Source organism: Nonomuraea sp. NPDC050394 (assembly GCF_044459065.1).
In the GTDB taxonomy this organism is placed as follows: Bacteria; Actinomycetota; Actinomycetes; order Streptosporangiales; family Streptosporangiaceae; genus Nonomuraea.
Window position 1 is genome coordinate 560,441 of sequence record NZ_JBITIO010000004.1, and the last position, 56,359, is coordinate 616,799.

A 56,359-nucleotide genomic window follows, 5' to 3' on the forward strand; every position below is an offset into this window, starting at 1 on the left:
GGCATCCGCGCCTTCCACGTGGGCAGCGCCGTCCGCACGTCCTGGACCGAGCCGGTCGATCCCTCTCTCGTCGCCCGCTGGCGCTCCCTGCTCGACCGCGACTAGGTCCCGCCGAGGTCCCAGCGCCCCGGGTCCCGAAGGTCCGCCGGTGACACAACCCGGCCGGATCCCGCCGGTGGCCCCCGACCCGGCCAGATCCCGCCGGTGGCCCCTGAAAGCCGGGCTTGGACCCCGGGGTTCCCCCTGGGCGCCGTCGGGTGGCCCAGGGGGCGCTCGTCGCGGCGGGATGTGCGTGAGCCTTCACGAGCGGCCGGGACAGAGGCCCGCCCGTTACGGCGAGGGGGGTGGGCGCGGCTTCGCCGTAACGGGGAGGCGCGAGAAAGCACGTACGAGCGCGGAGAGGCGCGAGAAGGCCGGTACGAGCGCCGGGGCCCCTACGAGCGCGAGCGGGTCGTCACGACGCCCCTAGGCACTGAGCAGGTGCGGCACCGTGAGGTCGCGGAAGGCCGTGGACAGCGCGGGGCGGGCCAGGCGCTGGAACAGGGCGCCGGACGCGCGGTGCGGCAGGTCGACGGTGCGCAGGTGGCGGAAGCCGCGCTTGCGGTAGTACTCCTGCAGGCCGGGGTTGGACTTGGCGCAGTCCAGGCGGAGCCAGGGCAGGCCGACGGCGTGCGCGGTGGCGCCGGCCCAGTCCAGGAGGGCGTCGCCGAGGCCGCTGCCCGACCAGGGACGGGCGACCGCCAGTTTGTGGACGTACAGGGCGGCGCGGGGGCGGTCGGCCGGGGTCCAGAACTCGGGGTCGGCCTGGCCGTCGAGCGCGATGGTGGCGACGGGCGGCGCGGCCTCGTCGAAGTCGAGGAAGCGCAGTTCGTCGTCCACGAGGTAGAGGACGTGGGAGTCGATGAGGGGGGCGATGCGCTCGGGACCGAAGCCGCCTCGGGGCCACTGGCGGATCCCCCGGGAGTGGAGCCAGTCGGCGGTGTCGGCGAGCAGGGTGAGGACTCCGCCCAGGTCAGCGGGTACGGCTCGGCGCAGGGTGAGCGGGTGAAGGAGGGTGTTCGAGTGCATGGGTCTACCCTTCGTTGCGCTGGGTGTCCGGGAGAACACATCTCGTGTGCACTTCACGGCACGCGGCAGCTAAACGGATATGTCTGGATAAATTACGATTTAGGGGAGCATGCACCACTCCCCCGCCCAGCGAAGTCAGATCTCGCTGCGCGCGGCCGTTGGGATCACCCCCAACCGAGCTCGATCAGCGGCTGCCGAGCTCGTATCTGATCAAGTGCTTGTCGGCGGGAAGCACCGACACCGCGACACGGACCGGCGCGTCCTCCCGGTCGTAGCCGACTCGGACATACACGACGACCGGCGTCCCCAGCTCCAGCTGGAGCCGTTCGACCTCCGCCTGGTTGGGCATCCTGGCCCAGATGTCGTCGACCACGCGGATCTGCGCGTGCCCGAGTTCCTCGAGTACCCGGTTCGCGCCGCGTCCGATGTCGCCCGGCCTGGCGATCTCGGACTCGGCGACCAGGTCATGCGGGAAATAGGAATCGTTGGTGTTGTAGGGCTGGCCGTCGACGAAACGCAGGCGCCGCCGTACCACTGCCAGTTTTCCGTCGTCGAGCTCCAGCCTGCTGGCGATGTCCTCAGCCGGTTGGACCGTCAACACTTCGATGAGCTGGGAGGGCTGGCGGCCTTCCTGACTGACGGCGTACGCGAAGGCCTCCCGGGGAACTCCCGTGGGTTGCGGCTCCAGTTCGCGTTGCGGATGCATCAGCAGGGCGCGTCGTTCTCTGACGATCGTGCCGCGCCGGGGTGCGCGCGTGACGAGGCCTTCGTTGACCAGTTCCGCGACCGCGAGCCTGACCGTGTTCCGGCTGACGCCGTGGCGCGCGCGGAGCTCCTCCTCGGTCGGCAGCTGCGCCCCGGGGCCGTAGTCGCCGGAGTAGATGGCTCTGCGAAGCTCCGAAGCCACCTGCTGATACAGCGACGGTCTTGCCACTTTCACCCCTTTTGTTCCAACAATTTAGACGATCTGGTTCTAGCAGGCCACAACCCCTTGACCGAACGGCCTTGACAGCCGCATCATCCATTCGTTGGTACAAATCCATCGAAAGGCCGGTGAGGGGGTGAGGGCCGGTGTTGCCGGTCCGCGCGGGTGCGCCGTTTGCGAAGCAAGCGAGCTTGCGAAGCTACCCGCCCTGGCACGATCCCCGTGAGGCAACACGTTTACTGCGTTACGCGTTGCATCGCCAGGGGTTCACCCACACCTACCAGAGCAACGGGAACGGTATGTCCGTGCTGTCCGTGCTAACCGAGTTGACCGTGTGGTGCAGAGACGATTTCTTTGTCTGGCATGAGGAGGGCGTCGAAGTCAGCCACCCCATCGACGACCCGGTTGGCGCAGCACAACGGATCGCCGACCGCCGTCGGCGACCACAGTCCTCTCCCTCGGAGCGTTCCCTGGCGGAACACTCCCCCACCGACTCCGCACGCGAACAATCGGCCTAGGACTCCATCCCTCGCCGGAGTCCTGGCGCCGCCCGCGTCGGAGAAAGGAAACGCACCCTGGCGGGTCCCCCACGCCCGCCAGGGTGCGTTCTCCTGTCGGCGATCTTTCCTCATGCGAGCCTTCCCGCCCGTGCGGAGCTTCCCCTTCGCGCGGGCCTTCTCGTCCGTCCGCGCCTTCCCCTCCGTCCAGGTCTTCTCCTCCGTCCAGGCCTTCCCGTCCGCCCAGGCCCCTCTCACGGCCATGATCCGTTACGGCAAGCCGCCCCACCCCCACCCGCCGACCGTGGCCGGGCCCCGTCCAGGGGCACGGTCGTCCGGTGTGCGGGGCCGGCCGCCGTTACGCCCGCGCGGTAGACCGGGACCTGATATACCGGGGCCCACGAGACCCGGCTTGACAGGCGGTTTCGGTTGGACGGTAAGTGGTTTGCAAGGACGGTCTACAAAGGTCTGGCGGCATGCGAGTCCCTCTTCGAGCATCCGGATTACTGGCTGTGGCCGCACTGGTCTGCGGGTGCGGGTCCACACCTGAGCCCGTTCGGCGGGCGGATCCGGCACCGCCCTCGCCCAGTGTCGCCACCGCGTCACCCGGTCCCCGTGCTTCTTCCTCACCCGGGTATGTGACCGAGGGGAAGGTGGGGTTCTACTCGGCGGAGCCGTTCAAGATCGATATCAAGGGTGTGGAGCGGACGCCCACGCTCACGGTGCTGCGCATGGAGATCATGACCACCGCCGGCCGGAACACCAAGGGTGACTTCGGGTACGGGAGTGTGCCCAGCGACTTCGCGCGGTTCCGGTTGTTCGATCCGGTGGGCAGGAAGGTGTACTTCACGCTGCGGGCCAGGAACGGTGACAAGGCGTTCGGGACGCGGCACACCATGGAGGGCAACGGGTTTCCCGAGGACTTCGTGCCCGGAGTCCGGTATCCGGTCGAGGTGTACTTCCCCTTGTTGCCGGCCGGGGTCGGGGCCGTCTCCGTCGTGCCTGATCTGCCGATGGGGCCGATGACCGGGATTCCCGTCGCCGATGCCGCGCGGGAGCCCGTTGCCCGCGCGCGCGGGGCTTCCGGCAGGCCCAAGGCGGGTGAGGTGTTCCAGTGGCCGGTCGTGCTGCCCGAAGGTGACATCTGGTCCGGCGTCTCCGACGTGCACGAGCTCATCGAGACGCCGAAGAGGACCACCTCGCAGGAAGGCGCCAAGGAGACCATCGGCCTGCGCACCGACGTGCTGTTCGCCTTCGACGAGGCCACGCTCGGCGCCAAGGCCGCGGCCGTGCTGGACGAGGTGGCCGAGGAGACCCGCAGGCGCGCCGACCCGGCCAAGCCGCCGGTCACGATCGTCGGCCACACCGACACCAAGGGCGAGGAGGCGTACAACCATACGTTGTCGGTCCGGCGGGCCGAGGCGGTCAAGGAGTATCTGGCGGCCAAGCTCGGCGGCGGCTACCGGTACGTGACCGAGGGCAAGGGCGAGAGCACCCCGATCGCCAAGAACGACAAGCGCGGCGGCGGCGACAACCCCGAGGGCCGGGCGCGCAACCGGCGCGTGGAGATCTCCTACACGATCAAGCAGCAGGCACCGGACGTGACCACCACCACGGGGCCCTCGGCCGGAGAGGTACGCGGCCCGACCGGCCCGAACGCGCCGTTCCGCCCGGATCCGGGCGCGCCGGTGGCCGACTTCACCTGGGGGTTCGCCAACAAGGACGATCAGCTCAAGGTGGAGGTGCTGCCGCTCTACCGCGACGGGGCCTATCTGGTGGCGTCCTTCGACATCTCGGCCGTGCGGACCAACGTGGTGTTCGTGCCGGCTCCGGCGCCGTTCTCCGGGTGGGAGCACGAGTTCTCCGCCGCGGCCGACTTCGGCGCGTTCACGCTGGAGGACCCGGCCACCAAGGCGCGCTACCACCCGCTGAAGATGTACACCGAGTTCGTCGAGAACCACGTTCCCGCGCTGCAGACCGGCGAGAAGAGCCGCGCCTACGTGTACTACCCGGCCCCGCCGGACGACCGCACGTCCCTCACGCTCCGGGTGGCCAATGGCCCGTCCCCCCGCGTTCCCATCACTCCTTGATCGTCCGCCAGCCGACCAGGGTGAGGGTGTCGTCCACGACCGTGAACACCGCGCTCACCCGCGATCCGCCCTCGGGTTCGCCGGATCCTTCCCACGAGCCGTGCACCACGGCGTCCGGCACCTCGTCCAGGCGGACCATGACCACGATCTCGCCCTGACCGAAGGGCCGGTGGCTGACCACCCAGCTCTCCACCGTCCCGACCGGCCGGACCGCCACCCAGTGCCGTCCCTCGCCCCGGCACCGGGCGCAGAAGGCCCGCGCGGGAAAGCGCCGCAACCCGCACCCGTCGCACTCCTGGACGGCGAACTCCCCCGTGGCCACCCGCTCCCACCACTCCCGCGAGTCACGGTCGGGCGTGGGCCTGAAACGCGCGGCCGGCTTCGAGGGGCTTTCCGCGGGCATTCAGGGGCTCCTCAGGATCAGGGCGGAGGTGGCGGGCAGGATGTAGCCGGGCTGGGAGGTCGACAGCGCCACCCGGGCCCCGGCCACCTGCCGGTCTCCGGCGTCGCCGCGCAGCTGGGAGACGGCCTCGGCGATGTGGTTGATCCCGTGGACGTAGCCCTCCGACAGGAAGCCGCCGTGCGTGTTCACCGGCGGGCCCTCGCCGGAGGCCGCGAAGGGGCCACCCTCGCCCTTGGCGCAGAAGCCGTAGTCCTCCAGCTGGACCAGCACCGAATAGGTGAAGCAGTCGTAGAGCTGGGCGACGTCGATGTCGGCCGGGGTGAGGCCGGCCTGGCCGTACAGGCGGGGGGCGAGGGTCGCGGCGGCGCTGACGGTGGGATCCGCGCCGGACAGGAACGACTGACCGCCGCCCCAGGCGGCGGCGGAGATCAGCGCGGGGGTACGGCGCAGCGACCGCGCCCGCTCCGCGGTGGTGATGACCAGCGCGCACGCCCCGTCGGTCTCCAGGCAGCAGTCCAGCAGCCGGAACGGCTCGGCGATCCAGCGGCCGGCGAGGTAGTCGTCGAGGGTGATGGGCGTGCGCATGAGGGCGCGCGGGTTCTTGGCGGCGTGCGCGCGCTGGCGGACGGCGATCCGCCCGAGGTGTTCCTCGGTGGTGCCGTAGCGCAGCATGTGGGCGCGGGCGGCGAGGGCGAAGTGCTGGACGGGGGCGGTCAGACCGTAGGGGGCCTGGTACTGGACCTCCGGGCCGGGGTTGGCGGCCTGGCCCATGCGGAACTCGGAGCGGGCGTTGATGGCCCGGTAGAAGACGACGGTGTCGGCCAGACCGGCGGCCACGGCGAGCGCGGCCTGGCCGGCGACGGCGTGGGAGACGCTGCCGCCGCCGAACTGGTCCAGGTACCAGGACGGGTCGTCGAGCCCCAGGGCCGGGCCGACGAGCGAGGGCGGGACCGAGTCGCCGACGCGGTGGGTGGCCAGGCCGTCGACGTCGGACGGATCCAGGCCGGCGTCCGCCAGCGCGGCCATGATCGCGCGGCAGGCGAGGGTGAGGGTGCTGACCTGGGAGTCCTTGGTGAAGGGCGTGTAGCCGACGCCGACGACGGCGGTACGGTCCGTGAGGTTGAGCAAGCGCTTGGCCACAATGCCGAAGCTAGGCTCGCCGCCCGCCGCGTGTCAACGGGATCGGAAAAGGCTCTGCCCATCCAAGCAAGCGCTTGGTAAGCTAGGCTCAGCATCCACGACGAGGAGGCCACGGATGAGCACACACGCAGCCCGGCTGATCAGGCCGGACGGGTGCGACGCCCACTCGTCGTACAAGCGCGGGATTCACAACGGAGCCGCCATGCCGAACGGCCACAACGGGCAGCACGACAGCCGGCGCTTCCGGAACGTGCTCGGCAGGTTCGCCACCGGCGTCGTGGCCATCACGGCGCTCGACCCCGAGAGCGGCGAGCCGTGCGGCCTGGCCGCCAATTCCTTCACCTCCGTCTCCCTCGATCCGCCGCTGGTCGCCTTCTGCGTGGCGCACACCAGTACGAGCTGGCCGAAGGTGCGCGGGGGCAAGGTGATCACCGTGAACGTCCTGGCCGAGCACCAGCAGCAGGTCTGCGCCCAGCTGGCCAACAAGGGCGGCGACAAGTTCGCCGGGCTGGAGTGGACCGGCTCCCCCTCCGGCAACCCGGTCATCGAGGGCGCACTGGCCTGGATCGACTGCGTGGTCGAGGCCGAGCACCTCGCCGGCGACCACATGATCGTGGTGGCCCGGGTACTGCAGCTGGACACCCACGCCGAGGGCGGGCCCCTGGTGTTCTTCCGCGGAGGCTACGGGAGGTTCAGTGAGCCTTCGTGAGCAGGCGCGGGCCTGGCTGGAGGAGCAGCTGTCCACGACGTTCGCGCACGTGCGCGGCCTCGGCGGGCCCGGTCGCGAGCACGAGGGCCACGAGGAGCGCCACGCCTGGGAACGGCACCTGGGCAAGGCGGGCTGGACCTGCCTGAGCTGGCCCACACGGTACGGCGGGCGCGCGGCCACACTCGCCGACCAGATCGCCTTCTACGAGGAGTACGCCAGAGCCGGCGCCCCCGCCCGCGTGGGCCACATCGGCGAGGGCCTGATCGGGCCGACGATCCTGGAGTTCGGCACCGAGGAGCAGAAGGCCCGCTTCCTGCCGGGGATCCAGTCGGGCGAGGAACTGTGGTGCCAGGGGTACTCGGAGCCGGAGGCGGGTTCGGATCTGGCCAACGTCCAGACGAAAGCGGAAATGTCGGGTGATGAGTGGGTCGTCACCGGGCAGAAGGTGTGGACCTCCCTGGCGCACGTGGCCGACTGGTGCTTCGTGCTGTGCCGTACGGAGAAGGCGGAGAAGAAGCATCACGGGCTGTCCTACCTGCTCGTGCCCATGGACCAGCCGGGCGTCGAGGTCCGGCCGATCGTCCAGCTCACCGGCACCTCCGAGTTCAACGAGGTCTTCTTCGACGGCGCCCGCACGCACCGCGACCACGTCCTGGGCGCGCCCGGCGACGGCTGGCGGGTGGCGATGGCCACGCTCGGCCACGAACGCGGCGCCTCCACGCTCGGCCAGCAGATCGGCTTCCGCCGCGACCTCGACCGGGTCATCGAGGCCGCGAAGCGCGGCGGCGCGGCCGGCGACCCGGTGATCCGCGACCGGCTCGTGCGGTCGTGGCTGGAACTGGAGGTCATGCGGCTCAACGCGCTGCGCGACCCCCAATTGCCCATCACCAAGCTCTACTGGTCGGAGTGGCACCAGCGGCTCGGCGAGCTGGCCCAGGAGGTCCAGGGCCGGGCCGGGCTGGTCGCCGAGGGCGGGGAGCTGAACGACCTCCAGCGCCTCTACCTGTTCAGCCGCGCCGACACGATCTATGCCGGATCCAGCGAAATCCAGCGCAACCTCATCGCCGAGCGCACCCTGGGACTACCACGATGACGACGCCCCCTCCCTACCCCAGCGCGCACGGCCTGCTCGACGGCAAGGTCACGCTCGTGACCGCCGCCGCCGGGGCCGGGATCGGCTATGCCACCGCGCGCCGCTGCGCCGAGGAGGGCGCCACGATCGTCATCTCCGACCGGCACGAGCGCCGCCTGTCGGAGGCGGCCGAGGCGCTGACCGGGCTGACCGGGGTGAAGCCGCTGGCCGTACCGTGTGACGTCACCTCGCAGGCGCAGGTGATGGCGCTGTTCGACGCGGTGGTCGAGGCGCACGGACGCCTCGACGTGGTGGTCAACAACGCCGGACTCGGCGGTACGGCGAGCCTGGCGGAGATGACCGACGAGGAGTGGCACGCGGTGATCGACGTGACGCTCAACGGCACCATGCGCTGCACCCGCGCGGCGCTCCAGCACATGATCCCGCAGGGCCGCGGCGTGATCGTCAACAACGCGTCCGTGATCGGCTGGCGGGCCCAGGCCGGTCAGGCCCACTACGCGGCGGCCAAGGCCGGGGTCATGGCGTTGACCAGGTGCGCGGCCCTCGAAGCCGCCACGGACGGCGTCCGGATCAACGCGGTCGCGCCGTCGCTGGCCATGCATCCGTTCCTGGCCAAGGTCACCAGCGACGAACTGCTCGCCGAGCTCACGGCCAAGGAGGCGTTCGGCCGCTCGGCCCAGCCGTGGGAGGTGGCCAACGTGATCGTCTTCCTGGCCAGCGACTACTCCACGTACATGACCGGCGAGGTCGTCTCGGTCTCCAGCCAGCACCCCTGATGCATATCCTGCCTCTCAGGATATAGTGGGTGCATGAATATCACGGAGCCCATGTTCCTGGCGCTGACCGCGCTGGTGGACGAGCCCCGGCACGGCTACGGCATCGTGCAGGAGGTCTCGGGCCTGTCCGGCGGCCGGATCCAGCTGAAGATCGGCACGCTCTACGGCGTGCTCGACCGGCTGGCCGCCGAGGAACTGGTCGAGCTGGACCGTGAGGAGGTCCTGCGGGGACGGCTGCGCCGCTACTACCGTCTGACCGACAAGGGAGCCGAGGCCCTCCGGCAGGAGGCCGACCGGGTCACCCGGACCGCCGCCCTGGCCACCTCCAGGCTGCGGGCCAGGAACACCGCACTCGGGGGGACGGCGTGAGCCTGCTGGAGTTCCACTACCGCAACGTCCTGCGGATGCTGCCGGCCTCCTACCGCGCCGAGCGCGAGGAGGAGATGGTCGCGGCCTACCTGGAGTACGCGGGCGACGTCCCCGACGAGGCCAACCCCAAGCCGCGGTGGGACGAAGTCCTCAGCGTCGTGGGGCTGGCGCTCAGGGTCCGCCTGGCGGGGGCGTCCGGGCCGCCGGTCTACTTCGCCTGGGGGGAGACCGTGCGCATGGTCGCGCTGTTCGGGCTGGGCCTGCAGGCGATGTTGTCGGCTCCCGCGCTGCCGCTTCTGCCGGCGATGAGCGAGAACGAGCAGTTCTTCGGCGCGGCCGGGTCGGCCGACCGGCTGTTCAACATCGGCGAGGTCCTGCTCGGCAACCTGTGGCTGGTCGCCTTCGTCGCCCTGGCGCGGGGGGCCGTACGCACCGCCAAGACGGCGGCCGTGCTGGCCTTCGGCTGGTCGTTCCTGGTGCCCGTCGTGAGCGGCTGGCGCGCGATGGAGACGTTCGGCGTGGGCTTCGTCGTGCTGTCGGCGGTGCCGGTCCTGGCCCTGCTGTTCGGCTATCACCGCGACGTGCCACCGCCGCGCCGGTCCTGGTGGGTGGCCCTGCTGCCGCCCGCGGCCGCGGCCGCGGCCCTGTATGCGGTCAACCACTATGCGACGGGCCGCGTGACCGTCGGCGACACGACGACGCTGGAGATCCTCGCGACCTGGACCGGCCCGCCCGGCATCATCGTGGCCGCGGCCGCGGCCGCGCTGACCTTGGGGACGGGCGGGCCCACGCTGCTGGCGCTGGCCTTCTACACGATCGTGTCACTGCTCGACAGGCTGCCCGACCTCTACCACTACCACGGCGGCGTCGAGGAGATCTGGCAGGTGGCGGCGCTGCAGTGCTGGGTGCTGGGCGGGCTGACGCTCATCCTGGCGGTGGTGGGAGTGTGGAGGCTGCCGATTCATAGGAGACTCCAGGAAAGATCGGTCTAGGCGACCGGGCCGCGCGGACTTACCTTCCCATGTATGGGCACCACGGGCCGCGCGGCCCACATCCTCGACGTCCTGATCACCGAATTCGGCGATTCCATCAAGCGCGACCCGCACGCCTTTTCCCGAAAATTCAGGAAAATGGCGGCTTCGCCGTTCGCGTTCTACCGGGGCAGCGCCAGCGTGTTCTATGCGGACATGACCGCCGAGTACGCCGACGACGCCTACCTCGACGAGCTCACCGGCCGGGTCTGGATCCACGGTGACCTGCACGCCGAGAACTTCGGCACCTACATGAACGCCTCCGGCTCGCTCGTCTTCAACGTCAACGACTTCGACGAGGCCTACGTCGGCCCGTACACCTGGGACCTGAAGCGCTTCGCCGCCAGCGTGGCGCTCATCGGGTACGGCAAGGCGCTGTCGGACGAGGCGATCTCCACGCTGGTGACCGAGTTCGGCACCGCGTACCTGGCCGAGCTGGGCGGCATCGCGCACGGCGGGGACGACGCGATCGGCTCCCTGACGCTCGACACCACCAGCGGCGTGCTGCATCGCGTGCTCCAGACGGCCCGTCTGAGCACCCGCGTGGCCATGCTCGACGTGGAGACGGTGATCGACGACTACGACCGGCGCTTCGCCCTCATGGAGGGCCGCACGGCGGTCTCGCCGCAGGACAGGGAGCGGGTGGTGGCGGCCTTCCAGGACTACCTGCACACGCTGCCCGGCGGCGCGAACCCGGTCGAGCACCACATCAAGGACGTCGCGCTGCGCAAGGGCGTGGGCATCGGCTCGGCCGGGCTGCCCTCCTACAACCTGCTGCTCGAAGGCCGCTCGCAGGCGCTGGAGAACGACGTCATCCTGTACATGAAGCAGGCCCAGGTGCCCGCGGTGGCCAGGCACATCACCGACGAGCGGGTCGCCTCCTACTTCCTGCACCAGGGCCACCGCACCGCCGAGTCGCAGCGCGCGCTGCAGGCCTACGCCGACCCCTGGCTCGGCTACACCAGCCTCGACGGCGTCGGCCAGCTCGTCGCGGAGGTCTCTCCCTACTCCGCCGACCTCGACTGGGACGACGTGAACGAGCCGGAGGAACTGCGCTCGATCATGCGCGACCTGGGCCGGGCGGTGGCGCGTATGCATTCGGTGGCCGATGACGAGAGCAGCCACGACCTGGTGGACTTTTCGACGGAAGAGTCGATTGTGGCCGTAGTCGACAACGATTCTTCAGGATTTGTTGCGATGTTGGTGAATTTTGCACACCAATACGGGGCACAAGCCCGCAAGGACCATCAAACGTTTGTCGACCTCTTCAGGAACGGCCGCATCCCCGGACTATGATCCGCTTCTCCCTTCCCGATCCTGCCCACCGGCTGGCCGGTGTCCGCCTGTGGCAGGAACTCGGGCTGCCCTCGGTCGACTTCATGTACGGCGCCGCCGGCTGGACCCTGGCCATTCCCCGCCCGCCCGTGCACCGGATGGAGTACCTCCTGGAGCTGCGCCACCGCGCCGGCGGCGTGGAGACCATCCTCGACCCGAGCAACCCCTTACGCGTGCGCGGCGTCTTCGGGCCGAAGAGCGTGCTGGAGTTCCCCGAGTACTCCCCGCCCGGCTGGCTCGCCTTCCCCGCCTCCTCCGGCGGCACCAGCGTGTGGGCGCCGGAGGGCGTCGGCGGCGACTTACCCCTGCTCGTGGTCCACGACGGGCCCGAATACGACGACCTGGCCGGTCTCACCCGCTACCTGGCCGCCGGGGTCGCCGGTGGCTGGCTGCCGCCGCTGCGCGCGATCCTGCTGCATCCCGGCGACCGCAACGCCGACTACTCGGCCAACCCGGACTACGCCGACTTCCTGGCGGCGCAGCCGTACCGGAGCGCGACCGTGCGCATCGGGATGGGAACCAGCCTCGGCGCGCTGGCCATGCTGCACGCCCAGTGGCGGCATCCCGACCTCTTCGACGCGCTGTTCCTGCAGTCGGGCAGCTTCTTCCAGCCGCGCTTCGACGCCCACGAGCGCCGCTTCCCCTACTACGAGCGGGTCACCCGCTTCGTCGAAGAGGTCCACAAGGGTACGGCGGTGCGGGCCGTACCCACGGCGATGACCTGCGGCGGCATCGAGGAGAACATCCACAACAACCGCGCGATGGCCGCCTCCCTGCGTACCCAGGGGTACGCGGTGACCCTCCGGGAAGTGCCCGACGTGCACAACTACACCGCCTGGCGCGACGCCTTCCATCCCCACCTGACGCGGCTGCTGCAGGACGTGTGCTCATGAGGCGCGAGCTGATCGACGGCGTCCTGGCCTACGGTCACTGGGGGCGGCCGATGCTGGTCTTCCCCTCCGAGCAGGGACGGCCCTCGGACTTCGAGGACAACGGCATGCTCGGCGCGATCTCCGACCTGGTCGAGGCCGGGCGGGTCAAGGTGTACTGCGTGCCGAGCAACGACCGCGAGTCCTGGTCGAACCGGTCGATCCCGCTGGAGGAACGCGCCCGGCGGCACGCGGGCTACGAGCAGTGGATCGTGGAGAAGGTCGTCAACGCCATCGACCAGGACTGCGCGGGCGCCGACGACATCATCACGTTCGGCTGCAGCCTCGGTGCCTACCACGCCGCGAACTTCGCGCTGAAACGGGCGGATCTGTTCCCGCTGGCGATCGGGCTGTCGGGCAACTACGACCCCTCCGCGTGGCACGGCTGGGGCGAGCGCGGCGCGGCCGCGTACTTCAACAACCCGCTCGACTACGTTCCGCACCTGCACGGCGACCACCTCGACTGGCTGCGCGGGCGGCTCAGCGTGCTGCTGGTGTGCGGGCAGGGCCAGTGGGAGGACACCACCGGCTCGCTGGAGAGCACGAAGCGGCTGGCCGCCGCACTGACCGGCGCCGGCATCCGGCACGAGCTCGACCTCTGGGGCCGCGACGTGCCGCACGACTGGCCGTCCTGGCGGGCGCAGCTCGCCCACCATCTGGGGAGGTTCGTGTGAAACACCTGGTCGGACTGCTGCTGGGGACCGAGGAGGACTGGCCGGCCGCCTTCGAGGAGATCATGCGCAGGGCCATGCCCGCCTACGAGGTGGAGCGGGTCACCATCGAGCCGTTCGACCTGCGCGACGAGCCGCGCTACGACGTCGTCATCGACCGGCTCGCCTACTGGTACTACCACCCGCGCGAGTGGCTCAAGAAGATCGCGATGATGGACGACGTCTACCTGCTCAACAGCCCGTTCACGTTCCAGTCGATGGAGAAGCACACCGCCTACTGCGCGATGATGCGCCTCGGGCTGAAGGTGCCTGACACGGTGCTGGTGCCGTACAAGAACCCGCTCGACAACGCGCGGTACGCCTACACCTCGGCGCGCTACAACAAGGCCTTCGACCTCGACGCGATCGCCGAGCGGATCGGCTACCCGCTGTTCATGAAGCCCTACGACGGCGGGGCCTGGCGCGGGGTCTCGCTCGTGCGCGACGCCGACGAACTGCACCGCGCCTATGACGAGAGCGGCGAGATGCTCATGCACCTGCAGAAGGCCGTCGAAGGGTACGACGCCTTCGCCCGCTCGCTGTCCATCGGCGCCGAGACCATGGTCATGCGCTTCCACCCGGAACAGCCGATGCACTCGCGGTACTCGGTGGACCACTCCTTCCTCTCACCCGAGGTCGGCGAGGAGGTGGTGACCATCGGGCGGCTGGTGAACGCGTTCTTCCGATGGGAGTTCAACTCCTGCGAGACCCTGATCAAGGGCACCGGCGTGCACCCGATCGACTACGCGAACGCCTGCCCCGACGTGGCGCTGACCAGCCTGCACTACTACTTTCCCTGGGCGATGAAGGCGCTGGTGAAGTGGACGGTGTTCTGCGCGGAGACCGGCCGCAAGCCGCGCATCGACCTCGACACCCGCGAGTACTTCGCCGTCGAGGGCACCTACGCCGAACGGCTGGCGGCCTACCGCGAGCTGGCCGACGCCTACTTCGAGACGGAGCGCTACCACGAGTTCTGCGCCGAGCGCCTGGCCCACCTGGACGAGGCGGTGCTCGACTGGGTGGCGGGACCGTCGTTCGACCGGCTGCTGATGAACGCGGTGACCGCCACCTATCCGGCGCACGAGCACGACCGGTTCATCGCGCACTTCCGCGGGCTGCTGGCGTTGTGGGTGAAGGACAACTCGTGATCTGGTGACCGACCGGTCGGTATGGCATGCTTCCGGAACATGACTCTGTTCTCGGTGGAAGGCAAGAAGGTCGTCGTCACGGGCGGCTCCCGCGGCATCGGCCGGATGATCGCGGCCGGATTCGTGGCGGCCGGGGCGGAGGTGTACATCTCCGCCCGCAAGGCACACGAGGTGGCCAAGACCGCCGCCGAGCTGGGCTGCGCCGGCGTGCCGGCCGACCTGTCCACGCCCGAGGGGGTGGCCGGGCTGGTCTCCGCCGTGGACGGCCCGCTCGACGTGCTGGTCAACAACGCCGGCGCCACGTGGGGCGCGCCGCTGGAGGAGTTCCCGCCCGAGGCCTTCGACAAGCTCTGGAACATCAACGTCAAGGGCGTCTTCTACGTGACGCAGCGCTTCCTGCCCCAGTTGCGCGCCGCCGCCAGCGCCGACGCGCCCGCCCGGGTGATCACGATCGGGTCCATCGACGGCATCCGCGTGCCCGGCCTGGAGAACTACGCGTACTCGGCCGCCAAGGCGGGCGTGCACATGCTCACCCGGCACCTGGCCCGCCAGCTCGCGCCCGCCCACATCACCGTGAACGCGATCGCGCCGGGGCCGTTCGAGTCCAAGATGATGGCCTTCGCCCTGGACGACCCGGCCACCCGCACGCTGATCGCCTCCCAGGTGCCGATGGGCCGCATCGGGCGTCCCGACGACATGGCGGGGGCCGCCATCTTCCTGGCCTCCCGCGCGGGCGCGTACCTGACCGGGACGGTCATCCCGGTGGACGGCGGCATCTCCTGCTGACTCCTTCGCGGGGTAGTCTCGGCGCGCGTGAACGTCTACGTGGGGAACGCCGGCCGGGACGCGGCACTGGACAAGGGCTGGCTGCTCGGGCACTTCAAGGAGGCCGGGCTCCGGCACAGCGAGGACGTGGAGATCAAGTGGGGCGTCCACGCGGCCGGGGACAAGCGGCCCGCCTGGGTACGCGGAGAGGTGCTGACCGTCCGCTGGCCCTCGGTGCCGGGGTACGCGTGAGGCCCGGCACCGGTGCGCGGCGTCAGAGCAGTTCGCCCAGGGCGACGGCGAGGCTCTTGGCCGCCTGCGGCGTGTGGCTCAGGTAGAGGTAGGGCTCGGTGAGCTCCAGCTCGATGATCGCCGGTCGGCCGTCCGGGAGCCGGACCAGGTCGACGCGGGCGTACAGAAGGGCCTGGGGGATGGCGGCAAGCACCTTCTCGGCCAGTTCGACCTGGTCCGGGGCAGGGTCGCGCAGCTGCGCACGGGCGTTGTCGGCGTTCGTCATGCCCGGGGCGAGCATGGGCGTGCGCCGGACGGCGTGGCTGAGGCGGCGGTTGAAGTACAGCAGCGAGGTCTCGCCCTCGCTCTCGACCATGTCGAGGTAGGGCTGGACCATCGGCGTACGGCCCGCGGCCTCCAGAGCTGCGGCGTGGGCCTGGGCGGCGGCGGCTTCGGTGGTTCTGATGGTGTCGCGGGCGCCCGCGGAGACGGCGGGCTTGACGACGAACTCCTCCCAGTCGGGCAGGTCACGCGAGGACCAGTGGGTGGGCACGATGGGCACACCGAGATCGCGGAGATAGGTCTTGTCGGTGTTGCACTCCAGGACGTCGGCCGGGTTGAGCAGCCGGGTCACCGCTTCGGCCCGGCGCGCCCAGGCCAGGAAGTCGGCCCTGCGGTCGGTGTAGTCCCACACCGAGCGCACGATCGCCGCGTCGAAGGCACTCCAGTCGACGTCGGGGTCGTCCCACCGGACCGCGCGGCCCTCGATCCCGTGCTCCCGCCAGGCGGCGAGGGCCGGGTCACGCTCGTCGTCGTGGTTCTCGGGGTCCGCAAAAGTCACATAAGCGCACGTAATCATCCAGAAATGCTAATACGGCGCGAGCCGGGCCTTATACGGACCCGGCTCGCACGCTCACGTCCGGGCTAGTCGTCGATGGCGACGCCGGTGTGGCTGCCGTTCGCGCTGGTCACGGCGTTGCCCACGATGTTGTTGACGTTCGTGGCGCCGTGGCCGCCGACGTTGCTGGCGACGACGTTGTTCACGTTGTTACCCGACTGCTGGGATTCGGAGTTCCAGCTCGAGTTGTTGTTCGAGGAGTCCGCGTGAGCGGGGGCTGCGAGAAGCGTGGTGCCCGCGGCAGCGGCGACGACGAGACCCGTCATGCAGAGCTTCTTGAACATGCCTGTGTCCTTCCGAGGAGGATTACTGGGACTGTGGCTCCGCCGGCTCGCCTGTGGCCGGACGGATGGGGAAGGTTCGAAGGTGATCGTCTAGTAGAAGACGTAGATGACCGTGATGCTGCCGTTTGTCGTGGTCACGGCGTTGCCGCCGAGGTTGTTGACGTTGGTCGAGCGGCCGCCGCCCGCGTTGACGGCAGCGATCTCGTTGAAGTTGTTGCCGGACTGCGAGGATTCGCTGTTGCTGCTCCCGTTGCCGTTCCAGCTGTCCGCGTGCGCAGGGGCCGCCAGCAAAGTGACGCCCGCCACCGCGGCCACGACGGCACCGGTGGCACACAACTTCTTGATCACTTCTGCTCCTTCATCGTCTTGTGACAGGCCGCACGCAGGGCCCAGGCATGCGACCGCCCCTTTGACCCACCTTGACCCGGAGGGGTCAAAGCCAATGTGATCGTATAACTGAGAGTGCTGTTTGGGTAGCTGTTAGTAATCAGAAGATTATTCTGGAGCTCCCGCTGACAGAGGATGTCAGCGGGGCGGTCCTAGCGTGCGCGCATGATCTACGAGCTGCGCCGCTACACGCTGCGGCCCGGAGCCCGCGACACGCTCATCGAGCTGTTCGAGCGCGAGTTCATCGAGACGCAGGAGGAGACCGGGATCGAGGTGGTGGCGCTGTTCCGCGACCAGCGGGCGCCCGACACCTTCACCTGGATCCGGGCCTTCCCCGACATGGAGAGCCGGTTCCGGTCCCTCACGGACTTCTACACCGGAGCCGCGTGGAAGACCCACGCGGAGGCCGCGCGGGCCACGATGCTCGACACCGACGACGTGCTGCTGCTGCGGCCCGTGCTGGTTCCGCCGTTCGCCGGGGTGAGTGGCGGTTCCGGCGAGGCAGCGCCGTACCGGCTGACGGTCTTTCCCGTCGCGGAGGGGTCCGCCGCGCGCTTCGCCGGGCTCGCGGAGGGGGCGGCGGCCTGCTTCGAGACCGAGCACGCCGTGAACACCTATGCCGCGCTGCCGGTCAGGGAGGGGGAGAACGTCTTCGTCCGGTTCACCAGAGGCGAGGACGCGCCGGCCGTGCCCGCCCTCGACGGCCACCTCACCGGGCCGCCGCGGCATTTTCTCCTGCACCCCACGGAACGCGGCCGCGTGCGCTGACGGCGCCGGAAAAGGGGAGGAAGGCCCTCCAGCGGGGTCGATAGGTTGGAGTGATGGACGGGATCGTGGTCGTGGTCAGCGGGCCGCCGGGGGCGGGGAAGAGCACGGTGGGGCGGCTGCTGGCCGACGATCGGGAGCTCAGCGTGCATCTGCACACCGATGACTTCTGGGCCTACATCAGGAAGGGCGGCATCGCGCCGTACCTGCCCGGGGCGCGCCGGCAGAACGCGACGGTGATGAACGTGCTGGCCGACTGCGCGTTCGGCTATGCGGCGGGCGGCTACTACGTGGTCGTGGACGGCGTGGTGGGGCCCTGGTTCGTGGAGGCGTTCACGCGGCGGGCCCGGGGCACGCCGCTGCACTACGTGGTGCTGCGGCCCTCCCGGGAGACGACGCTCACGCGGGCGACGGGCCGGGGCGGGGGCGCGCTGACCGACCCGGAGCCCGTGCTCAGCATGTACGCGCAGTTCACCGACCTGGGTGAGCTGGAGTCGCACGCGTTCGACTCCTCCGCTCTCACCCCGGCCGAGACCGCCGCCGCGCTCGGCGAGGCCCTGGCGGACGGCGGCTACCTGCTCACGTGAGCAGCGCTTCGGCACCGCATCCGCCTCGACCCACCGGGCTGCGTGATGGCGCGCCCGGCCACCTTCTCCGCGCGGGCGCCGACGGTGTTCTCCTTCTTTTCCGCACGGGCGCCGTCGGTGTTGTCCTGGCTCAGGTGGGCGGGGCGGTGCCATACACCGGCTCCGTGGGCGGGGCCTGGGACAGGAGGGTGGCGACGGCGGGGCCGAGGTCGGCGGGGTTCCAGCGGGCGGCGGTGGTGACGGCGGGGCCGTGATGCCAGCCGGTGGCCAGCGAGACCGTGCCGCCCTCGACCTCGAAGACCCTGCCGGTCACGGCGGCCGACTCCACCGAGCCCAGCCAGACGACCAAGGGGGCGACGTTGGCCGGATCCATGGGGTCGAAGCCGGTCTCCGGTCGCGCCATGGTCGTGGCGAAGACCTCCTCGGTCATGCGGGTGCGGGCGGCGGGGGCGATGGCGTTGACGGTGACGCCGTAGCGGGCGAGTTCGGCGGCGGCCACCTGGGTCAGGGCGGCTATGCCGGCCTTGGCGGCGGCGTAGTTGGACTGGCCGACGCTGCCCATGAGACCCGCGCCGGAGGAGGTGTTGATGACGCGGGCGTCGACCGGGTCGCCGGACTTGTGGCGTTCGCGCCAGTGGGCGGCGGCGTGGCGTAAGGGCAGGAAATGGCCTTTCAGGTGGACGCGCAGGACGTCGTCCCATTCCTGCTCGGTCATGGACACCAGCATGCGGTCGCGCAGGATGCCGGCGTTGTTCACCAGCACGTCGAGGCGGCCGTAGGCGCTGACGGCCGACTTGATGAGGCGGGCGGCGCCGTCCCAGGTCGCGATGTCGTCGGCGTTGGGCACGGCCTGGCCGCCCTCGTCGCGGATCTGGGCGACGACCTCGTGCGCGGGGCCCGCCGAACGGCCCGCGCCGTCGCGTTCCGCGCCCAGGTCGTTGACGACGACGCGGGCGCCCTGGCGGGCGAACTCCAGCGCGTGTTCCCGGCCGATGCCGCGACCGGCGCCGGTCACCACCACGACGCGACCCTCACAAATGCCCACACGACCTCCAATGATCCTTTTATCGCGCTATTTCAGCAGAAGTTAGCCAGCTCCAGGCAGGGGTCTCGCCGCCTCCGTGTACCTGAATCTGCGCGCCGGTCACGTATCCCGGCGCGGCCAGCCACAGGCAGGCCGCCGCCACGTCCTCGGGCCGGGCCATCCTCCCGGCCGGGATGGTGGCGCCGACCTGCTCGAACGCACCGCCGTAGTGGCCGGCCGCGTTCTCCGTGGCGGCCAGGCCGACGACCACGGTGTTGACCCGGACCTCGGGCGCCCACTCGGCTGCCAGGCACGCGGCCAGGTGGTGCAGTCCGGCCTTGGCCGCTCCGTAGGCCGAGGTGCCCGGGGACGGGCGGACCCCGCTGGAGCTACCGATCATGATCACCGAGCCGCCGGCGTCCTTCAGCAGCGGGTGGGCCCGCTGGCTCAGCAGCAACGGGGCGACCAGGTTGAGCTCGATCACCCGGGCGTGGAGCCTGGGCGAGGAGCCGGCCAGCGGCGCGTGGGGCGAGCCGCCCGCGTTGTTGACCAGCACGTCCAGCCGGGAGAAGCCGCCCAGCAGCCGCTCGACGTCCTCGGGGTCGCGCACGTCCGCCCGCACGAACCGCACCGGACCGCCGGGCGCCGGACTGGGCGGCGAGCCGGACGGCGGGCTGGACGGGGGGCCGAGCGGGGGGTCGGACGACGAGCCGGGCGAGGGGACGGGCGGCGGGCTGGACGAGGGGACGGGAGGGGGTGTGCGGGCGCAGACGGTCACCGTGGCGCCGGCGGCGGCGAAGGCGCGGGCGATGCCGGCGCCGATGCCCTTGGTGCCGCCGGTGATCAGTACATGGCGGCCGGTGTGGTCGTAAGTGGCGGTCACGGGTGCTACCGTACCAAGCAAGCGTTAGGTGCGACTATGGGAGCGCTATGGGGATCACGGTGCGCGGCGGGCCGGTCGCCGAGGTGGTGGTGGAGGTGCCGCCGGTCAACGCGCTGGCCGTGCGTGACTGGCACGACCTCGCCGACGCACTGACCGGGACGGGCGCCGACCCGGCGACCCGCGCGGTCGTGCTCAGGGCCGAGGGCCGCGGCTTCAACGCGGGCGTCGACATCAAGGAGATGCAGCGGACCGACGGCCACGCGGCGCTGGTGGGCGCGAACCGGGGGTGCTTCGCCGCCTTCGCCGCCGTCTACGACTGCCAGGTGCCGGTGATCGCGGCGGTGCACGGGTTCTGCCTGGGCGGCGGCGTCGGCCTGGCCGGCAACGCCGACATCGTGGTGGCCAGCGACGACGCGTACTTCGGGCTGCCCGAAGTGGATCGCGGCGCGCTCGGCGCGGCCACCCACCTGGCCAGGCTGGTGCCGCAGCATCTGATGCGCGCCATGGTCTACACCTGCAGGAACGTCACCGCCCGGGAACTCCACGCCTTCGGCTCCGTCCTGGAGGTCACCACCGCGGACAAGCTCCGCGAAACCGCCCTGGAGGTCGCCGGCCGTATCGCCGGGAAGGACCCCCACGTCATCCGCCGCGCCAAGGAGTCGCTCAACGGCATCGACCCCGTGGACGTCAAGCGCAGCTACCGCTTCGAGCAGGGCTTCACCTTCGAGCTCAACCTGCTCGGCGCCGGCGACGAGCACAGGGAGAGATTCCTGCGATGACCAAGGTCATGACGATCGGGCGGGTCGTCGCCGAACTGGAGAGCGGGATGACGATCGGCGTCGGCGGCTGGGGCTCGCGCCGCAAGCCCATGGCGCTCATCGGCGGCATCCTGCGCTCACCCCTGAAAGACCTCACGATCATCTCGTACGGCGGCGCCGACGTCGGCCTCCTGTGCGCGGCGGGCAAGGTACGCAGGGTCGTCGCCCCGTTCGTCACCCTCGACTCGATCCCGCTGGAGCCCCACTTCCGCCGGGCCAGGCAGGAGGGAACGATCGCGTTCACCGAGTACGACGAGGGCATGTTCATGTTCGGCCTGCTGGCGGCGGCGCACCGGCTGCCGTTCCTGCCGACGCGGGCGGGTCTCGGGTCGGACGTGATGCGGGTGAACCCGGAGCTGCGGACGGTCCGCTCGCCGTACACGGAGGAGGAGCTCGTCGCGGTGCCCGCGCTGGAGATGGACGCGGCGCTGATCCACCTCAACAGGGCCGACACGCGCGGCAACGCGCAGTACCTGGGCCCTGACCCCTACTTCGACGACCTGTACGCGAAGGCGGCGAAGAAGACCTACGTCTCGTGCGAGCGCGTCGTGGACACCGCGGACCTGCTAAAGGCGGGCCCGGTGCAGTCGTTGCTGGTCAGCCGGGCGATGGTGGCGGGAGTGGTGGAGGCGCCGGGCGGCGCCTGGTTCACCAGCTGCGAGCCCGACTACGGCAGGGACGAGGCGCTCCAGCGCCGCTACACCACGACGGACTGGCGGGAGTTCCTCGACGAGCAGGGAGCGAGCCGGTGAGCACAGCTGACGTTTGTGTGGTGGCCTGCGCGGAGGCGTTCAGGGGGGATGGGGAGATTCTGGCGGCGGGCATCGGGGGTGCGGTCACCGTGCTGGCGGCGCGGCTGGCCAGGTCGGTGTTCGAGCCGGACCTGATCACCCACGACGGCGTCTGCCTGCTGACCGGCGACATCCCGGCCCTGGGCGCGGCGCCGCGGGTGGTGGAGGGGTGGCTGCCGTTCCGCGACCACCTGTGGCTGGTCCTGAACGGCCGGCGGCACGTCATGCTCGGCGCCTCCCAGATCGACCGGCACGGCAACACGAACATCTCGGCCATCGGCGACTGGGCGCGGCCGAAGGCGCAGTTGCTGGGAGTGCGCGGCGCGCCGGGCAACACGCGTTGCGACCCGACCAGCTACTGGATCCCCCGGCACACGCCGCGGGTCTTCGTGGAGAAGGTGGACGTGGTCAGCGGGCTGGGCACGGACCGGGGCGCGTACGACCTGCGCCGCGTGGTGACGAACCTCGCCGTCCTGGACTTCGGCGGGCCGGACGGGACGATGCGGCTGGTCTCCACGCATCCCGGGGTGAGCGTGGCGGAGGTGGTCGCGGCCACCGGGTTCGCGCTGGACGTGCCCGGCGAGGTGCCGGAGACCCGGCCGCCGACCGGGGAGGAGTCCGCGGTGCTGGCCGTCCTCGATCCTGACGGGCTGCGGGAGAAGGAACTCGCGTGAAAACGGCGCTGACCGACCTGGTCGGGTGCCGCCATCCGATCGTGCAGACCGGGATGGGGTACGTGGCCGGCGCCCGGCTGGCCGCGGCCACGTCGGCGGCCGGTGGGCTCGGGATCATCGCCGCCGCCACGATGTCGGTCGGGCAGATGACCGAGGCGATCAGGAGCGTCAAGGAGCGTACCGGCGCGCCGTTCGGGGTGAACATCCGTGCCGACGCCGACGACGCCGCGGAGCGGGCCGAGGTGATGATCAGGGAGGGCGTCCGGGTCGCCTCGTTCGCGCTGGCGCCCAAGCGGGAGCTCATCGCCCGGCTCAAGGACGCGGGCGTGGTCACGATGCCGTCCGTGGGCGCCCGCCGGCACGCGGAGAAGGTGGCGGCGTGGGGCGCGGACGCGATGATCGTCCAGGGTGGCGAGGGCGGCGGCCACACCGGCCCGCTGGCGACCACGCTGCTCCTCCCCCAGGTGGTCGACGCGGTGGACGTCCCGGTGGTCGCCGCGGGCGGCTTCTTCGACGGGCGCGGCCTGGTCGCCGCCCTGGCGTACGGCGCGTGCGGCATCGCGATGGGAACCAGGTTCCTGCTGACCAAGGACTCCCCCGTGCCCGACGCGGTCAAGCAGGTCTACCTGGCGGCCGCGGAGACCCTCGTCACCACGAACGTGGACGGTGTGCCGCACCGGGTGCTGCGCACGCCGTTCGTGGACTCGTTGCAGCGCACCCGGCTGCTCAGGGCCGTGCTCAACGGCGCCCGCTTCAAGAAGGTCTCCGGCCTGTCCTGGGCCGCGCTGCTGCGCGAGGGCCGGCGCATGAAGCACGGGCGCGAGCTCACCTGGGCCCAGGTGCTCCAGGCGGCCAACACCCCGATGCTGCTGAAGGCCGCCATGGTCGACGGCCGCGCCGACCTCGGCGTGATGGCCTCCGGCCAGGTGGTCGGCGTCATCGGCGACCTGCCCACGTGCGCGGAGCTGATCGAGCGGGTCATGGCCGAGGCAGAGACGACCCTGCGCGGGCTCACACCACGCTGAGGCCGCGGGCCAGCAGAAGCGCGGCCGCCTGGGTCTGGTTGATGGTGGCGCCGGCGAACGCGCGCAGCTTGGCGTCGTCGGGCTCGCCGAGGTCGGCGCCGCGCAGGTCGGCCCCGGCGAACACGGCCCTGAGCACCTTCGCGCCGATCAGGCGGCAGTCGCTGAAGACGGCGTCGGTGAAGTCGCAGCCCGACAGGTCCGCCTCGTCGAAGCGCACTCCCTCCAGGAACTGGCCGCGCAGCGAGCAGCCGCCCAGGTTGGCCATCATCAGGTTGCACCTGCCCACCTTGAAGCCGGTGCCGCGCGAGGCGGTCAGCGAGGTGCCGATCATGCGGCAGCCGCTGAACGCGGCGTCGGTCATCAGCGCGCCGCCGAACCTGGCCGACGACAGGTCGACGTCGGTGAAGACGGCGTCGAGCAGGTCCGCGTCGGTGAACACCGCGCCCAACCCGCCCCCGCCGGTGAACACGGCGCCGTCGAGGTCGGCCTTGCGGAAGTCGGCGCCGTCCAGGACACAGGACTCGAAGCGGGCGCCGCCCAGCGAGGCGCCCCAGAAGTCGGCGCCGGTCAGGTCGCACTCGCGGAAGACGTGTGTCTCCTCCGCGGCGAGGCGTTCGGTCAGGGGCTGCCGGGAAAGGTCCTCGCCGTCGAAGTTCACGACGTCATAGGGTACCGGTGATCGCTTCGGCGGCGGCCTGGCCGCAGACGCGGGCGGAGCCGTACGTGGCGATGTGGACGGAACCCAGGTCGGTGCGGGCGGGCAGGCCCATCTCGACCACCACCGCGTCGGGACGCGCGCTGAGCAGGTGGCGCAGCGCCTCGCCCTGCCAGTCGTAGCGATGCGCGTCGCGCACCACGATCACCAGCGGGCGGTCCTCGGCGTCCTGCAGCAGGCTCTCCAGGGTGGCGCCGGTGGCCTCGCCGACGGCCAGGCGGGTCACCGCGGTGCCGGGCAGCATCCTGGACAGCGGCTCGCCGACGCCCCACGGGGTGCCCTTGTCGATGGCCAGGTTCATCTCCGGCGACAGCTCGATGACCTGGGCGGGCCGCTTGATCGGCAGGGTGGGCGCGGCCGACCTGCGGGTGATGCGCAGGGCCCGGCGCGCGGCGTCCAGCCCGATGCGCTCGCCGGAGCCGTTGACGCCGCCGAAGCCGGAACCGGCGACCGGCCCGCCGGACAGGGTCCTGGCGCGGGCGGCGACGGTCCAGTCGGCCAGTTCCGTCACCCTGCGGGCGGCGTCGGCCAGGCGCTCCTCGGGCAGCAGCCCGTCGGCCACGGCCGCGGCGATGGCGTCGCGCACCGAGATCGCGGTGGCCTCGTCGGCGTGCTCGCCGCCGACGCAGATGGCGTCGGCTCCGGCGGCGATGGCGCGGGCCGAGGCGCCGCCGATGCCGTACGCGCCGGAGACCGCGGCCATCTCGATGCCGTCGGTCACGATCATGCCTTCGAAGCCCAGCTCGTTTCTGAGCAGCCCGGTCAGCACCTTCTGGCTCAGCGTGGCGGGGGCGTTGGGGTCGTGGGAGGGCACGAGCAGGTGGCCGGTCATGACCGCGCGCACCCCCTCGTCGATCGCCGCGGCGAAGGGGGCGAGCGCCTCCTCGATCTCGCCGCCCACGACGGGGACGCCGTGGTGGGAGTCGACGGAGGTGTCCCCGTGGCCGGGGAAGTGCTTGGCGCAGGCGGCCACTCCGGCCGACTGAAGGCCGCGTACGAAGGCTCGGGTGTGGCGGGAGACGAGATCGGAGTCGGCGCCGAAGGCGCGCAGGCCGATGACGGGGTTGTCGGGGTTGGAGTTGACGTCGGATGAGGGGGCGAAGTCGACGGTCACGCCGGCGGCGGCCAGATCGCAGCCGAGGTCGCGGGCGAGCGCCTCGGTGAGTTCGGGGTCGTCCACCACGCCGACCGCGTAGTTGCCCGGCCGGCTGCTGCCGGTGGCGACCTCCAGCCGGGTCACCTCGCCCGACTCCTCGTCGGTGCCGACGAGGACGGCGGGGTTCTCGGCGCGCAGGGCGGCGGTCAGTTCGGCCACCTGGGGGACGCTCGCGATGTTCCGGGAGAAAAGCACGACGCCGGCCAGTCCGTCACCGAGCCTGCGCAGCAGCCAGTCGGGGGGCGTCGTGCCTTCGAAACCGGGCAGGAGGACGGCGTCAGCCAGGCGCAGGAGGTCACGGCTCAAGGGCATGACCCGAAATCTAATAGGAAAGTTTCCTATTTGCTAGAGGCATTTTCAGACGTCAACACGGATGATCCGAAGACCGTCCGTGATGAATTCGGCGACAGTGCGGACTCCTGAGGCTTCCAGACCCTTGTGGGACACACGAAATCCGGTCGCGCCGGCCGTACCGGAGAGGTATCCGCGGTGTCCGTCGAAGTGCCGGATGTGCGGGTTTGCGGCCAGAACGGCTTCCGCGTCGGTCTCCGGCGGCCTGCTGGAGACGGCCGAGCAGACGAACTCGGCACCGGCCGGGGGCGAGGAAGGATCAAGAAAGTCGGCCTTGAGATCGCACGCCCAGTGATTGTGAACGTCGCCACTCAGCACCACCAGGCCGCCCGCCGCCGCCAGGATGCGGGCACGCTCGGCCGGATGGCCGTCCCAGCTGTCCAGGCGCAGGTTCGGCGCGGGGCCGGGGACGAAGCGGCGGGCGAAGAAGAGCGGCTGCACCAGAACCTTCCAGCGGACCGGGGTCGAGGTCAGGCGCGACACCAGCCACTGCTCCTGCGCGGCGCCGAGCATCGTGGCGGCGTCGCGATACTGGCGCACGTCCAGCAGCATGAAGTCGGCCACCCGGCCGTAGGTGCGCCGCCGGTACATCTGCAGCGCGCCCGCCTCGGGACGTACGCGTAAGGGCAGGTGCTCGTAGTACGCCTGGTAGGCGGCGGCCCGGCGGCGCAGGAAGGCCGCGGAGCCGTCGCCCCTGCCCCGGTAGTTGTCGAGCACCTCGTGGTCGTCCCAGGTCGCGACCCAGGGGGCGGCGGCGTGGGCGGCCCGCAGATCGGGGTCGGACTTGTAGCGGGCGTAGCGGGCGCGGTAGTCGGCCAGCGTGACCGCCGCGCCCGGCCGGTCCAGGCGGCGTACCGGGTCGGCGGCCTGCGGGCTCTCGTAGATGTAGTCGCCCACGTGGAAGACGACGTCGGGACGCTCGTCCGCCAGGTGCCTCAGGGCGGTGTAGCGGCCGTGCTCGTAGCGTTGGCAGTTGGCCACGGCGAAGCGTACGAGATCGGACGAGGCGGGGTCGGCGGCCGTCTTCGTACGTCCCACGGCGCTGAGGTCGGTGCCCGCGCGGAACCGGTAGAAGTACTCCGTGCCCGGCCGCAGGGCCGCCACCCGCACGTGCACGCTGTGCGCCCATGCGGGCAGCGCCCGCGCCGTGCCCTGCTGCACGATCTTGGTGAACCGTTCGTCCGCGGCGAGCTGCCATCCGACCTCGACCGCCCGGCCGGGTACTCCGGTCAGCCGGGTCCACAGGATGACGCCGTCCGGCAGTGGCTCCCCCGATGCCACGCCCAGGGTGAAGGGGTTGGCCATGCGTTCAATGGTGACTCACAACCGCTCCACGATGGTGACGTTCGCCTGACCTCCCCCCTCGCACATCGTCTGCAGCCCCCAGCGCCCGCCGGTGCGCTCCAGTTCGTGCAGCAGCTTCGTCATGAGCACCGCGCCGGTCGCGCCGAGCGGGTGGCCCAGGGCGATCGCGCCGCCGTTGGGGTTCACGACGGCCGGGTCGGCGCCGCTCTCCTTGATCCACGCCAGCGCCACGGAGGCGAACGCCTCGTTGATCTCGATCACGTCGAAGTCGCCGATGGACATGCCCGTCCTGCCGAGCGCGTGCGCGGTCGCGGGGATGGGCGCCGACAACATCTCGATCGGGTCGCCGCCGCGCGCCGACAGATGATGCACGCGGGCGCGCGGGGTGAGCCCATGCTCCTGTACGGCTCGCGCCGACGCCACCAGCAGCGCGGCGGCGCCGTCGGAGATCTGGGAGGCCAGGGCGGCGGTCAGCCGTCCGCCGTCGAGCAGCGTCTTCAGCCCGGCCATCTTGGCGGCGGTGGTGTCGCGGCGCGGTCCCTCGTCCACGGCGGCGCCCTCGTAGGGGACGATCTCGCGGGCGAAGTGGCCGGCGTCGATGGCGTGGATCGCGCGGTGGTGGGAGGTGAGGGCGAACGCCTCCATGTCTTCTCTCGCCACATCCCACTTTTTCGCGATTAGTTCGGCGCCGTGGAACTGGGAGACCTCTTGCGTGCCGTACCGCTGAGACCAGCCCTTGGAGCCGCTGAACGGCGTCTCGTGACCGAGCTCGCGGCCGGCCAGCATCGCCTGGGAGATGGGGACCATGCTCATGTTCTGCACGCCGCCGGCCACGACGAGGTCGCCGGTGCCCGACATGATGGCCTGGGCGGCGAAGTGCAGCGCCTGCTGGGAGGAGCCGCACTGCCGGTCGACGGTCACCCCCGGCACCTCCTCAGGCAGACCGGCGGCCAGCCAGCAGGTACGGGCGATGTCACCCGCCTGCGGCCCCACCGTGTCCACACACCCGAACACCACGTCCTCCACGGCCGCCGGGTCTATGCCGGTGCGCCGGACCAGCTCCTTGAGTACGTGCGCGCCCAGGTCGGCGGGGTGGGCGGCGGCCAGACCGCCGTTCCTGCGCCCGACCGGGGTCCTGACCGCACCGACGATGTACGCCTCGTTCATGCCCATCATCCTAGCAAGCGCTTGGTCACAGACCAGGGCCCCGATCCGGCTCACCGCGCGGTGATGTCACGCGAGCCGGCCACACCGAGGTGGGTCACCCCCGAAGCCGGTCACACCCGGACGCGCTCGCACCCGAAGACGTCACACCCGGGAGTGGTCACACCCAGAAGTGGTCGATCCGGGAGCGGCCGGTCCGGGGGTGGTCGCACCCGGAGGTGGCCGATCCGGGGGTAGTCACACCTGGAGGTGGCGATCCGGGGGTGGCCGATCCGGAGATGGCCGATCCCGGGATGGCCGATCCGGGGATGGTCACACCCGGATCGTCGGCCACACGCGGGCGTGGAGAGGGTGGGTGGAGAGGGTGGGTGGGGTGGTTGGGTGGGGTGGGGTGGAATCGGGTGGGGGTCTGGGGGGTTGGGGTGCTTGGGCGGGTGAGCTGGGCGTGTTACGTGAACAAGCGATTGTGCGAGGGCTCATAATGGAGGACGTGACAACGCGAAAGAACTCCGGCGCGACCGCCACCCCGGCCAAGCGCCAGCGCGCGACCTCGTCCGGCTCGGCCTCCGAGCGCCGTGACCACCTCGTGAAGCTCGCCGCGGAGCTCTTCGCGCGCAAGGGCTTCCAGGCCACGACCGTGCGCGAGATCGCCGACGAGGCCGGGATCCTCTCCGGAAGCCTCTACCACCACTTCGACTCCAAGGAGACGATCGTCGACGAGGTGCTCTCCACCTTCCTCGACGACCTCATCGCCCGCTACCGCGCCGCGCTCGAGTCCGGCGGCGAGCCGCGGGCCGTGCTCTCCGAGATGGTGCGCATCGGCTTCGGCACGCTGGAGCCCCACCGCGCCGCGATCACCGTCATGCAGAACGACTGGAACTACCTGCGCCAGTTCGAGCGCTTCAACTACCTCGTCAAGGCCGAGGACGAGGTCGAGCAGATGTGGGTCGCCCAGATCAAGGCGGGCCAGGCGGCGGGGCAGTTCCGCGGCGACGTCGATCCCAAGCTCACCTACCGGATGATCCGCGACACGATCTGGGTGGCGGTGCGCTGGTTCCGGCCCGGCGGCAGGCTCAACACGACGGGCCTGGCCGAGCACTACATCACCGTGCTGTTCGACGGCCTGGCCACGGGCGAGCGCACCACGCAGAAGGCATGAGTCTCCGCAAAGCCGTCCGCTTGGCGCTGCAGGAGGTGGCCGACGCCGACAAGGCGCCGCAGATGCAGCGCTACATGAAGTCGGAGATGCCGTTTCTCGGGGTGTCGGCCGGGCCCCGCCGTACCGCGCTGAAGAGGGTTTTCGCCGCGCACCCGCTGGACGGCGCGCCCGAGTGGCGGCGCGCGGTGCTGGAGCTGTGGCGTGAGGCGGAGTTCCGCGAGGAGCGCTACGCCGCGATCGAACTGTCCGGCTACCACCTCTACCGCGAGCACCAGACGCTCTACACGGTGCCGATGTACGAGGAGATGGTGGTCACCGGCGCCTGGTGGGATCTGGTGGACGAGATCGCCACCCACCGGGTCGGCGGACTGCTGGCGGCCTTCCCCGACTCGATGCGCCCGCTCATGCTGCAGTGGGCCGGCCAGCCCGATCTGTGGAAGCGCCGGACGGCGATCCTGTCGCAGAACCGGTTCAAGCAGCGCACCGACACCGCCTTGCTGTTCGCGTGCATCGAGCCGAGTCTGTCGGACAACGACTTCTTCGCCCGCAAGGCCATCGGCTGGGCGCTGCGCGAGTACGCGAAGGTCAGCCCGCGCGAGGTGGTGCGCTACGTCCAGGCCAAGGGCATCTCGGGCCTGAGCCGGCGCGAGGCGCTCAAGAACATCGCTATCGAGTCCACAACGCCTCCTGCACCGCCTGCACCAGGGCCATGAGCCCAGGAGTGACGCCCTCGCCGCGCCAGGCCAGTCCGTAGGTCAGGCGCAGGTCGGCCCCTTCCAGCGGGACGAACCTGACGTCCTCCCTCCGTACGGTCCTGGCCACGAGCTGCGGGATCGGCAGCAGCCCGGCCCCGGCGGCGACCAGGTCGAGGGCGGCGGCGTAGTCGTCCTCGGCCACCTGCCGATGCCGTCCCGGAAGCCCCGCCAGCCGCCCGCCGGGCACGAGCAGGTCCTGCCCGCTCAGCTGCTCGGCCAGCACCCGGTTACGCCACGGATGATCAGCTGGTACGGCCAGCCGATCCACCGTCACGTGAAAACGCGCCCCCGTGGTGAACCTGGCCGGGGCGGGAAAGGCGACGAGGGCCGCCGACACCCGCCCCTCGTCGAGCGCCTGGGCGGCGGCGGCACGGCCGGCGGGGCGGAGTTCGACGGCCAGGGACGGGCCGCGTGCCGCCAGCCGCCGCACGATCCGCGCCGCCAGCGCCCCGGCAAGCGGTGGATAAGCGAGATGGATGACAGCTTGGGTCAGCCGAGCGGCTTCGCCGGTGAAGCCCTCGACCGCCGCCAGTACCTGCTCGGCCTGCGCGAGCAGGGCCGCACCGGCCGGGGTCAGCCGCACCTCGCGGGCGTTGCGCTCGAAAAGCTGGAGGTGGAGGGCGTTCTCCAGCCGGGTGATGGCCTGGCTCATGGCCGGCTGCGACATGCCCAGGTCGGCGGCGGCCCGCGAGAAGCTGAGCCGCCCGGCCACGCGGGCGAAGCAGTGGATCTCCTTGAGCATAAGCAGCACAAATAGATGATGCATCACCGCGGAGATCGAAGGCACGATCCAGAGGTCTTTCGTCACCGGCTTGGGAGCAGTGAAATGTCGTCGTCCACCGTGCTCGGATATCCCCGCATCGGCCCGAACAGAGAGCTGAAGCGCGCCCTGGAGTCCTACTGGGACGGGCGCACCACGCGCCGGGACCTTGAGGAGGAGGGCGCCCGGCTGCGGGCCGCCACCTGGAGCCGCCTGGCCGGGCTGGGGCTCGGGGAACTGCCGTCCAACACGTTCTCGTTCTATGACCAGGTGCTCGACACCGCCGTGCTGCTCGGCGCGGTGCCGGAGCGCTACCTCGCCGCCGAGGACCCCTACTTCGCCATGGCACGCGGCACCGACGGGCTGGCGCCGCTGCGGATGACCAAGTGGTTCGACACCAACTACCACTACATCGTGCCGGAGATCGGCCCTGAGACCGTGTTCAAGCTCGACGCCACCAAGCCGCTGTCGGAGGTGCGGGAGGCGCGTGCGCTCGGCCACGAGACGCGGCCCGTGGTCGTGGGCCCGCTGACGTTCCTGTCGCTGTCCGGGGCGCTGGAGCGGCTGGAGGACGTGCTCGGCCCGTACGAGGAGCTCCTGGCCGCGCTGGCGCGCGAAGGAGTGGCCTGGGTGCAGTTCGACGAGCCCGCCCTCGTCACCGACCTCACCCCCGCCCAGCTCGACGCCGTCCGCGCCGCCTACGCCAGGCTCGGCGCCGCGCCCGCCCGGCCCAAGATCGTCGTCGCCTCCTCCTTCGGGGACCTGGGCCCGGCCCTGCCCGCGCTGGCCGCCACGCCGGTCGAGGGCATCGGTCTTGACCTGGTCCGCGGGTCCGTGCCCGAGCTCGCGCTGGACGGCAGGACCGTCTTCGCGGGCGTCGTCTCCGGCCGCGACGTCTGGCGCACCGACCCCGGCCGCGCCCTCGCCAAGCTCCGGGGCGTGCGCGCCGGCCGGATCGTGGTGAGCACCTCCTGCTCGCTGCAGCACGTCCCCTACGACGTCGCCGCCGAGGACGGTCTTGAGCCCGCCCTCGCCGCCCGGCTGGCCTTCGCCGAGCAGAAGGTGGCCGAGGTGGTCGAGCTGGCCCGCCTGCTGGCGGACGGCGCCGCCGTACCCTTTGACGAGGCTCCCGTCGCGGCGGCGAGCGTCACCCGGGAGGTACGCCCGGCCCGCAGCCCCTACCCCGTGCGGGCCGCGGCGCAGGCCGGGCACCTCAAGCTGCCTCCGCTGCCGACCACCACGATCGGCTCGTTCCCGCAGACCGGCGAGCTGCGCGCGGCGCGCGCCGGCGTCGTGGCCGGCGCGCTGCCGGAGGACGACTACGAGAAGCTCGTCGAGCGCGAGATCGAGCACGCCATCCAGGTGCAGGAGGACCTCGGCCTGGACGTGCTCGTGCACGGCGAGCCCGAGCGCAACGACATGGTGCAGTACTTCGCCGAGCACCTCGACGGCTTCGCCGTCACCAAGAACGGCTGGGTGCAGTCGTACGGCTCGCGCTGCACCCGCCCGCCGATCATCCACGGCGACGTACGGCGCCCGGCCCCCATCACCGTGCGCTGGGCCACCTACGCGCAGTCGCTCACCGACCGCCCCGTCAAGGGCATGCTGACCGGGCCGGTGACGATCGTGGCCTGGTCGTTCGACCGCGACGACCTGCCGCAGCGCGACGTGGTATTCCAGGTGGCCGACGCGATCGCCGAGGAGGTGCGCGACCTGGAGGCGGCCGGGCTCTCCGTCATCCAGGTGGACGAGCCGGCCCTGCGTGAACTGCTGCCGCTGCGCGCCGCCGAGCAGCCCGCGTACCTGGAGTGGGCGGTCGCCGCCTACCGCAGGGCCACGTCGGTGGTCGCCGACCGCACGCAGATCCACACGCACCTGTGCTACTCCGACGCCGACCAGATCCTGGCCGCGATCGACGGCCTGGACGCCGACGTCACCACCATCGAGTCGGCCCGATCGGGACGGCGCATCCTGGACGCGGTGAGCGGCTACGCGCGCGGTCTCGGGCCGGGCGTCTACGACATCCACTCGCCGCGGGTGCCGTCGGCCGACGAGGTCGAGGAACGGCTGGCCGCCACCCTGAAGGTCCTGCCCGGCGACCGGGTGTGGGTGAACCCGGACTGCGGCCTGAAGACCCGTACGTACGCGCAGGTGGAGGCGTCGCTGGGCAACGTGGTCGAGGCGGCCCGCCGGGTGCGCGCCACGCTCTGACGGCGCTCAGCCGGCTTCGTGGAGGCGCCGGAAGTCGTCGAGGTTCTGGCGGTAGTAGGCCAGGTCGGCCTCCAGCGCCTGCCTGGTGAAGCGTTCGGGGTTCTCGCGGTGGACGGTCCTGCCCGTCCGGGTCCAGAAGGCGTCGTCGGGCGGGCGGTCGGCGCCGATGGGGACGAAGCGCAGGGCTTCTGCCACCGCATCGGCCGCCAGCTCCCACCCGGCGACGACGCTCTCGTAGGCGTCGTCGCCGGCGGGGCCGGCGGCGAACTCGAGGTCCTCGGCCAGGGCCCGGCGCGCGTAGACGCCGGCGACGACCACCCACTGCCCGGCGTCGATCAGCCGGGAGATGCCGGGGCCGAAGCGCAGCTCGTGCCGGCGCGCGGCGCGCTCCCCCTCGTAGGACACCTCGACCTCGACCGTGCCCAGGCGCAGCGTCCAGGCGTCCTCGCCCGTCTCGGGTTCCGGCGTCTCGCCACCTTCCGGGACGGCCAGGTCGAGGTAGACGTAGCCCTCGGCCAGCGACCTGGCCCGCTCAGGCATACTCGGCCACCAGGTTCCGGTAGGTGTCCCTGACGATGAGCAGGCGGTCGAGGTCGAACCGGCCGGGTTCGCGGGCCCGCAGCTCCAGTCCGCGGTCGGACCAGAAGGCCGTCTCCGGCGCCGTGTCGTCGCCGGGGCGGATGAACTTGACGACCTCATCCACGGCGGCGGCGGCGATCGACAGTGCCCTTCTGGCCTCGGCGGAGTCGTCCACGGGCACGTTGCCCGCGCTCAGGTCGGCCACCCACAGCCATTCACCGGCGTCGAGCAGCTCCGACGGCTCGGGGCCGCCGAAGGTCGGGTAGCCGGCCGGGATGACGGGCCGCGCGGGCAGGCCGAACAGGAACTCGCGCTCGGTGCCGCAGCCCTGGCAGCGCCCGGCGTAGCGGTCGGCGCGCTCGCCCTCGGCGTCCACCAGTCCCCTGCTCCAGGTCGTCTCGACGGAGCCGCACTGCTCGCACGGGTTCAGGTCGAGATAGAGGTGCGCCTCGTCCCTCGTCCGCGCCACCGCGAATCCCATGACCGTCCCTTCGTCCGCCTCCATCATGGCGCATTCACCTGCTCGGCCGGGACCGGGAACCCGCTCGTGCGGTACCGGTACCCGCACACGCACGGCTCGTCATCCGGGCAGAGGCACTCGTAGGGGTTATAGCCGGTGCCGTTGGCGTCCCGGCGGGCCCGCTCGGCCCGGTCGGTCGGCGGCGTGCGGCCGTCCAGGAGCTCGCGGATCGTCTGGCGGACGGAGACGCGCTCGTCGACGCGCCCGCGGCCGTCCACGAGCCTGACCAGGGCGTCGGCGAGGGCCGGTGGAAGCTGGCCGCGCAGGTGCGGGTCGTCGCCCACGCCCAGCGAGGTCGCCATCTCCACCAGCACACGCAACCGCGCCGGTCTCTGGTACGGCGTGGCCGTGTCGACCTGGCGCACCGCCTCCCGCAGCCGGGCGATCGCCTTGTGGTCCTCCACCGACAGCGTGGTGGGGGCGGTGGCCGGATCGGCGGGCGGGTCGCGCCTGAGCATGGGGGCGCCCGCCGGCACGCCCCGCAGCGCGCTGATCAGGGCGGCCGCTTCTCCGGCCGCGTCGCGCTCGATGGCGCCGAACGAGCCGAGCGCGGCCACCTGGTAGCGCGCGAGGCCCCGGTGGACGGTCACGGTGAGCGGCTCGCCGCGGGTGGCCCGGTGTGCCGACAGCTCGATGGCGACCGGCTGCCGCCCAGGGACGACGAGGTCGAGGAGTGCGTCGCCGTACACCTTGATCTCGGCGCCGGCCTGTTCGGCGGCGCGCGCGACGGCCGCGGCGGCGGCCCGCACGGGCGGGCCGGCCGGTTGGCCGAAGACCGAGTACAGCGCGTTGACGTGGACGGGCGCGAGCTGTCCCGCCCGCGCGGCCAGGATCATGCGGGTGCGCGCCTCGATGCCGCCGACCTTCAGCCCGGCCTGGGCCGCGGCCTCGCGCAGCTCGTTCTCGCGCTGGGCGCGCAGCGGCTTGGGGGCCTCGGCGAGCGCCCGTACCGCGGTCCTGACGCGCACGAGCGCGGGGACGTCGTCGGCGCCGATCGCCGGGTCGGCCGGGAGCGAGCCGTCGTTCATGATGCCGCCGGGAGGCAGCCCGGCACTCTGGCGGGCGATCCGCGTGGCCGTCTTGAGCAGGACCTCGGCGGCGTTGAAGGCGGAGACCTCCAGCACGAGCCGGCCCGGCAGGCCGAGCTGGGGGAAGACGTCCACCTGGCCGGGTGGCGCGTCGGACTTGGAGACCAGCAGCTCCAGGCTGCCGCCCGGCCACTCGACGGTGAAGCGGCCCGGTCCCGCCGGGGTGATGGAGGTGACGCCCGCGGCGTTGGCCAGGCGGTCCAGCGCGGCCGGCGAGGTGTCGAGCGCGCCGATGGCGGTCGCGGAGTCGACCACGGGGCCGGCGCCCGTGTTGAGGAGGTCGGCGATCGAGCCCTGGCGCGGCACGGTCTTCACGCGCGGGCCGTCGCCCCACGGCGGTGGCGGCGCCGGGTGGCCCCTGGCCTCGATGTCGGCGGCGATCGCCTCGATCGCCTGGGCCAGGTTGAGCTGGGCCACGGCGTCGGTGGCGCGGTTCCACAGGCCGGACAGGTGGGCGTGCTCGTGCAGGCGCGGGGTCAGGCAGTGGTCCTGGCCCTCGCGCATGTGCTCGCCGGGCAGGAACGTACGGACCACGCCCTGGCTCCGGCCCTTCTGGTTGGCCACCTCCTCCTGCACGGCGTGGCTGATCTCGTGCACGAGCGTGGACTCGACGGCGTACGGGTGCAGCCTCGGCCGGACCACGACCACGAGAGGCTCGTCCTGGGTGGTCCCGGTGGAGATCCTGGCGTTGTCGGCGGCGCCCGGGTCGCCGATGGTGAAGCGCACGTAGAGGATGCCGTGCTGCGACGTGACGATCTCCATGGTCGCGCCGTCGGCCAGCCAGCGCAGGGCGGTGACGGTGCCGCCGAAGGAGCCCGGCGTGAGCTGGATGGCGGCCAGCTCGTCGTGGTCCAGGTCGGGCATCGAGGCCGGGCGCGCGTCGAGGGCGAACGGCGAGCCGGGCAGGGCGGGCGACGGCGCGGACGGGCCGGGGGTTCCCGGCGCGGGCGGCGCCGACGGGCCGGGCGAGGCCTGGCTGGCGCTGCCCGCCGCGGGCGTGCCGCCGGGAGAGGACGCCGGCGTCCCGGAGGCGGGCGTCGCGGAGGCGGGCGGGAACGCGGGGGCGGGGGCCGCGTACGAGATCTGGCGGCTGTCCAGCTCGGCCCGGATCTTGTCCGACAGCGTGCCTTCCACGGGCGAGGTGTGGAAGAGGTGACGCAGGTCCAGGTTGTTGTCGCGGGAGAGCTGGACGAGCTGCTCCGGCACGGTGCCGAACGCCTCGGCGAACCCGAGGTCCCGCTCGTCGCTGCGGACGGTGCCGTTGGGGCCGAACAGGTAGCCGCGCACGGTGCCGTCGTGCTCGGTCACCGTGAGGTGGACGGGAACCTGTTCGTCGAAGGCCTTCTGCCTGGCCTCGACCAGCGGGGCGAGCGGGTCGGCCGCCGTGGCGGTCCCCTCCAGGAGCATGGTGCCGTGGCTCAGTGAGGGCGGGGTGAAGGCCCAGCCGGACCCGAGTGGCACGCCGGCTTCGGCCTCGGCCATCATCTGCTTGAAGTCGCCCTCGAACATGGCGACGACCACGGTGGCGGTGCCCAGGTTGGGGAGGTGGTCGGGGGTGGAGCGGTTCTCGCGCCCGCGCGGGGTCCGGGTGATCTGGGTCAGCGTCCCGTCGTAGGCGACGTGGAACTCGACCTTGATCATCTTTCCGCGCTGATGGTCGGTGGCCTCGTCGCGGCTGCCCATTGACGTGGTGACGCGGTCGCTGGCCTGGTCGCCGACGTTGTAGCCGCCCTTCAGCGTCGTTTCGGCGTTGTCGCCGCCGAAGCCCCTGCTGACCGGCAGCAGCCTGCTGCGGCCCGTGGACGCGCTGGCCATCCGCTGAACGCGGTGGATGCGGCCGAGTTCTCGCTCGTCGAGCGGGCCGACCACGACCGCGTTCACGTGCGGCCGCGCGCTGAGGCCGATGTCGAAGGCGGTGCCGGAGGCCGTGGGCCCGTTCAGGCGTCCGTTGGTCAGCCCGCCCTGGCCCGCCATGCGGTCGAACAGGACCGTCAGCGCCAGGTCGTTGACCAGTGCCTCAAGCTCGTTCATGCGCTCGCGCACGGCGCGCTTGCTGAAGCCCCTGGCGCGCAACGCCTTCGCGAGGTTCCTGCCGATCGAGCCGTCGGTCACCACCGTCTCGGTTTTCGTCGTGACCGGAAGCCGGAAGATCTGCCGCGGGTCGGTCCGCGCCGGCGCGGCCGGGACGGCCGGCGCGTTCTCCGCCGCCATGACCTCGTCGGACTCGATGAGGCGGACCATCTCCACGTCGAGCACGACCTTCGTCTCGGCGGGCCGTCCGGGGTGGATCGCCTGGTCGGCCAGGCGGCGCGTGCCCGTCCTGAGGTTCCAGAAGCGCTTGCGCACGGGCCTGCGCTCCACCTCGATGATCACCCTGCCGGTCTGCTGGATCCGGCGCATGTCGGCGGGGCCGCCGTAGCGCTCCACCGACGTCTCCTGGTCGGAGTAGGAGCCCGAGCGGGAGCGGTTCCTGTCGGTGGACGCGGACATGTCCTGGCCGCCCGAGGTCTCCGAGTCCGCGCCTCCGAGCTCCGTGCCCAGGCTGCGGCCGACCGACACGGTGACGCCGTTCTCCTCGTAGGTGTAGTCCTGGTCGAGGGGCACCGTGGCCTTCGTCGGGCCCAGGTCCTCGGCGGAGTCCGGGTCCAGCTCCATCCTGACCTTGACGGTGAACCGCTCGGTCCTGCCCGTCGAGCCGACCCGCATCGTGAACGTGTCCTTGTGGCCTCGGCCGAGCATGTTGTCGATCTTCCCGCGCCAGCGCCTGCCGGACAGTGAGCCGTCCAGCTTGTCCACGACGGCCGGGTCGCCGAGCAGTGAACCGGGCGCCACCTCCTCGATGGCGTCGAGAACCGCGTCGAAGATCTCGGTGCGCTTGCCTTTGTGGGTGAACGTGGTGCTCTGGAACTTGGTCCCGCCCATCTGGGTGGCGAGGGGATGGCGCAGGACCACCTTGCGCACCTTCGCGGCCAGCTCACGTGCTTTGGTCATGCGCGAGCCCTCCGGCGCCTGCTTCAGCGGCGCCATGCCGGGCAGCGTGGCCACCTGGTCGTACAGGGCCTTCGGCGTGTGCCGGTCGGACAGCGGGACCTCCGGATTCCCCGCGGCGTTGTGCGCCTGCAGCGCCATGAGGTAGCGCTTGGTCAGCGGGGCGGCGACCGTACGGTCCAGTTCCAGGTTCCCGTCGAGGAAGCGCTCCACGGCGTCGGCCACCTGGTGCAGGGGCAGTTGCATGTCACCCCGCGCGTACATTCGCAGGACGGCCTCCTCCGGCACCGAGAACAGCACGGTGCGGCCGTCCACGGTCACGGTCCTGATGCCGGCGCGGTCACCGGGGTCGAAGGCGGACATGGGGAACTCCGCCGTGGCACGGAAGAGGTACTGCTGGCCGATGTCGATGGTCAGCCGCTCGCGTCCCCAGATCAGCAGCCGGGAGGCGTTGCGGCTCTGGTTCCAGGAGCCGTTGGTGCCGGTGCTGCCGCCGAAGCCGCCGTTGTCCTCTTCCTGGAAGCCGTAGTTTCCGCCGCCGTTGACGCCGATGTTGGAGGAGGTGCCCAGAGAGGTGCCCTGGCTGAACAGCTGAAGGAAGATGTCGCCGATCACCAGCGGGCTCGACGTCAGGAACTGCATCTGGCCCAGGTTCCACTGAAGCGTGAGCCGCCCGTGCGCCGCCCCGAGCCGCCCCTGTCCCCGTACGGCGAAGCGCGTCATGTACGGCGACTTCCTGAACGGGTGCGCCGAGACGTTGTGCACCCCGAGGAAGGCGGCGATGTGGTGGAAGGCGGGCGAACCCCAGCCCATCAGCCGGGGCAGGAGCTTCCTGGCCGCGTCCAGGAAGCCACGCGTGTCGACGTGGAGCAGCGTGGCCTGGTCGATCAGATCCACGGGGATCGTCTGCCACTCCCCCGGCGGGCGGCTGGGGTCGAGCAGGAGGTCGACCGGCGTCATCATCTTGATGAGCACGGGCCGGTTGGACAGCTCCAGCGGAGCCTTGCCTTCCTCCCGCAGGAAGACCTTGATCCGTCCCTCGGTCTGGGAAGCCGCCATCGGCGTCGAGGTCTCGATGAGCGTCACGTCGTTGCCGGTGTCACCCAGGCTGGAGCCGCTGTTCTTACTGACCCCGGCGCCGCCGCCGGCCTTGGCGCCGTACTTGGCGCCCTCGGTGTCCTTCCCGGGGCTGTGACCCGCGCTCACCCCGCCGTTGACTCCGGCGGACCGGCCGTGTCCCTCTGAGGCGACGCCGGTGTTGGAGCCGATGTTGAGCAGCGCCAGCGCCTGCTTGTCGGTGGTGGCCACGACCTTGGTGGTGTCGAGGTCCGCGCTGAGGTCGACCTCCACCGTGAAGTGCCGGGTGGAGTGGAAGCGGCTGTTGAGCGTCAGGTCGAAGTGAATGTTCTGCTGGATCGCCTGGTTGAGACCGGTCCTGACGCGCAGGTCGGACAACTGGTCGGCCACCTCGACCAGGTTGTCGAACTGGGAGGCCGCCTTGAGGGCGTCGTCCAGCGGAAACACCGGCCGGCCGTTGACGAGCTTGGGTAGCAGGCCGGCATCGCGGAGCTCCTCGATCGTGTCCTGGAGAACGTCAGGAAGGTTCGTCACCTCCTTGACCAGGGCGAACACCGAGTCGGGGATCTGGTGCCGCTGGTCCCCCTGCCAGATCGGCCGGGCGTTCTCGTCCTTGATCGGTTTGGCCAGTTCCTTGGGGTCGTCGCGCAGGAGGATGCGGCCCTGGCTGTCGCGGCGCGGGGTGCCGTCCGGCCCGTACATCACGGCGGCGGGGTCGAAGGGCAGGTCCGCGCGGGCCGCGGCCGACTCGGCCACGACCATGTGGAGCTCGCCCTCGGTCTCAACCGGGTCCGGCGACGTGCCGCTCTCCAGCGTGATCCGCAGCTCGGCCGTGTAGCCGACGATGATGTTCTGCTGGTGCTCCATGCTGCGGTCCACCACGGGTTTGAACGCGGTGCCGCCCGCGCTCACCCCTTCCGACCTGGACCTGCCGTGGCCGGCTCCGGCGTTCCACTTGCCTTCGGCGTCGGTGTCGATGAGCTCCTCGACCTCATCGCCGAGGGAGGTGAGTGCCCGCTCGCCACTGACGGAGCCGTCGACCGAGAACCCGAACGACTGGCCACCGTTCGCGGTGCTCACCGCGACGCCCAGGTCCTCCTTCCAGCGCTCGTCGGTGGAGACGCCCACCCGGCGGGCCTGGGCGTACACGGGTTTCGTGACCACTTCGAGCCGGGCGTACGGCCGGCCGTCCTTGGTGATCTTCCCCAGCACGCCGGAGTTGATGGACCTGGCCATCTGGCTGTGCCACTTCTCGTACAGGAAGGTGCGCAGCTGGTGGCGGACATCGGTGCCCATGTCGGCGTCGCCGCCCAGCGCCGCCACGGCGTCCTCGAACATCTTCTCGGTGCCGCTCATCGCCAGGAGCAGGTGCGGAGGGAAGTCCTCGGACAGGTTGGACACCGCACCGGGGAACCGGGCCTGCAGCTCCGACATCGTCACGGACTTGCCGTCGGAGCGGTCGGTGTGCGCCATGCCCACCCACATCCGGACGTCCTTGGCGTCGCTCCTGGTGCCGGTCTTCACCGCGTCGACGCTCTTCCAGCCGCCCTTCTGGGACGTGCGGATGTGGATCTGCCACTCGGCCTCGGCGGCGAACAGGGTGGACTCGCCCCGGTTGTCCTCGACGGCGCCGCCGACCACGTAGTCGCTGGAGCTGCCGTTCACCGACCGGGTGCGGGCGTGGCTGACATCGGCGCCCGGCCCGAAGGCCGTGATCACTCCCTCGGCGAACCCCCTGATCGGCGAGCCCTCGTCCAGGAACTTCAGGAACGGCAGCAGGCGCTTCGACTTCGCGCCGGCCTTGAGTACGTGCACGCGGGCCATCGCCGCCGCGACCGCCAGACCGCCCTGCGGCAGGCGCCCGATCATCATCTCGGAAGCGCGTGCCGGATGCCCGAGAACCTCGACCATCTCACCGGTGGACAGCTTGATCAGCAACTCGCCCTGGTGGTGGACGCCGACCCGCAGGACCGCGCCCTCCTTCGTCACCAGCCGCCGGAAGTGCGCCTTCAGCACTCGCTGGAGCTGGTCGGGGGTGAAGGTCTGGTCGACTCCCTGGGCGCGCATGGCCGCGTTGAGGCGCTCGGTCAGCCTCGTGATGTGCGGCAGCCGGCCGGTGGCCATCGCGTTCGGCAGGATCTCCCGGTTCGGCACCGCCTCGCGCAGGGCCGTGTCATAGGCGTCCAGCAGGTTCTTGGCCGTCGCCTCCGTGTCGGCCAGCCCGTTCGCGAGCGCGGCCACGACGCTGGGAGTGGCGGTCTTCAGCCATCCCAGGTCGGCGGCCAGCTTCGCGTAGCCCTCCTGCGCCGCCTGCGCGGCCTTCCGCGCATCGACGTAGGCGCGTATGATGCGCTGGTGGCGGCGCTGGATCTCCTGCTGCTTCTTCGCCTCCGCCTCCGCCTTGCGCGCGCGCTCGGTAGCGAACTTGTCGCGCTGCTTGCCCGCCTTATGGACGTCCAATCGGGCCTGGGAGTAGGCCTTCTTCGCCTTCTTGGCGGTCTCCGCGTGCGAGGCGATCCGGGCGTTCAGGCCGGCGACCGCCTGTGCCAGGGAGTCCGCCTGGTCCTGGGCGAGCTTGGTGGCGGCGGCCACCGGGGTCTCGGGGGCGGGCGGCGGCGGTGGGCGTACGCCCTGGTCGCCGGTGACCGTCGGGGACACCGGCGCGCTCGCGCCGCGGCGTTCCAGGTCCTCGGCGATGACCTGGAGCAGGTCGAGCAGGTCGCGCTGCTTGGCCGGGTCGTTCGTCTCCAGGTAGCGCCTGGCCAGGTGGCGGTGCTCGTTGTAGCGGGCGGCGACACACGCGTCGGTGGTACGGCCGGCCATCCGGTCCAGGGCGTTCCTGATCACGCCCTGCTTCGGGGGCGCGGCCAGGTCCTGCATGGCGTGGGTGATCTCGTGGACCAGCGTCGTGGAGACCAGGCCGGGGTGCAGGCGCGGCGACAGGTGCACCACGTGGGGGTCGGCGGCGGTGCCCGCCCCGACCGTGACGGTGGCGTGCGTGCCGAGGCCCGGCCGTTCGTAGCGCACCTCGAAGTGCTGGGTGCCCTGCCCCTCCGAGGTGACCCGGATCTGCGGGCCGGAGTCCGACCACACGATCGAGCGGACGTCCCCGCCGAAGTCGCCGGGTTTGATCTCATTGCCGGTGATCAGTGCCTTGGCCTCGGGGTCGGCGAGGTCGTTCAACGGGGTGGGACGGGTGTCCGCGGCGAACGGCGTCCCCGGCACCGCCCGTGACGTGCGCGGACGGCGGCGACCGGGCGGCGCGGTGGCCGGCGTCCTGCGGGTGGTTCTCGGGGCGGGGGTGGTGGTCTGCGGGGTGGCGAGCGCCGTGACCCGTCCGGTCAGTTCGTCGGCGGCGGACTTGTGGTAGCCGGGGGCCAGCCCGAGGTCGCGCGCGGGGTTGTCCTCGACGAGGGTGCTCGCGCGGGTGCCGGGGTTGGCGGCGAGCACCGCGTGGGTCACCTCGGTCGCGGCCTGCCTGGTCTGCGGGGAGCGCTGGGCGAGGAGGGCCAGCGCGTCGAGCGCGCCCTCCGCCTCCGGCCTCCCGGTCGCCCGCGCCATCTCCGCGCCGAGCCACGCCGCCGCCTGCGCGCGCAGGCGGTCCTCGCGCGCGCCGTCCGTGGCGTTCTGCTCCAGCGACTGCGTGGCCTCGGCGAGCGCTTCAGCCGACAGTTGTACGGCCCGGCCGCCGTCGTCGGCCAGCAGCACACTGCCGTCCTGGAGCCAGAGGCCTTCCGGGGCCAGGTGGAGCAGGGCCTCGTCGACCGCCTGCTTGGCGGCCAACTTGGCGTTGCGCTTCTGGGCGGGCGAGGGGGCGGGGGCCGTCTGATTGCCCGTCTGGCTGCCGCTCTGGGCGGTCTGCTGGGTGGTTCCCGGCACGGGGGTAGGCGGCTGGCCGGGCTGCGGGGTGAGGGCGGGATCCGGGGTGGTACCGGGGATCGGCTGGGCGGCGGGGTCCGGGCCCGAGGTGGCCGTCTGGGTCGCTCCGGGGTCGGGCGCCGGGGCGGCGCTGGGGTCGGGGGCCGGGGCGGCGCCGGGGTCGGGGACGGACGTCTGCCCCGTGCCGGTGGCCTGACCTTGTGACGTGCCAGGGTCAGGAGTGGGCGCGGCCTGGGGATCCGGTGCGGAGGCCGCGTTCGGGGCCTGGCTGGGCGCCGCGTTGGGGTCCGGAGCCGCTGGTGCGGCGTTCGGGTCCGGAGCGGACGGGGCGCTGGGGTCGGGCGCGGGTGCGGGGGCGGGGTCGGGGTCGGGTGCGGGGGCGGGGTCGGGATCGGGTGCGGCGCCGGGGTCGGGGGCGGGCGGCTGGGCCTGGGGCTGGCCGGAGCCGGTGTGCTGCCCGGACCCCGTGCTCGCGGAAGGGTTCTGCGAGGTGTTGGGGGCCTGCGGCCGGGGCGCGTTGGGGTCCGGGGGCTGGGGCGCGTTGGGGTCGGGGGCGGGGGCCGCGTTCGGGTCGGGCTGCGGGGCGTTCGGGGCTGGCTGTGTGGTGGTGTTGCGGCCGGTGCGCGTGGCGGGGTCGGGGCCCGGCTGCTGCGGGTTCTGGCCGCTCTGGCCGGTGCGGCCGGGCGAGCCGGGGGTACCGGGGTTGTTCGGGTTGTTCGCGCCGGTGCCGGGGGCGGTGTTCATGCCGCCGGTCGGCACCGGGCCGCCCGGCTGGTTGGTGCCGGGGCCACTGCCGGTGCCCGGCGGAGATGACGGCGGCGGGGGCGTGTCGCCCGAACGTGCCTGGTCGGCGGCGTTCGCCAGGTCGTTGGCCGAGGCCAGCGAGGACAGCGGGTGGGTCACCGCGGTGAAGACATCAGGGTTGAACGGGCTGATCGTCCCGGTACGGCCCACGCCGCCCATGAACGCCCCCAGCATGGCCTCCCCGGTGAACGGATTGCCCGGCGGCTGCTGGTAGACGATCGTGTTGGCGGCCAGGCTGCCCAGCGGCGAGGCGAAGGCGTTGGTGATGCCGGTGGTCAGCGCCCGTCCTCCGAAGCCGGGCACATAGCGGGTGACCCGGGAGATCGGCCTGGTCAGCCACATGCCGACCCCGGCGCCCACGCCCGCGCCGACGGCCGAGGCGGCCGTCTTCTTCCAGTCCCACTCGATGCGCGTGCCCATCTTCATCTGCTGCCACTGGGCCATGGCGTCGATGAAGGTCTCTTCGCCGATCTCCTCGATGAGTTCCTTGCCGAGCGGCGTGGACAGCAGCCTTAGCAGCGCGGCGCGGCCGGTGGCGCCGCTGAGCACGGTGAGGCGGGCCAGGCCCGCGGCGCCGACCTCGCGTCCGGCCATGGCGGCGAGCCTGGACAGGATGCGGGTGATGGCGGCGCGCGCGGCGGTGGCGAAGGGGCCGACGAGCGGCGCGGAGGAGCCGGCGGTGAAGAACGCCACGAACAGGGCGATGGCGATGGCGACGACCGTGACCCAGAAGGCGACGTTGACGGAGAGCTTGGAGTACTGGGTCTCGATGGCGAAGTTGCCGGCCTCCAGCGAGCGGGCCTCGGCGTCGCGGGCGATGCCGACCATGCCCGCCTGCGGCCCGCACAACTCCTGGGCCCGCCCGACAAATCCGTACATGGACGGGGTGGCGCAGCCGGAGACGATCTTCCTAGCGGCCCGGCCGGCGTCGTCGAGCGGGACTGTCGCGGCAGCGGCGACGGCGGCGTAGGACTGGGCGAGCTTGGACAGCTCGTGTTCGCTGGCCTTGGGCCACTTCTGGCCGCCCGAGAGCATGGGGATCAGCCAGTTGTTGACCCAGTCGGGAAGCGTGGAGTTCTCCCAGGCGGGCCGTACGTCTCTGTCGATGCGCGCCCAGCCCTGTGGCCGGCCGCCGCCCGCGCCCAGGACCTCGGAACCGGTACCGGGCTGTCCCCCGCTGGTCGTCGTCACGCCGTTCCCGTCATCCGCTCCTCAGTGTCAGACTTCTTTGCTCTGGGCGCGGGCCAGCATTTCCTGGCCCATCCCGGTGTCGGTGGTGCGTACGTTGTCGACGACCTGGCGGGCGCGGTCCCCGGCGTCGCGTAACTGGTTCGGCAGGTCGACGAAGCGGTAGACCATCTTGTACGGCCCGTCGTCGCGGAAGTGCTTCTGCCAGAAGGCCTTGCCCTCCAGGCCGTCACCCCAGGGTGCGGTGGCGAGGCAGGCCCGTACCTCCGCGGCCAGCCGCTCGACCTCCCGCTCCATGTCGCCGGCCATCGTGGACCACTGGCTGATGCCCTCGTAGGCGACGGGCTTGTAGATCTCGATGCCGTACTCGTCCTGGCTCATCGACGCCCGCCCATCTGGTCGGCCAACTGGGCCATCACGGTTTCGAGGTCGCCGTCGAGATGCGCCTGCATCTGCTCGGCGGGGATCAGCGGCGAGAAGAGCTCCAGGATTTGCTCGCGGACCTTCTCCCCGGCCCGCTGGACGGTCTCGGTGATCGTGTCGGCGAGGGTCCTGGCGTCGGGGTGCCGGTAGATGCGCGGATCGAGGTCGAGCCTGATCAGCTCACCGCGCGAGCCCACGGTGGCGTTGACGAGCCCGTCCCGCGATTTCTCCGTGACCTGCAACGACCTGGCTCTGGCGTGGAGATCGGCCCCCTCGCTCTGGAGCCGCATGAAGGTCGTGCGGAGCTCGTCGGCGTAGGCCTGCAGTCCCGCGGCGTCCCTGTCGTTGGAAGACTCCATCTCACCCCCCTAGCCACACAGGTGTTAAGAGGTAGTTTCCGACACATGAACACCATTCGACAAGATCGGGCGAAAAAATCCGGCGCTCATGGGCTGATGTCGAGTGCCTGTTCGAGAGGTTCGCCCGTTTCCGCACGGGGGACCCAGCGCCGGTAGACGCCGCGCTCGGCGCGTTCCATCCCCAGGGCCACGGCCTCCGGCGCCGAGCCGCCCAGGTACTCCAGCAGCAACGCGTCCTCACGCTCGTCGCGGACCAGGAACTCCCGCCCGCCCCACGCGCACACGGTGAACACCGCCCACAGGGCCTCGCACTCGGCGGCGGGCACGATCCTGACGTGGCAGCCCGGCTCGATCTCGGTGAAGCCCTCGGCGGGCTCCTCGCGGCGCAGCCGTACCCAGACCTCCAGGGCGGTGGCGTCGGGGCTGGCGGGGTAGTCGGCGCCGCGCCAGCGCGCCCGGTAGCCGCTCACGCGGCCCGCCCGATCGCGAACCACCGGCCCAGGTCGCCGTGGTAGACCGCGCGCCGGACCTCGGTTCCGGCGGTGGTCAGCTCCCAGATCTCCGCGCCGTGGGTGAGGGCCACGCCGTACACCTTGTATTCGCGGATCACCTGGTCGCGGTTGGGCACCAGGCCGAGCCCGACGAAGGGCGGCTCCTCGACGACCCACCCGGCCACCGCCTCGCGCCGCGCCTCGTCGGTCCCCCCGTACGGCGTGCGGTACATCTCCAGGCCGACCGGCCGCCAGCGCAGCAGGTTGAGCGTGCCCTCGGAGGTGAGGAAGCCCGGCTGCGCGAGCGCGTCGGCCAGGACGGCGGGCGTGGCGATGTGCGAGACGTCGAGGGCGTGGTGGCAGTAGCCGGAGACCCTGGGTTCGCGGTCGGTCAGAAGCGCGTGGATCTCGGTCGGGTGCAGGAGCTTCTGCACCACCGGCACCCCCGATTCCGGCGCGAGCGCCAGGTCCTGGGCCAGGGTGGGCACGGCCAGCCTGGCGACGGTGCCCGACTCCAGGTTGAAGTTGACGGCCAGGCCGGGGTTGATCGCCAGCCCCCAGTGCGGGTCGGGCCAGCCCGCGGCCAGCTCGACCATGGAGACGACGCGGAAGTGCTCGGTGATCTGGCCGAACCCGGTGGCCATGGCCTCGGGCGAGGTGTAGGCCAGCACCCACGTACGCCCGTCCGCCTCGGCGGTCGGCCACACGATCGGCTCGGTGCCTTCGAAGGCCGCCCGCGACATCGGCAGCGCCAGGTCGGCGTCCTTCAGCAGGCTCAGGCAGAGCGCGGTACGCCTCTCCTCGAACGCCGCCCGGAGCCGTTCCTCGAAAGACTCCTCCACCACCGTCATCCGAGCCCGTGCCGCTCGCCGAACTCCTCGGCCGTGATCCCGAACAGCACGATGTCGTCGTAGCGCCCCTGGTGGAAGCGGCCCCTGCGGCGGCGGCCCTCCTCGGTGAAGCCGAGATGCCGGTGCAGCGCCAGCGAGCCCGCGTTGGAGGCGTAGACGGTGGCGTCGCACTTCTGGTAGCGGCGCTCGCCGAACATGTACCTGAGCAGGAGGACGACGGCCTCGGCCGCATAGCCGTGGCGCTGGTGGGCGCGGCCGACGGCGACGCCGTACTCGAAGGTGCCGTGGTGGGGGTCCACGGCGTGGGTGCTGATGGTGCCGACCGGCTGCCCGCCGGTCCGCTCGGCGATCGCCAGGCGCAGGGTGTCGGGGTCCTGGTCCTTCTCGGCCACTTCCTTGGCCCACTGCCTGGCCCGTTCCGCCGAGCGCGGCGGGAGGAGGCGGTCGCCGTTGCTCTGGTCCTCGGAGTTCTCGTCGAACTCCTTGAACGCCGCCCAGTCCTCGGGCTCGATGGCGCGCAGCCGTACGCGCTCGCCCGTCCATGCCGAAGTCATGCACCCCATGATCCCCGCTATTTGAGCGCGCCCGTCGTCAGCCCCGACTGGATCTGGCGCTGGAAGACCGTGTACACGACGAGCATGGGCAGGATGGCCAGGGTCAGGGCGGCGAACAGGGCGGCCCAGTCCTGGTCGTAGCCCGCGGCGGTGGAGATGTCGGCGATGCCCTGGGTGAGCACCCACTTGTCGCGCTCCTGCAGCAGCACCAGGGGCAGCTGGTACTGGTTCCACTGGCCCAGCACGTTGAAGATCGTGATGCTGATGAGCCCGGGTCTGGCCATCGGCATCATGATCTGGAAGAAGACCCTCGTGTGCGAGGCGCCGTCCACCAGGGCCGCTTCGGCCACCGCCGTCGGCAGCGTACGGAAGAAGGCGGCCAGGAAGAAGATCGTGAAGGGCATCGAGTACGCGATGTAGACCAGCACCAGCCCCGCATGGGTGTTGAGGCCGATGAAGGGGCCGACCAGCGGCACGTTGCCCATGTTCTGCACGACGAAGAACAGCGGCGTCAGGGCCAGGTAGACCGGGAAGGCCAGGCCGGACACGAACATCAGGTAGATGGCCCGGTTGCCCTTGAAGGGGTAGCGCGCCAGCACGTACGCGGCCATCGAGCCGATCAGCATCGTGCCGAACGTGCTGAAGGAGACGACCACGACGCTGTTGAGCATGTACTGCCCGATGTTGGCCTGCTCCCAGGCGCGGGCGAAGTTGTCCCAGCGCAGGGAGGCCGGCAGCGACCAGGCGTCGCCGAAGATCTCGTCCTCGCTCTTCACCGAGGCGAGGAAGGTCCACACGATCGGCACCACGACGAGGACGGTCCAGATGAGCAGCGCCAGGTGGGTCAGCACGGACAGCGGGCCGAGCTGCCGCTTGCGCTCCTTCCGGGCGATCTTGCGGGAGTTCGCGACCGTCCATGAGATCAGCGTTGTCATTAGTACTCTTTTCGCTAATACTCTTTCCGCTAATACTCGATCCGTTCACGCCGGGACAGCCGCAGCGACAGGATCGCGAAGCCGACGGTGAAGAAGAACATGATGACGCCGAGCGCGGAGGCATAGCCGAACCTGAAGTACTGGAAGGCGTTGCGGTAGATCTCTGCGGCCATCACGGTCGTGGAGAAGTCGGGGCCGCCGTGCTGGTCGGTCATGACCCACACGATGGCGAACACGTCGAGCGCCAGGACGCCCAGGTACACCCAGGCCACCTGGACGGTGTCCCACAGCAGCGGAAGCGTGATGCGGAAGAACAGGCTGATCCGCCCGGCGCCGTCGATCTGCGCGGCCTCGAACATGTCGTTCGGGATCGAGGCGAGCCCGGCCGAGAACAGCACGACGTAGAAGCCGACGGCCTGCCAGACCATGACGCCGAGCACCGACCAGAAGGCGATCCCGGGATCGGACAGGAAGCCGATCGGCTTGACGCCGAGCGCCATCAGCGGGCCGTTCAGCATGCCGCTGCCGTCGGGCCTGAACACCTGCTGGAACAGCACGGCGACCACGGCCACGGCGAGCACCTGCGGGAAGAAGAACACCACCCGGTAGAAGCCGGAACCGGCGATCCCGCTGGTGCCCTTGGCCCCGCCCACGTTGAGCAGGAAGGCGAAGAACAGCGCGAGGACGATCGTCACGACCGGCAGCAGCACCAGCAGCGCCGCGTTGTGCGTGACCGCCTTCCAGAAGACGCTGTCGTCGAAGAGCCGCCGGTAGTTGTCCAGCCCGATGAAGTTCGGCGTGCCGGACACACCCCGCCAGTCGGTCAGCGAGATCTGGAACGCCTGGATGTAGGGCGAGATCACATAGATCAGGTAGAGCGCCACCGGCGCGACGAGAAAGGAGCCGATGAAGAGGGTACGGCGGTGCCGCTGAAACCACGACGGCACCGCTGCGGCCGGAACTCCCATGTCAGCGCTTGAATTTCTTGATCGAGGAGTCGCCCTTGATCTCGTCGGCCTTCTTCTGCATGCGCTCCAGGAACTTGTCGGGCGTCAGCCGCCCGCTCATGAGTTCGCCGGTGGCGGCGGCGCTCTCGTCCTTGAGCTGCAGATACCAGGCGTTCCACCGGAAGTAGACCGTGTTCTCCCCGGCGGCGGCGTAGGCGTCGGAGGCGCTCTTGACGCCGGTCGACAGCTGCAGGCCCTCTCCGGCGCCCTTGACGGTGGGCACGGTGGAGACGAGCTGGCTGAACTCCCCCGCGGCCTTCTTCGACAGCATGGCCCGCAGGTACTCCATGCCGCCCTTGGCGTTGGCCGCCTTCGCCGGGACGATGAAGTTCTCGCCCGGCTGCGTGTGCAGCGCGCCGTGCGGGAGCTTGTCGGAGCCGGTGACGTCGGGGACGGGGAACATCGCGTAGTCGAAGCCGGGCGGGGTGGTGGTGCGCTGCTCGTTCTCCAGCCAGGAGCCGGAGGGGAGCATGGCCACCTGGTACTTGTTCTGCGCGGTCTGGGTCTGCACGTGGTCGAGTCCGGCGGTGCCCTCCATGAGGTACTTGGCACCGATCTCGGCCCAGCGGGTGGCCGACTCCTTGAGCGCCTCGGCCTTCCATGCGCCGTCCTCGAGGTTGTCGAGGTTGAGCAGGATCTCCTTGCCGCCGATCTTCGCGGCCGTGACGAGGATGGGGTCGAGGGCGTAGCCGGGGTGCTTGCCGGCGTAGGTGAAGGGCGCCATCTTGCCGGACTTCTTGATCGTCTCGCAGAGCTTGACGAAGTCGTCCCAGGTCTTCGGGGGCTCCCAGCCGTTCTCCTTGAACGCCTTCATCGAGTACCAGATGCCGTAGATGTAGTTCACGTACCCGACGACCGAGAACTTGCCGTCGTAGGTGCCGATCTCGATCACGGCCGGGTCGAGTGTGTCGCGTACCTTGACCGCCGGGTCGTCCCAGCTCTCCATGTCCAGCAGCGGGGTCAGGTCCTGCAACTGCCCGTCCTGGGCCAGGGCGCCGAAGTCCATGGCGTTGGCGCCGGAGTTGTCGATCACGTCGGGCGGGTTGCCGCCGGCGAAGCGCGGCTGCAGGACCTTCGTGATCTCCTTGGTGAAGTTGTGCTTGATCGCCACGTCGGGATACTTGGTCTTGAACAGCGGCTGGTGGATGTCCGTGGCGTACTTGTGCCCGAATCCGCCGTCGAAGATCCAGACCTCCAGTGCCTTCGCGGCGCCCGGCGCGGTGCTCGCGGGCGTCTGGGGCGCCGGGGTGGCGCACGCGGCCAGGGCCCCGGCGACGGGAACGAGGGCGGCGCTGCGCAAGAGCTGGCGCCGGGAAAGTTGGGGGGTGTCAGACATTGCTATGACTCCTTATGCTCCGCGTCTGATGCGACCTGCGTAGCGGCTCTCCAGTGCCTTGTTGTGTTCGTCCCCGCCGGTCACGTTGACCGACAGGTAGACAGGGGGCGTCTCGCCGAGCGCGACCAGTTCCTCGACCGCGGTGGTGACGACCATCTGCGCGAGCAGCGCGGAGGTGACCGTCGAGACGGCGCCGTAGGTGCCGCCGCCGGGCAGTTCGAGGATGGCGTCGCCGTACGGCGAGCCGTTGTCGAGCACGACGTCGGCCAGGTCGAGCAGCTTGCGCCCGGACGGGTGCCGGGAGGGCATGGCGCTGCTGTGCTCGATCGAGGTGAGGGCGATCAGCGTGTGCCCGCGTTCCTTGACGATCCTGGCCAGCTCGACGACGGTGCCGTTGACGCCGGAGCTGGAGATCAGGACGAACACGTCCTGCGGTTCCACGGGCGCCAGGTCGTAGATCTGCTGGGCGATCCCCGGGTCGCGCTCCAGTTCGCCGGTGAGCACGCTGACGGGCTGCCCGCCGTACAGGACGAGGTCGCGGAGGCTGAGGCGGTTGCTGGGCACGAGGCCGCCGGCCCGTCCGGCGATCTCCATCGCGATGGCCTCGGAGTGGCCGGAGCCGAACGCGTTGACGACGCCGCCGCCGCGCAGCGAGGTCACGATGAGCCTGGCCGCCTGGCGCACCTGGTGCTCCTGACGGGAGATCACGGACGTGGCCAGGTCCAGGACCTGTGTTGCGTACGACATTCAGCCTCTCTCGACTCTGTGGCTCTCGACCGCGCTGATCGTCCGCTCGAAGGCCTCATTGGTGCGTTCGTAGGTGCGCTGGGCGACGGCGACGTAGACGGCGTCCAGGACGAAGAGCTGCGAGTGGACGGCGGCCAGCCCGCCGAGCCTGAACGTGGTCTCCCTGCTGGCCGTGGTGAGCACCAGGTCCGCCAGGTCGGCCAGCGGCGAGCGGGCGAACGAGGTGACCGCCACCGTCAGCGCCCCGTGGCCGGACGCCTCGACCAGGGCCTCCATCACCTCGCGGGTACGCCCGCGGTGGCTGATGCCGACCGCCACGTCGCCCGGGGCGAGCAGGGCCGCGTCCGACAGCGCCACGTGCGCGTCGCACGCGCTCCAGCCCGGTATCCCGATGCGGCGTAACCTGCCTTCGAACATCGTCGCCACGTTACCGCTGGTGGAGACGCCGACCAGGAGGACACGGCGGGCGGCGACGATCGCGTCGGCCACGCGGGCGACGGTGCCGAGGTCGAGCTGGGCGGCGGTGTCCTGAATGAGCCGGGTGTCGGCGGCCGCCATGACCTCGATGGCCGTGTCGAGCGGGTCGTCGGGCCCGATCTCGTGACCGACGCCCGCGCCCCAGCCGGCCTGCGCGGCCCTGCCGGTCTCGGTGGCCAGCGCCACGCGCAGCTCGGCGTAGCCGGAGAACCCGAAGGCCCGGCAGAACCTGGTCACGGTCGCCGGCGAGCTGCCCGCCCGTTCCGCCAGCGCGATGATCGTGGACCTCGCGGCTTCGGCGGGGTCGCCCAGAATCACCTCGCCCACGCGGCGTAGCGCTTCCGGCAATCCCGGCAGTTCTGTCTCAACGCGCCCAAGGGCCCCTGAAGTCACGAATATTCCTTCCGAATACTCGGTCTTCCGGCGAAAATTATTCTTGCTTCCCGGTCGAGTCAAGACCCAAAATCGGGACCGTGACTCATTCGTTGGTCGTCGGCGTGGACGCCGGCGCGACCTCCACCCGCGTCGCCGTCCACACGCTCGACGGCGAGCGCGTCGGCTACGCGCGGGCCGGTGCGGGCAACCCCTCCGCCCACGGCGCGGAGAAGGCGGTGGCCAACATCGCCACCGCCCTGCGCGAGGCGCTGGCTTCGGCGGACGCCACCGCGGTGGTCGGCTCGCTGGCGGGCATCGCCGGCAAGCAGGACGTCATGGACGTCGAACTCGCCCGGCTCTGGGCCGAGCACGGCATCCCCCGGGCACCCGAGATGATCGGCGACGTGGCGATCGGCTACGTCGCCGGATCACCCGCCTCGGAAGGCTCGTTGCTGCTGTCCGGAACCGGGGCGATCGCCGCCCGAATCTCCGGCTATCGCCAGTCGGTCATCGCCGACGGGCTCGGCTGGCTGCTGGGCGACGCGGGCTCGGGCTTCTGGATCGGCCGCGCCGCCGCCAAGGCCGTCGTGCACGGCCTCGACCGCGGCGAGCCCGCCGGAGAGCTGTCCGAACTGGTCCTCACGCACTTCCTCGGCGCCGAACGCGGCGCGACCCCGCGCGCCACCGCCGACCGGATCGTACGGCTCGCGCAGGCCGACCACATGTGCCTGGCCGCGCTGTCCGCCCTGGTCAGCCAGGCCGCCTCGGCGGGCGATCCGATGGCCGTGAAGATCGCCCGCGAGGCGGCCGGGCACCTGGTGGCCACCGTGCGCCGCGTGCACACGACCGGGCCCGTGGTGCTGGCCGGCAGCGTGCTCACCAACCCGGGGCCGGTGCGGCAGGCCGTACGGGAACTGCTGGGTGACACGCCGGTGCGCACGGCGCGGGACGCGGCGGGGGCGGCGGCGTGGCTGGCGGCCCGCGACCTGCTCGGGTCACGGGCCGCTGAGCTGCACGGGAGGTTCGTGGCTACTGCCTGACCACGTGCTCCTTGCTGACGAGGAGGCGGACCACGCCCAGCTGGGCCTCTTCCGCGGCCCAGACCCACCAGTCCTGGCCGACCGGGTCGGACTGGCGCTCGGGGTTCATGGAGTGCCCGCCGTCGGGACTGGGCTTGACGATCTGGTAGACGACCTTGAGCCCGCGCCGCCCGGCCTCGGCGACGACCTCGCTCACCTGCTTGTCTTCAACCTCGTAGCCCGCCAGCGAGCCGCCCTCTTCCGTGGCGGGGCTGCTGTTGGCGTAGGGCTCGTCCGCCTTGGCGGGGCGGCCGGCCTTGATCCACGCTCCGGACGCGTTCGGTGACAGCGTGAGCACCATCGTGCAGTCCGGGGCGGTGACCTTGCAGTGCTTGGGGACGCTGTCGATGGCGATGCTGCTCGGCCCCCTCCCGCCGCCGTCGCCGCCGTTGCCGAGCTGGAAGATGTCCCCCACCATGTCCGGCGAGGCGGGTTGGAGCAGAAGCTTCACCTCGAGTCCGACGGCGTGGAAGGCCTCCTCGTACCTGGCCGGGTCGGCGAACGGGTCCTTGATCCTGGCGACCCACATGCCGTTCTCCAGCTTGATGTCCATGGCCGCGTTGGCGTAGGAGGTGGCGCCGCCGGACGTGTGGAGAATGCTCGGGCCGAGCACGGCCGCGGCCGCCAGCGCGGCGATGACCATGCCCGCCGCGGCCAGGCGCTTCCACGGCCGGCGCCGCGGCTCCCGCACCGGCTCCTCCGCGATGATCGAGGCCAGCAGCGCCCGCGCCCCCGCGCCGTACGCCTGACCCGCGAGATCCTCGTCGCCCACCTTGGCGAGCTGCCGCAACTCGTTCACGCTGACTCCATCGCGAGGTTGTGGGCGGTCACTCCGGCCTTGGACAGGGCGCGGGAGAACCGCTTGCGGGCGCGGTGCAGGCGGATGCGGACCGCGTTGCGGGACACGCCCAGGACCGTGGCGAGCTGGGCGTGGTCGAGTCCTTCCCAGGCGACCAGCGAGAGCAGCTCGCGGTCGTCGGCGTTCAGCTCGCGGAAGGTGCGGGCGATGGTGCCCAGCTCGACCGAGGTCTCCGGGGTGCGGGAGTAGAGGTCGGCGAGGTCGACGTTCAGCTCGGCGCTGCGCTGCTGCCTGCGGAGCTGGCCGCGGCGGTGGTTGGCGAGGGTGTTGCGGGCCACGCCGTACAGCCACAGGCGGGCCTCGTCGCCGTCCGGCAGCCGGTCGGCGCGCCGCCAGGCGGTCGCGTAGGTCTCGGCCACGATGTCCGCCGCGTCCTCGGGGATCTCGCAGCGGCGCATGGCGTAGCCGAGGATCTGTTCGTAGGTCGCCGCGTAGATCGCGGCGAACCGGTCGGCTTGGGTGCTCACATCATGTCCATGTCGGGGATGGACCGAGCATTTCAGGATTTATGCGGAGGTCAGGAGGGCGGCGCTGCCGTAGGAGCCGCCGAAGCCCGTCACCAGCGCCACCTCACGGTCCTCCCGCAGCTCCCGTACGGCTTGCGCCACGTTGTTGAGCCCGTGCACATACCCCTCGGAGAGCAGGCCGCCGTGCCGGTTCACCCAGGCGTGGCGGCGCTCCAGGAGGTAGCCGTCCAGATCCTCCGCCAGCCCGAAGTCGGCCAGCTGCCTCGGCACCAGCCACGAGTAGGCGTCGTAGAGAAGCGCGGCGTCCACGTCGGCCGGCTTCATCCCCGAGGCCCGCCACAGCATCGGGGCGACGTGTTCGGAGAAGATCGCGCCGACGTCGGGGGCGCGGTCCATGGCCGAGCACCCCGGGCCGCCGCCGCGCACCACCGCGTGGACGCGCGGGCCGGCGAGTACGCCGCTGACGACCAGGGCGCAGGCCCCGTCGGTCTCCTGGCAGCAGTCGGCCGTGCGCAGGGGCGTGCACACGTACGGCATGGCCTGGTAGTCCGCCCAGGTCAGGGGTTCTCGGCGGAGGGCACGCGGGTTGGTGGCGGCGTTGGCGCGCGACTGGGCGACGACGGCGTGCAGGTGCTCCTCGGTCAGGCCGGTGTCGTGGAGGTAGCGGGTGGCGGCCAGGGCGAACAGGGGGATGGGGCCGGCCATGCCGTACCGGCGGGTGAGCTCTTCCTGGGGTCCGGTGGAGGCGACGTTGAGCCGCTTGCCCGAGCGGCCGTTCAGTGCCCGATAGATCACGATATTTCGTGCCATACCGCAGTGGATCAGCATCGCGGCGTCGCCCAGGATGGAGGCGGCCTGAGTGCCGCCACCGGCGATGTCGTTGTGCCAGCCCAGCCGTTCGATCCCGAGGGCCCTGGCGACCTGGACCACCGGGACGGAGTCGTTCATATGGTAGCTGAGCAGCGCGTCGACCTCGGCGGGCTCGATCCCGGCGTCCCGGCAGGCGCCCCGGACGGCCTCGACGGCCAGATCCAGCTCGCTACGGCCCGAGGCCCTGGTGAGCGCGGTCATCCCCACGCCCGCGACGGCCGCCCGGCCGGAGAAGGGCTGCAAGTCACGGCTCCCTACTTCTCGCTGGCCGCCCACCGGGCCGGGGCGCGATCCGTCCCGGCGGGCGACGACAGTCGTCACGCTAGCCGGGCGCCCGTTGTTAGGCAAGCGCTTGCTCGGTTACCGGATGCTCGCAAAAAGTCACCGACACGAAACCGGGACTCGATCCGATGAAAGGCCGATGATGAAAGCCGATAAACGAGGTGATGGATGGATCTGCGCCAGGTGCGTTACG

The 56,359-nt window shown here is 71.2% G+C and carries 54 protein-coding genes (2 of these 54 cut by a window edge); 24 read left to right on the top strand and 30 right to left on the bottom strand.

The annotated features are described in order from the left end of the window. Nucleotides 1-105 carry the 3' portion of a copper homeostasis protein CutC gene (locus tag ACIBKY_RS20095; protein ID WP_397098145.1) on the top strand. It extends 576 nt beyond the left edge of the window, so the window shows 105 of its 681 coding nt (coding positions 577-681); the start codon falls outside the window, past its left edge; it ends in the stop codon at nt 103-105. A 360-nt stretch (nt 106-465) separates the two neighbouring features. Here ACIBKY_RS20095 and ACIBKY_RS20100 read toward each other — a convergent pair whose 3' ends face one another. Together ACIBKY_RS20100 and ACIBKY_RS20105 are read right to left on the bottom strand one after the other, a co-directional pair. Next, nucleotides 466-1,068: a GNAT family N-acetyltransferase gene (locus tag ACIBKY_RS20100; protein WP_397098146.1), complete on the bottom strand. Its 603-nt coding sequence runs from the start codon at nt 1,066-1,068 to the stop codon at nt 466-468. Between the two features lie 184 nt (nt 1,069-1,252). After that, nucleotides 1,253-2,002, bottom strand: a complete 750-nt coding sequence (locus tag ACIBKY_RS20105) for a GntR family transcriptional regulator (RefSeq protein WP_397098147.1) — start codon at nt 2,000-2,002, stop codon at nt 1,253-1,255. 1,126 nt (nt 2,003-3,128) lie between these two features. Between ACIBKY_RS20105 and ACIBKY_RS20110 the strand changes: the two genes are divergently transcribed. Next, on the top strand, nt 3,129-4,580 hold the full coding sequence (locus ACIBKY_RS20110; RefSeq protein ID WP_397098148.1) for an OmpA family protein: 1,452 nt from the start codon (nt 3,129-3,131) through the stop codon (nt 4,578-4,580). Here ACIBKY_RS20110 and ACIBKY_RS20115 read toward each other — a convergent pair. Then, on the bottom strand, nt 4,570-4,983 hold the full coding sequence (locus tag ACIBKY_RS20115; protein WP_397098149.1) for a Zn-ribbon domain-containing OB-fold protein: 414 nt from the start codon (nt 4,981-4,983) through the stop codon (nt 4,570-4,572). The two genes, ACIBKY_RS20110 and ACIBKY_RS20115, sit on opposite strands and share 11 nt — an antisense overlap. Beyond that, on the bottom strand, nt 4,984-6,123 hold the full coding sequence (locus ACIBKY_RS20120; RefSeq protein ID WP_397098150.1) for a thiolase C-terminal domain-containing protein: 1,140 nt from the start codon (nt 6,121-6,123) through the stop codon (nt 4,984-4,986). 202 nt (nt 6,124-6,325) lie between these two features. Here ACIBKY_RS20120 and ACIBKY_RS20125 point away from each other — a divergent pair, with 202 nt between their 5' ends. From ACIBKY_RS20125 to ACIBKY_RS20175, 11 genes are read left to right on the top strand one after another with little or no spacing between them, the layout of a single operon-like run. Beyond that, a complete protein-coding gene (locus ACIBKY_RS20125) occupies nt 6,326-6,832 on the top strand; it encodes a flavin reductase family protein (RefSeq protein WP_397098424.1) in 507 nt (168 codons plus the stop codon). Beyond that, a complete protein-coding gene (locus ACIBKY_RS20130; protein WP_397098151.1) occupies nt 6,819-7,925 on the top strand; it encodes an acyl-CoA dehydrogenase family protein in 1,107 nt (368 codons plus the stop codon). Before ACIBKY_RS20125 ends, ACIBKY_RS20130 begins: the two co-directional genes overlap by 14 nt. Then, entirely contained in the window at nt 7,922-8,701 is a 780-nt protein-coding gene (locus ACIBKY_RS20135) for an SDR family oxidoreductase (RefSeq protein WP_379618043.1), read from the top strand. Before ACIBKY_RS20130 ends, ACIBKY_RS20135 begins: the two co-directional genes overlap by 4 nt. 33 nt (nt 8,702-8,734) lie before the next feature. After that, complete coding sequence (locus ACIBKY_RS20140; RefSeq protein WP_397098152.1) at nt 8,735-9,070, top strand: PadR family transcriptional regulator; 336 nt, start codon at nt 8,735-8,737, stop codon at nt 9,068-9,070. Then, nucleotides 9,067-10,062 carry a hypothetical protein gene (locus tag ACIBKY_RS20145; protein WP_397098153.1) on the top strand — a complete coding sequence of 332 codons (996 nt, stop codon included), beginning with the start codon at nt 9,067-9,069 and terminating at the stop codon, nt 10,060-10,062. Before ACIBKY_RS20140 ends, ACIBKY_RS20145 begins: the two co-directional genes overlap by 4 nt. 33 nt (nt 10,063-10,095) lie before the next feature. Next, nucleotides 10,096-11,397 carry a DUF2252 domain-containing protein gene (locus tag ACIBKY_RS20150; RefSeq protein WP_397098154.1) on the top strand — a complete coding sequence of 434 codons (1,302 nt, stop codon included), beginning with the start codon at nt 10,096-10,098 and terminating at the stop codon, nt 11,395-11,397. Next, a complete protein-coding gene (locus ACIBKY_RS20155; RefSeq protein WP_397098155.1) occupies nt 11,394-12,329 on the top strand; it encodes an alpha/beta hydrolase in 936 nt (311 codons plus the stop codon). The genes ACIBKY_RS20150 and ACIBKY_RS20155 overlap by 4 nt, the downstream gene beginning before the upstream one ends. Next, nucleotides 12,326-13,039, top strand: coding sequence for an esterase family protein (locus ACIBKY_RS20160; RefSeq protein ID WP_397098156.1), 714 nt, complete (start codon nt 12,326-12,328; stop codon nt 13,037-13,039). The genes ACIBKY_RS20155 and ACIBKY_RS20160 overlap by 4 nt, the downstream gene beginning before the upstream one ends. Beyond that, nucleotides 13,036-14,223: a hypothetical protein gene (locus ACIBKY_RS20165; protein WP_397098157.1), complete on the top strand. Its 1,188-nt coding sequence runs from the start codon at nt 13,036-13,038 to the stop codon at nt 14,221-14,223. Before ACIBKY_RS20160 ends, ACIBKY_RS20165 begins: the two co-directional genes overlap by 4 nt. 39 nt (nt 14,224-14,262) lie before the next feature. Beyond that, entirely contained in the window at nt 14,263-15,009 is a 747-nt protein-coding gene (locus ACIBKY_RS20170; protein ID WP_397098158.1) for an SDR family oxidoreductase, read from the top strand. Nucleotides 15,010-15,036: 27 nt separating this feature from the next. Continuing rightward, entirely contained in the window at nt 15,037-15,240 is a 204-nt protein-coding gene (locus tag ACIBKY_RS20175; protein WP_397098159.1) for a hypothetical protein, read from the top strand. Nucleotides 15,241-15,262: 22 nt separating this feature from the next. Here ACIBKY_RS20175 and ACIBKY_RS20180 read toward each other — a convergent pair whose 3' ends face one another. The 3 genes from ACIBKY_RS20180 to ACIBKY_RS20190 all read right to left on the bottom strand — a co-directional run bounded on the left by ACIBKY_RS20180 (nt 15,263) and on the right by ACIBKY_RS20190 (nt 16,749). Then, entirely contained in the window at nt 15,263-16,060 is a 798-nt protein-coding gene (locus ACIBKY_RS20180) for a RimK family alpha-L-glutamate ligase (protein ID WP_397098160.1), read from the bottom strand. An 83-nt stretch (nt 16,061-16,143) separates the two neighbouring features. Next, nucleotides 16,144-16,401, bottom strand: coding sequence for a hypothetical protein (locus ACIBKY_RS20185; RefSeq protein ID WP_397098161.1), 258 nt, complete (start codon nt 16,399-16,401; stop codon nt 16,144-16,146). 90 nt (nt 16,402-16,491) lie between these two features. Next, entirely contained in the window at nt 16,492-16,749 is a 258-nt protein-coding gene (locus ACIBKY_RS20190) for a hypothetical protein (RefSeq protein ID WP_184967067.1), read from the bottom strand. Nucleotides 16,750-16,953: 204 nt separating this feature from the next. Here ACIBKY_RS20190 and ACIBKY_RS20195 point away from each other — a divergent pair, with 204 nt between their 5' ends. Together ACIBKY_RS20195 and ACIBKY_RS20200 are read left to right on the top strand one after the other, a co-directional pair. After that, nucleotides 16,954-17,556 (top strand): NIPSNAP family protein, encoded by a 603-nt coding sequence (locus ACIBKY_RS20195; RefSeq protein WP_397098162.1) that lies wholly within the window; start codon nt 16,954-16,956, stop codon nt 17,554-17,556. Between the two features lie 53 nt (nt 17,557-17,609). Continuing rightward, nucleotides 17,610-18,140 (top strand): AAA family ATPase, encoded by a 531-nt coding sequence (locus ACIBKY_RS20200; protein WP_397098164.1) that lies wholly within the window; start codon nt 17,610-17,612, stop codon nt 18,138-18,140. Between the two features lie 130 nt (nt 18,141-18,270). On the opposite strand, the gene ACIBKY_RS20205 is transcribed toward ACIBKY_RS20200, so the two are convergent. Continuing rightward, nucleotides 18,271-19,185, bottom strand: a complete 915-nt coding sequence (locus tag ACIBKY_RS20205) for an SDR family oxidoreductase (protein WP_397098166.1) — start codon at nt 19,183-19,185, stop codon at nt 18,271-18,273. A gap of 19 nt (nt 19,186-19,204) precedes the next feature. Further along, nucleotides 19,205-20,047: an SDR family oxidoreductase gene (locus tag ACIBKY_RS20210; RefSeq protein ID WP_397098168.1), complete on the bottom strand. Its 843-nt coding sequence runs from the start codon at nt 20,045-20,047 to the stop codon at nt 19,205-19,207. A gap of 47 nt (nt 20,048-20,094) precedes the next feature. On the opposite strand from ACIBKY_RS20210, the gene ACIBKY_RS20215 reads away from it, so the two are divergent. Genes ACIBKY_RS20215 through ACIBKY_RS20230 form a run of 4 tightly spaced genes read left to right on the top strand, consistent with a single transcriptional unit; the run spans nt 20,095 to nt 23,355 of the window. After that, a complete protein-coding gene (locus ACIBKY_RS20215) occupies nt 20,095-20,826 on the top strand; it encodes an enoyl-CoA hydratase family protein (RefSeq protein ID WP_397098170.1) in 732 nt (243 codons plus the stop codon). Beyond that, entirely contained in the window at nt 20,823-21,617 is a 795-nt protein-coding gene (locus tag ACIBKY_RS20220; protein ID WP_397098172.1) for a CoA transferase subunit A, read from the top strand. The genes ACIBKY_RS20215 and ACIBKY_RS20220 overlap by 4 nt, the downstream gene beginning before the upstream one ends. Next, a complete protein-coding gene (locus ACIBKY_RS20225; protein WP_397098174.1) occupies nt 21,614-22,330 on the top strand; it encodes a CoA-transferase subunit beta in 717 nt (238 codons plus the stop codon). Before ACIBKY_RS20220 ends, ACIBKY_RS20225 begins: the two co-directional genes overlap by 4 nt. Next, nucleotides 22,327-23,355, top strand: a complete 1,029-nt coding sequence (locus ACIBKY_RS20230; RefSeq protein ID WP_397098176.1) for an NAD(P)H-dependent flavin oxidoreductase — start codon at nt 22,327-22,329, stop codon at nt 23,353-23,355. Before ACIBKY_RS20225 ends, ACIBKY_RS20230 begins: the two co-directional genes overlap by 4 nt. Here the strand turns inward: ACIBKY_RS20230 and ACIBKY_RS20235 are convergent. From ACIBKY_RS20235 to ACIBKY_RS20250, 4 genes are read right to left on the bottom strand one after another with little or no spacing between them, the layout of a single operon-like run. Then, complete coding sequence (locus ACIBKY_RS20235; RefSeq protein ID WP_397098178.1) at nt 23,342-24,013, bottom strand: pentapeptide repeat-containing protein; 672 nt, start codon at nt 24,011-24,013, stop codon at nt 23,342-23,344. The two genes, ACIBKY_RS20230 and ACIBKY_RS20235, sit on opposite strands and share 14 nt — an antisense overlap. A 4-nt stretch (nt 24,014-24,017) precedes the next feature. Then, nucleotides 24,018-25,538: a glycoside hydrolase family 3 protein gene (locus ACIBKY_RS20240; protein ID WP_397098180.1), complete on the bottom strand. Its 1,521-nt coding sequence runs from the start codon at nt 25,536-25,538 to the stop codon at nt 24,018-24,020. A 45-nt stretch (nt 25,539-25,583) separates the two neighbouring features. After that, nucleotides 25,584-26,882 (bottom strand): alkaline phosphatase D family protein, encoded by a 1,299-nt coding sequence (locus ACIBKY_RS20245; protein WP_397098182.1) that lies wholly within the window; start codon nt 26,880-26,882, stop codon nt 25,584-25,586. Between the two features lie 15 nt (nt 26,883-26,897). Further along, a complete protein-coding gene (locus tag ACIBKY_RS20250) occupies nt 26,898-28,049 on the bottom strand; it encodes an acetyl-CoA C-acetyltransferase (RefSeq protein WP_397098184.1) in 1,152 nt (383 codons plus the stop codon). Nucleotides 28,050-28,527: 478 nt separating this feature from the next. Between ACIBKY_RS20250 and ACIBKY_RS20255 the strand changes: the two genes are divergently transcribed. After that, nucleotides 28,528-29,205, top strand: a complete 678-nt coding sequence (locus tag ACIBKY_RS20255; RefSeq protein ID WP_221340958.1) for a TetR/AcrR family transcriptional regulator — start codon at nt 28,528-28,530, stop codon at nt 29,203-29,205. Further along, nucleotides 29,202-29,918, top strand: a complete 717-nt coding sequence (locus ACIBKY_RS20260) for a DNA alkylation repair protein (RefSeq protein ID WP_397098186.1) — start codon at nt 29,202-29,204, stop codon at nt 29,916-29,918. The genes ACIBKY_RS20255 and ACIBKY_RS20260 overlap by 4 nt, the downstream gene beginning before the upstream one ends. Here the strand turns inward: ACIBKY_RS20260 and ACIBKY_RS20265 are convergent. Continuing rightward, a complete protein-coding gene (locus tag ACIBKY_RS20265; RefSeq protein ID WP_397098426.1) occupies nt 29,872-30,702 on the bottom strand; it encodes a LysR family transcriptional regulator in 831 nt (276 codons plus the stop codon). The two genes, ACIBKY_RS20260 and ACIBKY_RS20265, sit on opposite strands and share 47 nt — an antisense overlap. An 84-nt stretch (nt 30,703-30,786) precedes the next feature. Between ACIBKY_RS20265 and metE the strand changes: the two genes are divergently transcribed. Then, the gene (gene metE, locus ACIBKY_RS20270) at nt 30,787-32,931 is read left to right on the top strand and encodes a 5-methyltetrahydropteroyltriglutamate--homocysteine S-methyltransferase (RefSeq protein ID WP_397098188.1); all 2,145 of its coding nucleotides are present in this window, start codon (nt 30,787-30,789) and stop codon (nt 32,929-32,931) included. A 6-nt stretch (nt 32,932-32,937) separates the two neighbouring features. On the opposite strand, the gene ACIBKY_RS20275 is transcribed toward metE, so the two are convergent. The 13 genes from ACIBKY_RS20275 to ACIBKY_RS20335 all read right to left on the bottom strand — a co-directional run bounded on the left by ACIBKY_RS20275 (nt 32,938) and on the right by ACIBKY_RS20335 (nt 52,627). Then, nucleotides 32,938-33,471, bottom strand: a complete 534-nt coding sequence (locus ACIBKY_RS20275) for a hypothetical protein (RefSeq protein WP_397098190.1) — start codon at nt 33,469-33,471, stop codon at nt 32,938-32,940. After that, nucleotides 33,464-34,018 carry a hypothetical protein gene (locus ACIBKY_RS20280; protein WP_397098191.1) on the bottom strand — a complete coding sequence of 185 codons (555 nt, stop codon included), beginning with the start codon at nt 34,016-34,018 and terminating at the stop codon, nt 33,464-33,466. The genes ACIBKY_RS20275 and ACIBKY_RS20280 overlap by 8 nt, the downstream gene beginning before the upstream one ends. Beyond that, on the bottom strand, nt 34,015-45,057 hold the full coding sequence (locus ACIBKY_RS20285; RefSeq protein WP_397098193.1) for a hypothetical protein: 11,043 nt from the start codon (nt 45,055-45,057) through the stop codon (nt 34,015-34,017). The genes ACIBKY_RS20280 and ACIBKY_RS20285 overlap by 4 nt, the downstream gene beginning before the upstream one ends. A gap of 27 nt (nt 45,058-45,084) precedes the next feature. Continuing rightward, nucleotides 45,085-45,435, bottom strand: coding sequence for a hypothetical protein (locus ACIBKY_RS20290; protein ID WP_397098195.1), 351 nt, complete (start codon nt 45,433-45,435; stop codon nt 45,085-45,087). Further along, nucleotides 45,432-45,836: a YbaB/EbfC family nucleoid-associated protein gene (locus tag ACIBKY_RS20295; RefSeq protein ID WP_397098197.1), complete on the bottom strand. Its 405-nt coding sequence runs from the start codon at nt 45,834-45,836 to the stop codon at nt 45,432-45,434. The genes ACIBKY_RS20290 and ACIBKY_RS20295 overlap by 4 nt, the downstream gene beginning before the upstream one ends. 86 nt (nt 45,837-45,922) lie before the next feature. Beyond that, on the bottom strand, nt 45,923-46,306 hold the full coding sequence (locus ACIBKY_RS20300; protein WP_397098199.1) for a hypothetical protein: 384 nt from the start codon (nt 46,304-46,306) through the stop codon (nt 45,923-45,925). Continuing rightward, nucleotides 46,303-47,169 carry an SseB family protein gene (locus ACIBKY_RS20305; RefSeq protein WP_397098201.1) on the bottom strand — a complete coding sequence of 289 codons (867 nt, stop codon included), beginning with the start codon at nt 47,167-47,169 and terminating at the stop codon, nt 46,303-46,305. Before ACIBKY_RS20305 ends, ACIBKY_RS20300 begins: the two co-directional genes overlap by 4 nt. A 5-nt stretch (nt 47,170-47,174) precedes the next feature. Then, nucleotides 47,175-47,732 (bottom strand): GNAT family N-acetyltransferase, encoded by a 558-nt coding sequence (locus tag ACIBKY_RS20310; protein ID WP_397098203.1) that lies wholly within the window; start codon nt 47,730-47,732, stop codon nt 47,175-47,177. 17 nt (nt 47,733-47,749) lie between these two features. Continuing rightward, entirely contained in the window at nt 47,750-48,667 is a 918-nt protein-coding gene (locus ACIBKY_RS20315; protein ID WP_379625061.1) for a carbohydrate ABC transporter permease, read from the bottom strand. 29 nt (nt 48,668-48,696) lie between these two features. Next, nucleotides 48,697-49,635, bottom strand: coding sequence for a carbohydrate ABC transporter permease (locus ACIBKY_RS20320; protein ID WP_397098205.1), 939 nt, complete (start codon nt 49,633-49,635; stop codon nt 48,697-48,699). Nucleotide 49,636: 1 nt separating this feature from the next. Continuing rightward, nucleotides 49,637-51,010: an N-acetylglucosamine/diacetylchitobiose ABC transporter substrate-binding protein gene (gene ngcE / locus ACIBKY_RS20325; RefSeq protein ID WP_397098207.1), complete on the bottom strand. Its 1,374-nt coding sequence runs from the start codon at nt 51,008-51,010 to the stop codon at nt 49,637-49,639. A gap of 12 nt (nt 51,011-51,022) precedes the next feature. Next, nucleotides 51,023-51,757 (bottom strand): sugar isomerase domain-containing protein, encoded by a 735-nt coding sequence (locus ACIBKY_RS20330; RefSeq protein WP_397098209.1) that lies wholly within the window; start codon nt 51,755-51,757, stop codon nt 51,023-51,025. Further along, on the bottom strand, nt 51,758-52,627 hold the full coding sequence (locus ACIBKY_RS20335; protein ID WP_397098211.1) for a MurR/RpiR family transcriptional regulator: 870 nt from the start codon (nt 52,625-52,627) through the stop codon (nt 51,758-51,760). It abuts the gene before it with no gap. A gap of 80 nt (nt 52,628-52,707) precedes the next feature. On the opposite strand from ACIBKY_RS20335, the gene ACIBKY_RS20340 reads away from it, so the two are divergent. Then, nucleotides 52,708-53,649 carry an N-acetylglucosamine kinase gene (locus tag ACIBKY_RS20340; protein WP_397098212.1) on the top strand — a complete coding sequence of 314 codons (942 nt, stop codon included), beginning with the start codon at nt 52,708-52,710 and terminating at the stop codon, nt 53,647-53,649. Here ACIBKY_RS20340 and ACIBKY_RS20345 read toward each other — a convergent pair. The 3 genes from ACIBKY_RS20345 to ACIBKY_RS20355 are packed head-to-tail and all read right to left on the bottom strand — an operon-like array spanning nt 53,639 to nt 56,085. Next, nucleotides 53,639-54,487 carry a hypothetical protein gene (locus ACIBKY_RS20345; RefSeq protein WP_397098214.1) on the bottom strand — a complete coding sequence of 283 codons (849 nt, stop codon included), beginning with the start codon at nt 54,485-54,487 and terminating at the stop codon, nt 53,639-53,641. The two genes, ACIBKY_RS20340 and ACIBKY_RS20345, sit on opposite strands and share 11 nt — an antisense overlap. Beyond that, on the bottom strand, nt 54,484-55,014 hold the full coding sequence (locus ACIBKY_RS20350; RefSeq protein ID WP_397098216.1) for an RNA polymerase sigma factor: 531 nt from the start codon (nt 55,012-55,014) through the stop codon (nt 54,484-54,486). Before ACIBKY_RS20350 ends, ACIBKY_RS20345 begins: the two co-directional genes overlap by 4 nt. A 39-nt stretch (nt 55,015-55,053) precedes the next feature. Continuing rightward, entirely contained in the window at nt 55,054-56,085 is a 1,032-nt protein-coding gene (locus ACIBKY_RS20355; protein ID WP_397098428.1) for an acetyl-CoA acetyltransferase, read from the bottom strand. A gap of 249 nt (nt 56,086-56,334) precedes the next feature. Here ACIBKY_RS20355 and ACIBKY_RS20360 point away from each other — a divergent pair, with 249 nt between their 5' ends. Continuing rightward, nucleotides 56,335-56,359 carry the 5' end (the start) of a LysR family transcriptional regulator gene (locus tag ACIBKY_RS20360; protein WP_397098217.1) on the top strand. 815 nt of this gene lie beyond the right edge of the window, so 25 of the gene's 840 nt are visible here — the first part of the coding sequence; the start codon lies at nt 56,335-56,337; its stop codon lies beyond the right edge, outside the window.

Bases quoted from the DNA above. Each gene is read 5' to 3' on its own strand.
- ACIBKY_RS20200 (WP_397098164.1), top strand. From the start codon at position 17,610: ATGGACGGGATCGTGGTCGTGGTCAGCGGGCCGCCGGGGGCGGGGAAG.
- ACIBKY_RS20125 (WP_397098424.1), top strand. From the start codon at position 6,326: ATGCCGAACGGCCACAACGGGCAGCACGACAGCCGGCGCTTCCGGAAC.
- ACIBKY_RS20240 (WP_397098180.1), bottom strand. From the start codon at position 25,538: ATGCCCTTGAGCCGTGACCTCCTGCGCCTGGCTGACGCCGTCCTCCTG.
- metE (WP_397098188.1), top strand. From the start codon at position 30,787: ATGTCGTCGTCCACCGTGCTCGGATATCCCCGCATCGGCCCGAACAGA.
- ACIBKY_RS20170 (WP_397098158.1), top strand. From the start codon at position 14,263: ATGACTCTGTTCTCGGTGGAAGGCAAGAAGGTCGTCGTCACGGGCGGC.
- ACIBKY_RS20140 (WP_397098152.1), top strand. From the start codon at position 8,735: ATGAATATCACGGAGCCCATGTTCCTGGCGCTGACCGCGCTGGTGGAC.
- ngcE (WP_397098207.1), bottom strand. From the start codon at position 51,010: ATGTCTGACACCCCCCAACTTTCCCGGCGCCAGCTCTTGCGCAGCGCC.
- ACIBKY_RS20295 (WP_397098197.1), bottom strand. From the start codon at position 45,836: ATGGAGTCTTCCAACGACAGGGACGCCGCGGGACTGCAGGCCTACGCC.
- ACIBKY_RS20330 (WP_397098209.1), bottom strand. From the start codon at position 51,757: ATGTCGTACGCAACACAGGTCCTGGACCTGGCCACGTCCGTGATCTCC.
- ACIBKY_RS20290 (WP_397098195.1), bottom strand. From the start codon at position 45,435: ATGAGCCAGGACGAGTACGGCATCGAGATCTACAAGCCCGTCGCCTAC.
- ACIBKY_RS20160 (WP_397098156.1), top strand. From the start codon at position 12,326: ATGAGGCGCGAGCTGATCGACGGCGTCCTGGCCTACGGTCACTGGGGG.
- ACIBKY_RS20195 (WP_397098162.1), top strand. From the start codon at position 16,954: ATGATCTACGAGCTGCGCCGCTACACGCTGCGGCCCGGAGCCCGCGAC.
- ACIBKY_RS20280 (WP_397098191.1), bottom strand. From the start codon at position 34,018: ATGATGGAGGCGGACGAAGGGACGGTCATGGGATTCGCGGTGGCGCGG.
- ACIBKY_RS20245 (WP_397098182.1), bottom strand. From the start codon at position 26,882: ATGGCCAACCCCTTCACCCTGGGCGTGGCATCGGGGGAGCCACTGCCG.
- ACIBKY_RS20185 (WP_397098161.1), bottom strand. From the start codon at position 16,401: ATGTTCAAGAAGCTCTGCATGACGGGTCTCGTCGTCGCCGCTGCCGCG.
- ACIBKY_RS20150 (WP_397098154.1), top strand. From the start codon at position 10,096: ATGGGCACCACGGGCCGCGCGGCCCACATCCTCGACGTCCTGATCACC.
- ACIBKY_RS20260 (WP_397098186.1), top strand. From the start codon at position 29,202: ATGAGTCTCCGCAAAGCCGTCCGCTTGGCGCTGCAGGAGGTGGCCGAC.
- ACIBKY_RS20315 (WP_379625061.1), bottom strand. From the start codon at position 48,667: ATGACAACGCTGATCTCATGGACGGTCGCGAACTCCCGCAAGATCGCC.
- ACIBKY_RS20310 (WP_397098203.1), bottom strand. From the start codon at position 47,732: ATGACTTCGGCATGGACGGGCGAGCGCGTACGGCTGCGCGCCATCGAG.
- ACIBKY_RS20115 (WP_397098149.1), bottom strand. From the start codon at position 4,983: ATGCCCGCGGAAAGCCCCTCGAAGCCGGCCGCGCGTTTCAGGCCCACG.
- ACIBKY_RS20155 (WP_397098155.1), top strand. From the start codon at position 11,394: ATGATCCGCTTCTCCCTTCCCGATCCTGCCCACCGGCTGGCCGGTGTC.
- ACIBKY_RS20215 (WP_397098170.1), top strand. From the start codon at position 20,095: ATGGGGATCACGGTGCGCGGCGGGCCGGTCGCCGAGGTGGTGGTGGAG.
- ACIBKY_RS20320 (WP_397098205.1), bottom strand. From the start codon at position 49,635: ATGGGAGTTCCGGCCGCAGCGGTGCCGTCGTGGTTTCAGCGGCACCGC.
- ACIBKY_RS20135 (WP_379618043.1), top strand. From the start codon at position 7,922: ATGACGACGCCCCCTCCCTACCCCAGCGCGCACGGCCTGCTCGACGGC.
- ACIBKY_RS20255 (WP_221340958.1), top strand. From the start codon at position 28,528: ATGGAGGACGTGACAACGCGAAAGAACTCCGGCGCGACCGCCACCCCG.
- ACIBKY_RS20220 (WP_397098172.1), top strand. From the start codon at position 20,823: ATGACCAAGGTCATGACGATCGGGCGGGTCGTCGCCGAACTGGAGAGC.
- ACIBKY_RS20100 (WP_397098146.1), bottom strand. From the start codon at position 1,068: ATGCACTCGAACACCCTCCTTCACCCGCTCACCCTGCGCCGAGCCGTA.
- ACIBKY_RS20250 (WP_397098184.1), bottom strand. From the start codon at position 28,049: ATGAACGAGGCGTACATCGTCGGTGCGGTCAGGACCCCGGTCGGGCGC.
- ACIBKY_RS20265 (WP_397098426.1), bottom strand. From the start codon at position 30,702: ATGCTCAAGGAGATCCACTGCTTCGCCCGCGTGGCCGGGCGGCTCAGC.
- ACIBKY_RS20275 (WP_397098190.1), bottom strand. From the start codon at position 33,471: ATGCCTGAGCGGGCCAGGTCGCTGGCCGAGGGCTACGTCTACCTCGAC.
- ACIBKY_RS20355 (WP_397098428.1), bottom strand. From the start codon at position 56,085: ATGACCGCGCTCACCAGGGCCTCGGGCCGTAGCGAGCTGGATCTGGCC.